General features: G+C 59.3%; 62 protein-coding genes and 3 tRNA genes (2 of these 65 running past the window's edge). 24 read left to right on the plus strand and 41 right to left on the minus strand.

What is annotated here, in order from left to right:
- Positions 1 to 15, minus strand: the 5' end (the start) of a protein-coding gene (locus tag GYH29_RS04600) for a lytic polysaccharide monooxygenase (protein ID WP_161523229.1). It extends 1,437 nt beyond the left edge of the window; 15 of the gene's 1,452 nt are visible here — the first part of the coding sequence; the start codon lies at positions 13 to 15; its stop codon lies beyond the left edge, outside the window.
- 874 nt (positions 16 to 889) lie between these two features.
- Here GYH29_RS04600 and hemG point away from each other — a divergent pair.
- The 11 genes from hemG (at position 890) to mpl (ending at position 12,620) form a co-directional block, all read left to right on the plus strand.
- The gene (gene hemG / locus GYH29_RS04605; protein ID WP_161523230.1) at positions 890 to 2,221 is read left to right on the plus strand and encodes a protoporphyrinogen oxidase; all 1,332 of its coding nucleotides are present in this window, start codon (positions 890 to 892) and stop codon (positions 2,219 to 2,221) included.
- A 37-nt stretch (positions 2,222 to 2,258) separates the two neighbouring features.
- On the plus strand, positions 2,259 to 2,993 hold the full coding sequence (locus tag GYH29_RS04610) for a substrate-binding periplasmic protein (RefSeq protein WP_083860732.1): 735 nt from the start codon (positions 2,259 to 2,261) through the stop codon (positions 2,991 to 2,993).
- Positions 2,994 to 3,130: 137 nt separating this feature from the next.
- Positions 3,131 to 4,021 (plus strand): glycine--tRNA ligase subunit alpha, encoded by an 891-nt coding sequence (gene glyQ / locus GYH29_RS04615; RefSeq protein ID WP_161523231.1) that lies wholly within the window; start codon positions 3,131 to 3,133, stop codon positions 4,019 to 4,021.
- Positions 4,022 to 4,065: 44 nt separating this feature from the next.
- A complete protein-coding gene (locus GYH29_RS04620) occupies positions 4,066 to 4,491 on the plus strand; it encodes a surface-adhesin E family protein (protein WP_039756162.1) in 426 nt (141 codons plus the stop codon).
- Between the two features lie 14 nt (positions 4,492 to 4,505).
- The gene (glyS, locus tag GYH29_RS04625; protein WP_161523232.1) at positions 4,506 to 6,566 is read left to right on the plus strand and encodes a glycine--tRNA ligase subunit beta; all 2,061 of its coding nucleotides are present in this window, start codon (positions 4,506 to 4,508) and stop codon (positions 6,564 to 6,566) included.
- Positions 6,567 to 6,615: 49 nt separating this feature from the next.
- Complete coding sequence (gene gmhB, locus GYH29_RS04630) at positions 6,616 to 7,161, plus strand: D-glycero-beta-D-manno-heptose 1,7-bisphosphate 7-phosphatase (RefSeq protein ID WP_019103520.1); 546 nt, start codon at positions 6,616 to 6,618, stop codon at positions 7,159 to 7,161.
- A 26-nt stretch (positions 7,162 to 7,187) separates the two neighbouring features.
- Positions 7,188 to 7,964 carry a lysophospholipid acyltransferase family protein gene (locus GYH29_RS04635; RefSeq protein ID WP_019103521.1) on the plus strand — a complete coding sequence of 259 codons (777 nt, stop codon included), beginning with the start codon at positions 7,188 to 7,190 and terminating at the stop codon, positions 7,962 to 7,964.
- Positions 7,924 to 8,634 carry a M48 family metallopeptidase gene (locus GYH29_RS04640; RefSeq protein WP_232060510.1) on the plus strand — a complete coding sequence of 237 codons (711 nt, stop codon included), beginning with the start codon at positions 7,924 to 7,926 and terminating at the stop codon, positions 8,632 to 8,634. The genes GYH29_RS04635 and GYH29_RS04640 overlap by 41 nt, the downstream gene beginning before the upstream one ends.
- A gap of 164 nt (positions 8,635 to 8,798) precedes the next feature.
- Complete coding sequence (gene gloA, locus GYH29_RS04645) at positions 8,799 to 9,179, plus strand: lactoylglutathione lyase (protein ID WP_043591907.1); 381 nt, start codon at positions 8,799 to 8,801, stop codon at positions 9,177 to 9,179.
- 521 nt (positions 9,180 to 9,700) lie between these two features.
- On the plus strand, positions 9,701 to 11,110 hold the full coding sequence (locus GYH29_RS04650) for a sodium:proton antiporter (protein ID WP_043591905.1): 1,410 nt from the start codon (positions 9,701 to 9,703) through the stop codon (positions 11,108 to 11,110).
- A gap of 130 nt (positions 11,111 to 11,240) precedes the next feature.
- Positions 11,241 to 12,620 (plus strand): UDP-N-acetylmuramate:L-alanyl-gamma-D-glutamyl-meso-diaminopimelate ligase, encoded by a 1,380-nt coding sequence (mpl, locus tag GYH29_RS04655; RefSeq protein WP_081551101.1) that lies wholly within the window; start codon positions 11,241 to 11,243, stop codon positions 12,618 to 12,620.
- 79 nt (positions 12,621 to 12,699) lie between these two features.
- Here the strand turns inward: mpl and GYH29_RS04660 are convergent, their stop codons facing one another.
- Both GYH29_RS04660 and aceA read right to left on the minus strand, forming a co-directional pair.
- Positions 12,700 to 13,254, minus strand: coding sequence for a flavodoxin family protein (locus GYH29_RS04660; protein ID WP_019101048.1), 555 nt, complete (start codon positions 13,252 to 13,254; stop codon positions 12,700 to 12,702).
- Positions 13,255 to 13,508: 254 nt separating this feature from the next.
- Positions 13,509 to 14,807 (minus strand): isocitrate lyase, encoded by a 1,299-nt coding sequence (gene aceA / locus GYH29_RS04665; RefSeq protein WP_019101049.1) that lies wholly within the window; start codon positions 14,805 to 14,807, stop codon positions 13,509 to 13,511.
- 463 nt (positions 14,808 to 15,270) lie between these two features.
- Between aceA and grpE the strand changes: the two genes are divergently transcribed.
- The 6 genes from grpE to GYH29_RS04695 all read left to right on the plus strand — a co-directional run bounded on the left by grpE (position 15,271) and on the right by GYH29_RS04695 (position 22,327).
- Positions 15,271 to 15,819, plus strand: a complete 549-nt coding sequence (gene grpE / locus GYH29_RS04670) for a nucleotide exchange factor GrpE (RefSeq protein ID WP_043591903.1) — start codon at positions 15,271 to 15,273, stop codon at positions 15,817 to 15,819.
- 116 nt (positions 15,820 to 15,935) lie between these two features.
- Positions 15,936 to 17,867: a molecular chaperone DnaK gene (dnaK, locus tag GYH29_RS04675; protein WP_019101051.1), complete on the plus strand. Its 1,932-nt coding sequence runs from the start codon at positions 15,936 to 15,938 to the stop codon at positions 17,865 to 17,867.
- Positions 17,868 to 18,010: 143 nt separating this feature from the next.
- Positions 18,011 to 19,135 carry a molecular chaperone DnaJ gene (gene dnaJ / locus GYH29_RS04680; protein ID WP_081554279.1) on the plus strand — a complete coding sequence of 375 codons (1,125 nt, stop codon included), beginning with the start codon at positions 18,011 to 18,013 and terminating at the stop codon, positions 19,133 to 19,135.
- A 273-nt stretch (positions 19,136 to 19,408) separates the two neighbouring features.
- Positions 19,409 to 20,920 carry an alanine/glycine:cation symporter family protein gene (locus tag GYH29_RS04685; RefSeq protein ID WP_081575372.1) on the plus strand — a complete coding sequence of 504 codons (1,512 nt, stop codon included), beginning with the start codon at positions 19,409 to 19,411 and terminating at the stop codon, positions 20,918 to 20,920.
- 152 nt (positions 20,921 to 21,072) lie between these two features.
- The gene (gene hemB / locus GYH29_RS04690) at positions 21,073 to 22,077 is read left to right on the plus strand and encodes a porphobilinogen synthase (RefSeq protein ID WP_043591896.1); all 1,005 of its coding nucleotides are present in this window, start codon (positions 21,073 to 21,075) and stop codon (positions 22,075 to 22,077) included.
- A gap of 61 nt (positions 22,078 to 22,138) precedes the next feature.
- The gene (locus GYH29_RS04695) at positions 22,139 to 22,327 is read left to right on the plus strand and encodes a hypothetical protein (RefSeq protein ID WP_019101557.1); all 189 of its coding nucleotides are present in this window, start codon (positions 22,139 to 22,141) and stop codon (positions 22,325 to 22,327) included.
- Here the strand turns inward: GYH29_RS04695 and GYH29_RS04700 are convergent.
- Entirely contained in the window at positions 22,324 to 23,103 is a 780-nt protein-coding gene (locus GYH29_RS04700; protein WP_081575374.1) for a DODA-type extradiol aromatic ring-opening family dioxygenase, read from the minus strand. The genes GYH29_RS04695 and GYH29_RS04700 overlap by 4 nt on opposite strands.
- A gap of 152 nt (positions 23,104 to 23,255) precedes the next feature.
- Here GYH29_RS04700 and GYH29_RS04705 point away from each other — a divergent pair, with 152 nt between their 5' ends.
- Positions 23,256 to 23,603, plus strand: coding sequence for a hypothetical protein (locus GYH29_RS04705; RefSeq protein ID WP_141113204.1), 348 nt, complete (start codon positions 23,256 to 23,258; stop codon positions 23,601 to 23,603).
- 116 nt (positions 23,604 to 23,719) lie between these two features.
- On the opposite strand, the gene GYH29_RS04710 is transcribed toward GYH29_RS04705, so the two are convergent.
- Entirely contained in the window at positions 23,720 to 24,712 is a 993-nt protein-coding gene (locus GYH29_RS04710; protein WP_081575375.1) for a recombination-associated protein RdgC, read from the minus strand.
- 94 nt (positions 24,713 to 24,806) lie between these two features.
- On the opposite strand from GYH29_RS04710, the gene GYH29_RS04715 reads away from it, so the two are divergent.
- The 4 genes from GYH29_RS04715 (at position 24,807) to GYH29_RS04730 (ending at position 26,360) form a co-directional block, all read left to right on the plus strand.
- A tRNA-Pro gene (locus tag GYH29_RS04715) sits at positions 24,807 to 24,883 on the plus strand.
- 81 nt (positions 24,884 to 24,964) lie between these two features.
- A tRNA-Pro gene (locus GYH29_RS04720) sits at positions 24,965 to 25,041 on the plus strand.
- Between the two features lie 153 nt (positions 25,042 to 25,194).
- Positions 25,195 to 25,270, plus strand: a tRNA-Thr gene (locus GYH29_RS04725).
- Between the two features lie 337 nt (positions 25,271 to 25,607).
- On the plus strand, positions 25,608 to 26,360 hold the full coding sequence (locus GYH29_RS04730; RefSeq protein WP_019104307.1) for a class I SAM-dependent methyltransferase: 753 nt from the start codon (positions 25,608 to 25,610) through the stop codon (positions 26,358 to 26,360).
- Positions 26,361 to 26,498: 138 nt separating this feature from the next.
- Here the strand turns inward: GYH29_RS04730 and GYH29_RS04735 are convergent, their stop codons facing one another.
- The 3 genes from GYH29_RS04735 to tadA are packed head-to-tail and all read right to left on the minus strand — an operon-like array spanning position 26,499 to position 28,340.
- A complete protein-coding gene (locus tag GYH29_RS04735; RefSeq protein WP_019104308.1) occupies positions 26,499 to 26,912 on the minus strand; it encodes a DUF2721 domain-containing protein in 414 nt (137 codons plus the stop codon).
- On the minus strand, positions 26,912 to 27,568 hold the full coding sequence (locus GYH29_RS04740) for a L,D-transpeptidase (protein WP_081575376.1): 657 nt from the start codon (positions 27,566 to 27,568) through the stop codon (positions 26,912 to 26,914). The genes GYH29_RS04735 and GYH29_RS04740 overlap by 1 nt, the downstream gene beginning before the upstream one ends.
- Before the next feature lie 4 nt (positions 27,569 to 27,572).
- Positions 27,573 to 28,340: a tRNA adenosine(34) deaminase TadA gene (tadA, locus tag GYH29_RS04745; protein ID WP_081575377.1), complete on the minus strand. Its 768-nt coding sequence runs from the start codon at positions 28,338 to 28,340 to the stop codon at positions 27,573 to 27,575.
- Between the two features lie 71 nt (positions 28,341 to 28,411).
- On the opposite strand from tadA, the gene GYH29_RS04750 reads away from it, so the two are divergent.
- A complete protein-coding gene (locus GYH29_RS04750) occupies positions 28,412 to 29,389 on the plus strand; it encodes a hypothetical protein (protein ID WP_161523233.1) in 978 nt (325 codons plus the stop codon).
- Here the strand turns inward: GYH29_RS04750 and GYH29_RS04755 are convergent, their stop codons facing one another.
- The 20 genes from GYH29_RS04755 to GYH29_RS04845 form a co-directional block, all read right to left on the minus strand.
- On the minus strand, positions 29,390 to 29,671 hold the full coding sequence (locus tag GYH29_RS04755; protein ID WP_081575379.1) for a hypothetical protein: 282 nt from the start codon (positions 29,669 to 29,671) through the stop codon (positions 29,390 to 29,392).
- Positions 29,668 to 30,057 carry a phage holin family protein gene (locus GYH29_RS04760; protein ID WP_043591881.1) on the minus strand — a complete coding sequence of 130 codons (390 nt, stop codon included), beginning with the start codon at positions 30,055 to 30,057 and terminating at the stop codon, positions 29,668 to 29,670. Before GYH29_RS04760 ends, GYH29_RS04755 begins: the two co-directional genes overlap by 4 nt.
- 3 nt (positions 30,058 to 30,060) lie before the next feature.
- Entirely contained in the window at positions 30,061 to 30,378 is a 318-nt protein-coding gene (locus GYH29_RS04765; RefSeq protein ID WP_019103538.1) for a DUF883 family protein, read from the minus strand.
- Positions 30,379 to 30,514: 136 nt separating this feature from the next.
- Positions 30,515 to 31,822, minus strand: coding sequence for an MFS transporter (locus tag GYH29_RS04770; RefSeq protein WP_081575380.1), 1,308 nt, complete (start codon positions 31,820 to 31,822; stop codon positions 30,515 to 30,517).
- Positions 31,823 to 32,178: 356 nt separating this feature from the next.
- Entirely contained in the window at positions 32,179 to 32,511 is a 333-nt protein-coding gene (locus GYH29_RS04775) for a hypothetical protein (RefSeq protein WP_161523234.1), read from the minus strand.
- Positions 32,512 to 32,545: 34 nt separating this feature from the next.
- Positions 32,546 to 32,677, minus strand: a complete 132-nt coding sequence (locus GYH29_RS24980; RefSeq protein ID WP_269473796.1) for a hypothetical protein — start codon at positions 32,675 to 32,677, stop codon at positions 32,546 to 32,548.
- A complete protein-coding gene (locus tag GYH29_RS04780; RefSeq protein WP_161523235.1) occupies positions 32,667 to 33,062 on the minus strand; it encodes a hypothetical protein in 396 nt (131 codons plus the stop codon). Before GYH29_RS04780 ends, GYH29_RS24980 begins: the two co-directional genes overlap by 11 nt.
- On the minus strand, positions 33,059 to 33,340 hold the full coding sequence (locus tag GYH29_RS04785) for a hypothetical protein (protein WP_161523236.1): 282 nt from the start codon (positions 33,338 to 33,340) through the stop codon (positions 33,059 to 33,061). Before GYH29_RS04785 ends, GYH29_RS04780 begins: the two co-directional genes overlap by 4 nt.
- Positions 33,340 to 34,047 (minus strand): hypothetical protein, encoded by a 708-nt coding sequence (locus GYH29_RS04790; protein WP_161523237.1) that lies wholly within the window; start codon positions 34,045 to 34,047, stop codon positions 33,340 to 33,342. The genes GYH29_RS04785 and GYH29_RS04790 overlap by 1 nt, the downstream gene beginning before the upstream one ends.
- Positions 34,048 to 34,104: 57 nt before the next feature.
- Positions 34,105 to 34,719, minus strand: a complete 615-nt coding sequence (locus GYH29_RS04795; RefSeq protein ID WP_161523238.1) for a glycoside hydrolase family 19 protein — start codon at positions 34,717 to 34,719, stop codon at positions 34,105 to 34,107.
- Positions 34,720 to 34,783: 64 nt separating this feature from the next.
- Positions 34,784 to 35,209, minus strand: a complete 426-nt coding sequence (locus tag GYH29_RS04800; protein WP_161523239.1) for a hypothetical protein — start codon at positions 35,207 to 35,209, stop codon at positions 34,784 to 34,786.
- Positions 35,210 to 35,229: 20 nt separating this feature from the next.
- A complete protein-coding gene (locus GYH29_RS04805; RefSeq protein ID WP_161523240.1) occupies positions 35,230 to 35,655 on the minus strand; it encodes a phage tail assembly chaperone in 426 nt (141 codons plus the stop codon).
- A 10-nt stretch (positions 35,656 to 35,665) separates the two neighbouring features.
- Positions 35,666 to 37,498, minus strand: coding sequence for a gp53-like domain-containing protein (locus GYH29_RS04810; protein WP_161523241.1), 1,833 nt, complete (start codon positions 37,496 to 37,498; stop codon positions 35,666 to 35,668).
- A 59-nt stretch (positions 37,499 to 37,557) separates the two neighbouring features.
- Complete coding sequence (locus GYH29_RS04815) at positions 37,558 to 38,220, minus strand: hypothetical protein (protein ID WP_161523242.1); 663 nt, start codon at positions 38,218 to 38,220, stop codon at positions 37,558 to 37,560.
- Position 38,221: 1 nt separating this feature from the next.
- Complete coding sequence (locus tag GYH29_RS04820; protein WP_161523243.1) at positions 38,222 to 39,346, minus strand: baseplate J/gp47 family protein; 1,125 nt, start codon at positions 39,344 to 39,346, stop codon at positions 38,222 to 38,224.
- A gap of 1 nt (position 39,347) precedes the next feature.
- On the minus strand, positions 39,348 to 39,713 hold the full coding sequence (locus GYH29_RS04825; RefSeq protein ID WP_161523244.1) for a phage tail protein: 366 nt from the start codon (positions 39,711 to 39,713) through the stop codon (positions 39,348 to 39,350).
- Positions 39,710 to 40,342 carry a phage baseplate assembly protein V gene (locus GYH29_RS04830; RefSeq protein ID WP_161523245.1) on the minus strand — a complete coding sequence of 211 codons (633 nt, stop codon included), beginning with the start codon at positions 40,340 to 40,342 and terminating at the stop codon, positions 39,710 to 39,712. The genes GYH29_RS04825 and GYH29_RS04830 overlap by 4 nt, the downstream gene beginning before the upstream one ends.
- Positions 40,339 to 41,721 carry a rhs element Vgr protein gene (locus tag GYH29_RS04835; protein WP_161523246.1) on the minus strand — a complete coding sequence of 461 codons (1,383 nt, stop codon included), beginning with the start codon at positions 41,719 to 41,721 and terminating at the stop codon, positions 40,339 to 40,341. Before GYH29_RS04835 ends, GYH29_RS04830 begins: the two co-directional genes overlap by 4 nt.
- On the minus strand, positions 41,721 to 42,704 hold the full coding sequence (locus GYH29_RS04840; RefSeq protein WP_161523247.1) for a hypothetical protein: 984 nt from the start codon (positions 42,702 to 42,704) through the stop codon (positions 41,721 to 41,723). Before GYH29_RS04840 ends, GYH29_RS04835 begins: the two co-directional genes overlap by 1 nt.
- Positions 42,705 to 42,707: 3 nt before the next feature.
- Positions 42,708 to 44,729 (minus strand): phage tail tape measure protein, encoded by a 2,022-nt coding sequence (locus tag GYH29_RS04845; protein ID WP_161523248.1) that lies wholly within the window; start codon positions 44,727 to 44,729, stop codon positions 42,708 to 42,710.
- Between the two features lie 229 nt (positions 44,730 to 44,958).
- Here GYH29_RS04845 and GYH29_RS04850 point away from each other — a divergent pair, with 229 nt between their 5' ends.
- The gene (locus tag GYH29_RS04850) at positions 44,959 to 45,543 is read left to right on the plus strand and encodes a hypothetical protein (RefSeq protein ID WP_161523249.1); all 585 of its coding nucleotides are present in this window, start codon (positions 44,959 to 44,961) and stop codon (positions 45,541 to 45,543) included.
- A 37-nt stretch (positions 45,544 to 45,580) separates the two neighbouring features.
- Here the strand turns inward: GYH29_RS04850 and GYH29_RS04855 are convergent, their stop codons facing one another.
- From GYH29_RS04855 to GYH29_RS04910, 13 genes are all read right to left on the minus strand, one after another.
- Positions 45,581 to 45,826 carry a hypothetical protein gene (locus tag GYH29_RS04855; protein ID WP_161523250.1) on the minus strand — a complete coding sequence of 82 codons (246 nt, stop codon included), beginning with the start codon at positions 45,824 to 45,826 and terminating at the stop codon, positions 45,581 to 45,583.
- 111 nt (positions 45,827 to 45,937) lie between these two features.
- Positions 45,938 to 46,420 (minus strand): phage virion morphogenesis protein, encoded by a 483-nt coding sequence (locus GYH29_RS04860; RefSeq protein ID WP_161523251.1) that lies wholly within the window; start codon positions 46,418 to 46,420, stop codon positions 45,938 to 45,940.
- A 177-nt stretch (positions 46,421 to 46,597) separates the two neighbouring features.
- The gene (locus GYH29_RS04865; RefSeq protein WP_161523252.1) at positions 46,598 to 47,002 is read right to left on the minus strand and encodes a hypothetical protein; all 405 of its coding nucleotides are present in this window, start codon (positions 47,000 to 47,002) and stop codon (positions 46,598 to 46,600) included.
- Positions 47,003 to 47,091: 89 nt separating this feature from the next.
- Complete coding sequence (locus GYH29_RS04870; RefSeq protein WP_161523253.1) at positions 47,092 to 47,529, minus strand: hypothetical protein; 438 nt, start codon at positions 47,527 to 47,529, stop codon at positions 47,092 to 47,094.
- 9 nt (positions 47,530 to 47,538) lie between these two features.
- Positions 47,539 to 49,098, minus strand: coding sequence for a phage tail protein (locus tag GYH29_RS04875; RefSeq protein WP_161523254.1), 1,560 nt, complete (start codon positions 49,096 to 49,098; stop codon positions 47,539 to 47,541).
- Positions 49,099 to 49,155: 57 nt separating this feature from the next.
- Positions 49,156 to 49,317, minus strand: a complete 162-nt coding sequence (locus GYH29_RS24595) for a hypothetical protein (protein ID WP_162897041.1) — start codon at positions 49,315 to 49,317, stop codon at positions 49,156 to 49,158.
- A gap of 8 nt (positions 49,318 to 49,325) precedes the next feature.
- Positions 49,326 to 50,147, minus strand: coding sequence for a hypothetical protein (locus tag GYH29_RS04880; protein ID WP_161523255.1), 822 nt, complete (start codon positions 50,145 to 50,147; stop codon positions 49,326 to 49,328).
- A 2-nt stretch (positions 50,148 to 50,149) separates the two neighbouring features.
- Complete coding sequence (locus tag GYH29_RS04885) at positions 50,150 to 50,794, minus strand: hypothetical protein (RefSeq protein WP_161523256.1); 645 nt, start codon at positions 50,792 to 50,794, stop codon at positions 50,150 to 50,152.
- Positions 50,795 to 50,796: 2 nt separating this feature from the next.
- Positions 50,797 to 51,192, minus strand: coding sequence for a hypothetical protein (locus tag GYH29_RS04890; protein WP_161523257.1), 396 nt, complete (start codon positions 51,190 to 51,192; stop codon positions 50,797 to 50,799).
- A 10-nt stretch (positions 51,193 to 51,202) separates the two neighbouring features.
- Complete coding sequence (locus GYH29_RS04895; protein WP_161523258.1) at positions 51,203 to 51,376, minus strand: hypothetical protein; 174 nt, start codon at positions 51,374 to 51,376, stop codon at positions 51,203 to 51,205.
- 41 nt (positions 51,377 to 51,417) lie between these two features.
- Positions 51,418 to 52,488 carry a P22 phage major capsid protein family protein gene (locus GYH29_RS04900; RefSeq protein WP_198001638.1) on the minus strand — a complete coding sequence of 357 codons (1,071 nt, stop codon included), beginning with the start codon at positions 52,486 to 52,488 and terminating at the stop codon, positions 51,418 to 51,420.
- Between the two features lie 144 nt (positions 52,489 to 52,632).
- Entirely contained in the window at positions 52,633 to 53,418 is a 786-nt protein-coding gene (locus tag GYH29_RS04905; RefSeq protein WP_161523260.1) for a DUF6651 domain-containing protein, read from the minus strand.
- Positions 53,419 to 53,521: 103 nt separating this feature from the next.
- A protein-coding gene (locus tag GYH29_RS04910; RefSeq protein ID WP_198001639.1) for a DUF4055 domain-containing protein crosses the window boundary here: on the minus strand, positions 53,522 to 53,945 show its 3' portion. 962 nt of this gene lie beyond the right edge of the window; 424 of the gene's 1,386 nt are visible here — the last part of the coding sequence; its start codon lies beyond the right edge, outside the window — the gene reads right to left on this strand; the stop codon is at positions 53,522 to 53,524.

Below are 53,945 nucleotides of genomic sequence, written 5' to 3' on the forward strand. Positions count from 1 at the left end.
TTTTTTTAATTGCATTTTAGTATTCCTTTGCATGAATAATAGCCTTGTGCATCAGAGAGAGCTTTGGAGCTCGCCCTCCTTGGTTTCGAGTGAAGCGATGCTCCTATCGAAAGTGGCGATTTGGATGCACTTGTCAATATTTTGCCTTATGGGCTGTGGCATTATTTGTGTTATTTGATTTTAAATAAACAATTCTAAATAATTTGTAAATATTCTCGCGGGGATTGGTTTTTTAGGGTGCAGGGGTTTGAGCGTTTGTTTTTTTGCCGTGAAAAGTAAAGGCCGCTCTGGATAATCAGCGTTGTGGGTGGAAATACAATTTCTTGTTGATGCGGGCGCTAGGGATGCTCATCAGCGTTTGCACATGTAGCCAGCATAATGAATGACGAAATCTTCTTGTCATTCATTGTGCTGGGCAAATGGGTTTGCACAATGAATCAAGCGTGTGCGAATGCTGCACGTAGATGATGGCTTGTTGTCGTCTTGATGGTGTTCATTTGGGCGCGAGCCGGACTCCCTCTGTGCACCGGCTTGCCGCGGATCAACTGGCGCGCGGGCCGCGCCAGGCATACTGGGACTTATCAAGGGCTGCCGCTGGGCGGCCTTTTAGCTTTAGAACGTGTTGACGATCTAGCGAGCTAAAGCGAGACAAGGCGAAAACCGCTGAGCAAGCGGAATGTACAGATGGTACATGAGCATTTTAAAGGGGCTTTCAACGCCGTATCGCCGCAGATCGTGAACAGGAAGAGCCGCTAACATTGCCAGTTTCACGACTGAGGCAAGGTGCGCCGACGTAGGCAAGACCCGTGGTACAACAAGGGGGCGCAGTGCGGAATCCGAGGTTTGGTTAGCGGCCTCTTGAACAGGCCCAATTTAGAGGGAGAGGGAAATGATTGCGGTGATAGGCGCGGGAATGTCCGGCCTGGCCTGCGCCTGGCAGTTGCGCCAGCATGGCGTGGATGCGGTGGTGTTCGAAGCGTCCGGCAGGGTGGGCGGCAAGGTGCTGAGCCTGGATTTGGCGCCGGGCCTGATGGAGGCGGGGCCCAACACCGTGTTGGCGGACGAAGCCTTGTGGCAATGGCTGCTGGAGCTTGGGCTGACGCCCTTGTCGCCGGCGCCGGGGCCGCAGCGGCGTTTCGTGTTGCGGCACGGTCACTACCGTGCCTTGCCCGACGGCCTGGCCGCTTTGCTGACCGGCTCCTACTTCAGCTGGGGCGCCAAATGGCGTTTATTGAGCGAGCCCTGGCGTTGTTCCGCGCCAGCGCAGGCGGAAACGGTGGCGGCCTTTTTCCGGCGTCGGCTGGGAGAGGAAGCGCTGGCCACTCTTGTGGACCCGTTCATCGGAGGCGTATTCGCCGGAGATCCGGAAGAGTTGCTGATGGCGGAATGCTTGCCCGCATTGGCGGCCGCGGAGCGGGAGGCCGGTTCGCTGGCCTTGGGCATGTGGCGGCGCTGGCGGCGCGGGGTGGTGAGACGCAAACGGATGTTCACGCTGGCGGGCGGGCTGTCCAGCCTGGCCGAGCGGCTGGCGCGGGATCTGGACGTGAGGCTGGGCTGTCCGGCGCTGGGGCTGGAGCGCGCGGATGAGGGATGGCGGGTGTTGACGCCGAGGGGGCCGCAACTGGCCAGTGCCGTGGTGCTGGCCTTGCCTGCGCCGCAGGCGGCCTTGTTGCTGAAGGACTGCGAGCCGGATTGGGCGAGCGCCTGCGCGGCGCTGCCCTATGCGCCGCTGACCGTAGTCGCCACGGTAACGGAGGAGCAAGCGCTGCGCCGGCCGCTGAATGGGTTTGGCGGTTTGCACCCTGCCAGCGAGCAGGCTTTGGCCTTGGGGCATTTGATGTCCAGCCGGATTTATCCGCACACGGCGGCGCCCGGTTTGAAACTGGTGACCAGTTTTATCGGCGGCCGTCGCCAGGCGGAGTTGGCCGGATTGCCGGATCAGACCTTGTTGCGGCGTTTGAACCTGGAACTGGCGCGCCTGTTCGGCCTGGAGGGCGAGCCCTTGAGCCAGCGCATCGTGCGTTGGCCGCAGGCGCTGCCGCAGGGCACCTTGGCGATGGCGGCCTTGCGGCCGCTGGCGGCGGCCGCGAGCGAGCGCGGTCTGCATGTGTGCGCCAACTGGCTGGATGGGGTGTCGCTGCCGGATTGCCTGGCCAAGGGCCGGGCGCTGGCCGACCGGCTGGCGGAGCAGGCTTTGCATTGTCGCGGATACGGCATATAACAAATCGTCGCGGACAGCTGGGTGAAAGGAGCGGGCGATGCGGGCGAGTCTATGGATGGCGGCTGTCGGAGCCGGTTTGCTGGCGGCGGGCGCGGCGGCGCAGGCCCCGGTCAAACTATGCGGAGTGGAGTGGCAACCGTTCACTTATGTGAAAAACGGCAAGGTGGACTCCGGCATCAGCCACGACGTATTGCAAGAGGCCTTCCGCCGGATGAACGTGCCGGTCACGATGGAGGCCGCGCCATGGGAGCGTTGCCTGCGAGGCATCAAAACCGGCGATTACGACGCGGTGATCGACAATGAAGTCGCGGCGCAGACGCCGCGTTTCAAAAACGTTTACTCCAGCTACCCGGTGGCCTTGTGTGTGAAAAGCGGTTCGCCGGTCAAATCCTTCGACTGGAAGCTGGTGCAAGGCCAGGCGGTGGGCATGGTGCGCGGCTACACCTATACGCCGAAGATCCTGAACTACCCCAACTGGAAACTGGAGCCGAGCAACGACGAGGATCAGCTTTACGCGATGCTGATCGGCGGTCACCGCCAGTTTGTATTGTGCGATGTCTGGGGCGCGTCCCTGCGGCAGAATGTGGAGATACTGCAGCCGGTGATAGACCGCACAGATTTATCGCCCAATTTCAGCGCTCGACAGGCGGCGCTGGCCGCCCGGCTGGACGCGACGATAGGCGATTTGATCCGCGACGGCAGCGTGGAGCGTATCTACGCCAAATACACCAAGCGCAAGTTCCGGGACATGGTGCCAGTGACGGGCAAATGAGGGCGAGGCGACGCGAGGCGGGCCGGCGGGAGGATATTTCGCCGGCCTTTTTGATTTGCCGCCAACGGCTTGGCTTTGCGCGGGGGGCGCTAGGCGGTAGAATCGGCCTTTGACTTTTCACTTTGCTTACCACGTCTATGCTTACCTTCCAGGAAATCATCCTCACGCTCCAGCACTATTGGAACCGCCAGGGCTGTGCCTTGCTGCAGCCTTACGACACCGAAGTGGGCGCGGGGACTTCCCATACCGCCACCTTTCTGCGGGCGCTGGGGCCGGAGCCGTGGAACGCGGCCTATGTGCAGCCGTCCCGCCGTCCCAAGGACGGCCGTTACGGCGAAAACCCCAACCGCCTGTTCCAGCATCATCAATTCCAGGTGGTGCTGAAGCCGTCTCCGTCCAATATTCAGGAACTGTATCTGGGCTCCTTGAAGGAGCTGGGCCTGGACCCGACGGTGCAAGATATCCGCTTTGTTGAGGACGACTGGGAAAACCCGACCCTGGGCGCCTGGGGGCTGGGCTGGGAAGTATGGCTTAACGGCATGGAAGTGACTCAATTCACCTACTTCCAGCAAGTGGGGGGACTGGACTGCAAGCCGGTGTTGGGCGAGATCACCTACGGCCTGGAACGCCTGGCCATGTATTTGCAGGGCGTGGAGAACGTCTACGATCTGATCTGGACCCATTTGCCGGACGACCAGCCGGTGACTTATGGCAATGTGTTCTTCCAGAATGAAGTGGAGCAATCCAAGTACGCGTTCGAACACAGCAATGTCGAGCTGCTGTTCCGCCAGTTCAACGATTACGAGGCCGAGGCCAAGTCGTTGCTGGAGGCCAGCCTGCCGTTGCCGGCCTATGAAATGATCCTCAAGGCCGGCCACACCTTCAACCTGCTGGACGCGCGCGGGGCGATCTCGGTGACCGAGCGCGCCACCTACATCGGCCGCATCCGCACCCTGTCCCGCGGCGTCGCGCAGGCCTATTACGACGCCCGCGAAGCGCTGGGCTTCCCGATGTGCCGGCAGGCCTGAGCTTGACTTGCCGCCCCGGCCGTTTCTTGACAGAGGGTATGCGCATGAAAGCTTTTTTCGCATGCATGTGCGCCGCGTTGGCGCTGCCGGCGCTGGCCGAACCCGCCGCCGATTGGGTGGCGTATCAGGACGGCAAGGCGCTGCAACTGGCGATTGACGGCAACTCGCTGTGGCTGGGACAGGACGGACTGGTGCACTTCGTCAACCAGGAACGGTTCGATAAGGTCCAGTACGAGAAAAGCTACAAGCTGAAATTCAATATCCGCCGCAGCGTCGGTTACGCCGACTGCGGTAAGTACCAGTATGTGTTTGTCAGTTCCGATTATTTCGATCGCAACAACAGGCACCTGTTCTCAACCCTATTTCCAGTGCCGCGTCACGCCTGGAAATGGCAGCCCGTGTATCAGGGATCGGTCGCCGACGCCATGATGAAGGTGATCTGCGAAGCCGCCGGGGCCGCCAAGCGTTAAGTTTTCGAGTGAATATGAACCAGACATTGCTGATTGAGCTGCTCACCGAGGAGCTGCCGCCCAAAGCGCTGGAAAAGCTGGCCGCCAGCTTTGCCCAGACCATTGGCGACGAATTGAAGAAAATGCAGTTCGCGCCGGCCGACGCCGAGGCGACGGTTTACGCCTCCCCGCGCCGCCTGGCGGTGCAACTGGCCGATGTGGCCGCCTTGCAGCCGGACCAGAAGATCGCTCGCAAAGGCCCGGCCGTGACCGCCGGATTCAAGGACGGTCAACCCACGCCGGCGCTGGCCGGTTTTGCCCGTTCCTGCGGCGTGGAGGTGTCCGCGCTGTCCACGATGAGCGACGGCAAGCAGGATGTGTACGCCTATGAAAGCGTCAAGCAGGGCCAGCCGCTGGCCGCGGTGCTGGCCGACGTGGTGGCGCTGGCGCTGAAAAAGCTGCCGGCGCCCAAACTGATGCGCTGGGGCAGCCTGGACGTGCAATTCGTGCGCCCGGTGCACGGCCTGATCATGCTGCACGGCGACGCGGTGGTGCCGGGCGAGGTGCTGGGCCTGCAAAGCGGGCAGAGCACCCGCGGCCATCGTTTCTTGTCCGAAGGCGAGGTGACGGTGGCCAACGCCGACGCCTACGCGCGCACCCTGCATGAATCCGGCAAGGTGGTGGCCAGCTTCGACGCTCGCCGCGAACTGATCCGCCACAAACTGACCGAGGCCGCCGCCCGCCTGAACGCCACCATCGCCGCGCCGGAAGCCTTGTTCGACGAGGTGACCGGCCTGGTGGAGTGGCCGGTGGTGCTGGAAGCCGGCTTCGAAGCCGAATTCCTGCGCGTGCCGCAGGAGTGCCTGATCTTGACCATGCAGCAGAACCAGAAGTATTTTCCGCTGCTGGACGCGTCCGGCAAGCTGATGAACCGCTTCTTGCTGGTGTCCAACCTGGAAACCGCCGATCCGTCCTTTATCGTCGGCGGCAACGAGCGCGTATTGCGTGCGCGTCTGTCCGACGCCAAGTTCTTCTTCGAGCAGGATCAGAAGGCGCGCTTGGACAGCCGGCTGCCGCGTCTGGCCAATGTGGTGTACCACAATAAGATCGGTTCGCAACTGGAGCGCGTGGAGCGTCTGCAGAGCATTGCCGGCGCCATCGCCCATGAATTGGGCGCAGACGCCGCGCTGGCCGCCCGCGCAGCTTATCTGGCCAAGGCCGATTTGGTGTCCGACATGGTGGGCGAATTCCCAGAACTGCAAGGCGTGATGGGCATGTACTACGCCCAGCACGACGGCGAGCATGCCGAAGTGGCGGCCGCCATCGAAGGCCATTACCACCCGCGCTTTGCGGGGGACACGCTGCCGGAAGGCAAGATCGCCACCGCGGTGGCGCTGGCGGACAAACTGGAAACCATCGTCGGCATCTGGGGCATCGGCCTGATCCCCACCGGCGACAAGGACCCGTTCGCATTGCGCCGCGCCGCTCTGGGCGTGGTGCGCATGGCGCTGGAAGCGGACCTGGATGTGAAGGCGCTGCTGAACATCGTCGCCGCCGCCTTCCCGGCAGGCAAGCTGTCCGCCAATGTGGCCGACGAGGTGTTCGGCTTCATGATGGACCGTCTGAAGAACTTCCTCGCAGCCGATTACAAGGGCGACGAGATCGACGCGGTGCTGGCGCAGGCGCCTAGCCGGCTGGCGGAAGTGCGCGCGGTGTTGTCCGCGGTGGCCGCCTTCAAGGCCTTGCCGGAAGCGTCCGCGCTGGCCGCCGCCAACAAGCGGGTGAAGAACATCCTGAAGAAGGCCGAAGGCGAAGTGGGCGCGGTGAATCCCGCGCTGCTGAGCGAAGCGGCCGAGCGGGCGCTGTTCGCCGCCGTCGAGCAGCTGGCGCCGCAGGTGGACGGCCAATTCGCCGCCCGCGATTTCGCCGCCGCGCTGACCCAATTGGCTTCGCTGCGCGCGCCGGTGGATGCTTTCTTTGACGGCGTGATGGTGATGGCGGACGACGCCGCGGTGCGCAACAACCGCATCGCCTTGCTGGCGCGTCTGGCCGGCTTGTTCAACCGCGTGGCGGACATCTCGCTGCTGGCGGAGTGATTCGATGGGGCGGCCGCCGGCCGCCCCGGCGCTCTAGACGGGGACAACCGTGAAACTAGTGATACTCGACCGCGACGGCGTGATCAACGAGGACCGCGACGATTTCGTCAAATCGCCGGCGGAGTGGGTGCCGATCGAACACAGCCTGGAGGCGATCGCCAATCTGACCCAGTCCGGCTGGCGCGTGGTGGTGGCCACCAATCAATCCGGCATCGGCCGCGGCCTGTTCGACATGCAAGCGCTTAACGCCATGCATGAGAAGATGCACAGGCTGGTGGGCCAGGCCGGCGGCCGCATCGACGCGGTGCTGTTCTGTCCGCACGGCCCCAGCGCCGGCTGCGACTGCCGCAAACCGTTGCCGGGCATGGTGCTGGAGATTGCGGAGCGCTTCAATGTGAAACTGGACGGCTTGCCGCTGATCGGCGACAGCCGCCGCGATCTTGAGTCGGTGGCGGCGGTGGGCGGCCTGCCCATCTTGGTCAAGACCGGCAAGGGGGCCAAGACGCTGGCCGACGGCGAGCTGCCGGCCGGCACCCTGGTGTTCGACGATTTGTACGACGCCGCGGAATATCTGATCGATTCCCGCGAACGTTGACTTCAGAAAAGGATAGTGTTCCAAGCATGCTGAGTTTATGGCTTCGTAACCTGCTGTATTGGCTGGTGCTGATCATCATCACGCCGCTCTTCTTCTTTCTGCTGCTGCTGTCCGCGCCGCTGCCGCGCCGCGCGCGCCATGTGTTCGGCGTCAGCTGGGCCTTGAGCCTGTTGTGGATGCTGGAGCACGTGATCGGCTTGAAATACAAGGTGCTGGGCGCGGAAAATCTGCCTGAGCAGCCGTCGGTGATCTGTTCCAAGCACCAGTCCGGTTGGGAAACCTTGGCCTTGCAGAAGATTTTCCCGTGGCAAGTGTACGTGGCCAAGCGAGAGCTGACCTGGATTCCGGTATTCGGCTGGGGCCTGGTGCTGATGAACCCCATCATCATCAACCGCTCCGACCGCGCCAACGCCAACCAGCGTCTGCTGGAGCAGGGCTTGGAGCGCAAACGCCACCGTTTCTGGATCACGGTATTCCCGGAGGGTACCCGCACCAAGCCGGGCGTGGCGGGCAAATACAAGCTGGGCGCGGCGCGCATGGCCAAGCAGTTCGACATGCCGCTGGTGCCGGTGGCGCACAACGCCGGCGAGTTCTGGCCGCGCAACGCCTTCCTGAAATACCCCGGCGAAATCACCGTGGTGGTGGGCCAGCCCATTGTGCCGAGCGAAGAGCTGGGGCCGGAGGCGATGATGAAGGAGGCCGAGCAGTGGATCGAGGCGCGTCAGCGCGAGATCGGCGGCGTCGGCCCGTTTGCGGACGAGGATGAAAAGCGCAAGCGTCTGGCTGCGTCTGCCGCTGCCTGACGGCGAGGTGGATGTGGTGCTGACCCGTCGTCCGCGCAAGAGCGTGGGCATTAGGGTGGGCGCGGGCAGGGTGGAGCTGGTCGCCCATCCGGCGGTTAGCGCCGCCCGTCTGCGCGAAGTGTTGTTGGAGCGTCGAGACTGGATCGCCGGTCATGTGGCGCGACAGAGGCTAGAGCGGCGGCAAGCCGAAGATCTCAGCCAGCTGCGCTGGCGGGGGGAAGCGCTGCCCATCGTGCTGACAGCGGGCGCGAGGCGCACGGCTAGACAGACGGCGGACGGGTTGATTGTTACCGGTATCGCGCACGGCGACGCGGCGGCCTTGAAGCAGGCGGTCCGCCGTTTCTTCAAGCGAGAGGCTGCTTTGCGGTTTCCGGCGCGGATGGCGGAACTGGCGCGCGGCTGTCGTCGCCAGCCCTGCGGCCTACAGCTGTCGTCGGCGCGCACGCGTTGGGGCAGTTGCACCGCCGCCGGGATCATCCGGCTGAACTGGCGCTTGCTGCAAGCCCCCCCGACGGTGCTGGACTATGTGATCGCCCATGAGCTGGCCCATCTGGAACACATGAACCATTCGCCCGCCTTCTGGGCGGAGACTGCGCGTCTGTACCCGGGCTGGCAGGCGGCGCGGCGTTGGCTGAAGCTGCGCGGCGCCGAGCTGTTCCATTTTGATTAATGAATAAAGAACCGATTCATGATCTTGCGAGCTAGAGCGAGACAAGGCGAAAACGGCTGAAAAAGCGGAGTGTACATACGGTACATGCGCATTTTGAAGCCGTACTCACCGGTAACGCTCCACGACGCACAGCAGATCGTGAACAGGTTCTAAGGAGAAGAATGATGCGTTTACTACATACCATGCTGCGAGTGGGCAACTTGGAGCGCTCGCTGGCGTTTTACCAGGAAGTGCTCGATATGAAACTGTTGCGCCGCCAGGATTATCCGGAAGGCCGCTTCACCCTGGCCTTTGTGGGTTACGGTGCGGAAGAGGAACAGACGGTGCTGGAACTGACCCACAACTGGGACACCGAGTCCTACGAACTGGGCACCGGTTACGGCCATATCGCCGTGGAAGTGCCGGACGCCTACGCCGCCTGTGACATGGTGCGCGCCAAGGGCGGCAAGGTCACCCGCGAAGCCGGCCCGATGAAGCACGGCACTACGGTGATTGCCTTCGTCGAGGATCCGGACGGCTACAAGATCGAGTTCATTCAGCGCTGAGAACCTGTTCACGATCTGCTGCGCGTCGTGGAGCGTTACCGGTGAGTACGGCTTCAAAATGCGCATGTACCGTATGTACACTCCGCTTTTTCAGCCGTTTTCGCCTTGTCTCGCTTTAGCTCGCGAGATCGTGAATAGGCTCTAAGCATTCTTGTTCGAGGGCCCTTGAACAGCTTTCAAGATCAGGCCGGCGGCAATGAGCCGCCGGCCTTGTTTCATCAAATGCTTAATTAGCGTGGCAATTGCGCAAAAACTCTTGGTTCCGATTCCGGTTTTCCTTGTCCGGACTGCCCGAGTTATGGGACGATGTAACGCTTTGTAACCGTTCTGGCCGAAACGGAGGCGCCGCTCCCACGGAGACGAGATCCGCGCCGGCCTGACGGCTAAGCGTCAGCGCAACGGCATCCGGCTGCCGTTTCGCGTCGATAACACTGCCGGAATCCACTCTTTGCATAGCCTGCCCTCACGCGGCGCAGGCGATGGCGCTTTTATCAATGGGCGTCATGCCCTCGGGAAGATAGATGACCAAAAAACTCTTTAGCGCCGCCGCGCTGGCCCTGCTGCCGGCGCTGGCGCAAGCCGCTGAACTGGACGGCGCCACCTTGAGCCTGGCCTGGGGACTGCCGTTTGCCGGCATTTTGCTGTCCATCGCGCTGTTCCCCATATTCGCGCCGGGTATCTGGCACCACCACTTCGGCAAGATCACCGCGGTCTGGACCGTGCTATTCCTGGCGCCCTTCGCGGTGGCATATGGCCTGGGCACTTCGATGGCGCTGATCGTTCACGCCCTGTTCGCCGAATATATTCCCTTCATCGTGCTGCTGTTTTCGCTGTACACAGTGTCCGGCGGCATTCTGGTGTGGGGCTCGCTGCACGGCTCGCCCAAGCTCAATACCGCCATCTTGGCGATCGGCACCGCGCTGGCCTCCATCATGGGCACCACCGGCGCGGCGATGCTGTTGATCCGCCCTTTGCTGCGCGCCAATGAAAAGCGCAAGCACAATGTGCACGTGGTGGTGTTCTTCATTTTCCTGGTGGCGAATATCGGCGGCGGCCTGACTCCGCTGGGCGACCCGCCGCTGTTTCTCGGCTTCCTCAAGGGGGTGAGCTTCGGCTGGACGGTGCAGCACATGGCGCTGCCGGTATTGGTGTTGTCGCTGGCGCTGCTTGCCATTTTCTACGTGTTGGACAGCTATCTTTTCAAGAAAGAAGCCCAGGCGGGCACGCTGCCGGAGGTGGATCGCTCCAAGGACAAGCCGATCAAGCTGCATGGCAAGCGTAATCTGTTCCTGCTGGCCGGCATTGTCGGCGCGGTGTTGATGTCCGGCGTTTGGAAGCCGGGCGTGGAGTTCGACATCATGGGCACGCATGTCGAGCTGCAGAACATCATTCGCGATCTGGCGCTGATCGGCCTGGCCTTCGCCTCGCTGTGGATCACTCCCAAGCAAGTGCGCGCCGGCAACGAGTTCAACTGGGATCCCATTCTGGAAGTGGGCAAGTTATTTGCCGGCATCTTCGTCACCATCGGCCCGGTGATCGCCATTCTGCGCGCCGGCGCCGACGGCCACTTGGCCGGCCTGGTGCGCATGGTGTCCGATGCCAACGGCCAGCCGGTGAACATGATGTATTTCTGGATGACCGGCATTCTGTCCAGCTTCCTGGACAATGCGCCCACCTATCTGGTGTTCTTCAACCTGGCGCATGGCGACGCTCAGGTGCTGATGGGCCCGATGGCGGACACCCTGCTGGCGATCTCCATGGGCGCTGTGTTCATGGGCGCCAATACGTATATCGGCAACGCGCCCAATTTCATGGTCAAGGCCATCGCCGAGCATCGTCATGTGAAGATGCCGAGCTTCTTCGGCTATCTGGGCTGGTCCTGCGCCATTCTGTTGCCCTTGTTTGTGCTGATGACGCTGATTTTCTTCTGACGCCGTCCTGTTGCAGACAAAGCCCGCTGTCGCGGGCTTTGTTTTGTTCGAGCCGGAGGGCATGGATGTCGGCCCCGCCGCTTTCCGGTATGCTTGCCGTTTTGCCGTTTTCAATACGCTGAACCAAACTATGCACATCCATATCCTGGGCATTTGCGGCACCTTCATGGGGGGGATCGCCGCTATCGCCAAACAGGCCGGCCACAAGGTCACCGGCTGCGACGCCAATGTATACCCGCCGATGAGCACCCAGCTGGAAGCCATGGGCATCGAGCTGACCCAGGGCTTCGGCGCGGAGCAGGCCGACATCGGCGCGGACATCTTCGTGGTGGGCAATGTGGTGACGCGCGGCAAGCCGCTGATGGAGGAAATCCTCAATCGCAGGCTGCCTTATATCTCCGGCCCGCAGTGGCTGGCGGAAAACGTGCTCAAGGATTTATGGGTGCTGGCGGTGGCTGGCACTCACGGCAAAACCACCACCAGTTCGATGCTGGCTTGGATCTTGGAAGATGCCGGCCTGGCGCCGGGCTTCCTGATCGGCGGCATTCCGCAGAACTTTGGCGTGTCGGCGCGCCTGCCTGGCGCGCCGCGTCAGGACGCGGCGAGCGTCAGCCCCTTCTTTGTGATTGAGGCTGACGAATACGATACCGCCTTCTTCGACAAGCGCTCCAAATTCGTCCATTACCGGCCGCGCACCGCGGTGCTGAACAACCTGGAGTTTGACCACGCCGACATCTTCGCCGATCTGGCGGCGATAGAAACTCAGTTCCACCACCTGGTGCGCACCGTGCCGGGCCAGGGCCTGATCGTCAGCAATGGCCGGGAGGCGAGCTTGGATCGGGTGCTGGAGCGCGGCTGCTGGACGCCGGTGGAACGCTTTGGCGCGGACGCCGGCTGGCAGTTGGGCGCGCTGGAGGACAATGGCCATTTCGATGTGCTGCTCAACGGCCAGATTCAGGGGCGGGTGCGTTGGGATTTGATGGGCGAGCACAACCGTCTCAACGCCTTGGCGGCAATCGCCGCCGCTCGTCATGTCGGCGTGGCGGTGAGCCAGGCCATTGATGCATTGTCGCGCTTTCAAAACGTAAAGCGGCGGATGGAGGTGCGCGGCGTGGCGGCCGGAGTCACGGTGTACGACGATTTCGCCCATCATCCCACCGCCATCGCCACCACCCTGGCCGGCCTGCGCCACAAGGCAGGCGGGGCGCGCATCCTGGCGGTGCTGGAGCCGCGCTCCAACACCATGAAGCTGGGCACGATGAAGGCTGCGCTGCCGGCCTCTCTGGCCGATGCCGACCTGGTGTTCTGTTCCGCCGCCAATCTGGGGTGGAATCCCGGCGAGGCCTTGGCAGAGCTGGGCGACCGCGCGCAAACCTTCGATAATTTCGACGCGCTGCTGCAAGCGGTGGTGGCCGCGGCGCGCCCGGGCGACCATGTGCTGGTGATGAGTAACGGGGGCTTCGGCGGCATTCATCAGAAGCTGCTGGACCAACTGGCCATGCGCGGCTGAGCGACAAGCATCGACGCAAGAAAGGGGGCCGTTGGCCCCCTTTGTCTTTTACGACGCGGAGTTTATCGTAAACAGGTTCTTAGCCGCGCAGTTTGGCGGCAATGCCGGCCACGCGCTGGCCGTAGGCCTTGGCGGTGTCCAGATCGCCCTGCGGGATTTCGTCGACGCTGGCGTCGGACGGCGATTGCACCAGCAGGCCTACCGAGCCGCCCAGATTGTTGATGTCCTCGCGGCTGGCGTTCTTGGCGTTGCTGGGCAGCAAGCCCAGGCTGACCCACAGACCGCCGTGCTGAGAGGCCAGGGTTTGCAGATAAATCAGCGAAACCTGCTTGTCGCCGTTCAGGCTGGCGCTGTTGGTGAAGCCGCCGAACACCTTGTCCTGCCAGCCTCGTGTGAACCAGACTTTGGAGCTGGCGTCGGCGAATTTCTTGAACTGCCAGCTCGGGCTTCCCATATACGTGGGCGAGCCGAAAATGATGGCGTCGGCGCTGTTGAGCAGATCCCAGGCGCCGGCGGGCAGATTACCCTCGGCGTCAATGGCCAGCAATTGCGCACCTGCGCCTTCGGCGACATGCTGGGCCACTTGCTGGGTGTGACCGTAACCGGAGTGATATACAACGACGACTTTCGCCATGGCGAGCCTTTCATATTGCCGTGAATTAACAAAGGCCCGCAGCGAGGTGGGCCTTGTGCAAGTATTGGCGATGATGGCGAATTGAAAAAGCGTCGTCGGATAAATTAATTATTTAGTCGCATTAAACAATCTAGACGGCTTGACGCATTTTCGGTATCGCGAGCCGTGGGTTTGAATAGTAGCTTTTCGGCGCAGCGGCAGGTCAATAAAAACGCCCACGGCAAGGTGGGCGTTTTCTTGGTTTGAGCCGAGGCTTAGTGGAACTGCTCTTCCTCGGTGGAGCCGGTCAGCGCTGTGACGCTGGATTGGCCGCCCTGGATCACGGTGGTGACGTCGTCGAAGTAGCCGGTGCCCACTTCCTGTTGGTGGGATACGAAGGTGTAGCCGCGTTCGCGAGCGGCAAACTCCGGCTCCTGCACTTTTTCAACATAGGCGGACATGCCGCGTGCAACATAATCTTGCGCCAGGTCGTACATGTTGTACCACATGTTGTGAATGCCGGCCAAGGTAATGAACTGGTACTTATAGCCCATCGCACCCAGTTCGCGTTGGAATTTAGCGATGGTGGCGTCGTCCAGGTTCTTCTTCCAGTTGAAGGACGGCGAGCAGTTGTAGGCCAGCAGTTTGCCCGGATGCTTGGCGTGAACCGCTTCGGCGAACTTGCGTGCGAATTCCAAATCCGGTGTACCGGTTTCGCACCAGACCAGATCGGCGTAGTCGGCATAGGCGATGGCGCGGCTGATCGCCTGCTCCAAGCCTTTCTTGGTCTTGTAGAAGCCTTCGGCGGTGCGCTCGCCGGTCAGGAAGGGACGGTCGCGCTCGTCGCAGTCGCTGGTCAACAGATCGGCGGCTTCGGCGTCTGTGCGGGCGATCACCAGAGTGGGCACGCCGTAAACATCGGCGGCCAAGCGCGCGGCGATCAGTTTCTGCACGGCTTCCTGGGTCGGAACCAACACCTTGCCGCCCATGTGGCCGCATTTCTTCACCGAGGCCAATTGGTCTTCAAAGTGCACGCCGCCGGCGCCGGCGCGTATCATCGCCTTCATCAATTCATAGGCGTTCAGCACGCCGCCGAAACCGGCTTCGGCATCCGCCACGATGGGGGCGAAGTAGTCGATGAAGCCGGCGTCGCCTTGCGCCACGCCCTTGGAATGCTGGATTTCGTCAGCGCGGGTGAAGGCGTTGTTGATGCGCTCCACCACCTTGGGCACCGAGTCCACCGGATACAGCGACTGGTCCGGGTACATCGCGGAATATTCATTGTTGTCGGCGGCCACTTGCCAGCCGGACAGATAAATGGCTTTGACGCCGGCCTTGACCTGCTGCATGGCCTGACCGCCGGTCAGCGCGCCCAGACAGTTGATGTAAGGCTCGCTGTGGAGCAGGCCCCACAGTTTGTCCGCGCCGTTGCGCGCCAACGAGTACTCAATCTGCAGCGAGCCGCGCAGTCGTTCCACATCAGCGGCGCTGTAGCCGCGCTTGATGCCTTTCCAGCGGGGGTTTTCGTTCCAGTCTTTCTGGATGGCTGCAATGCGTTGTTCGCGAGTCGTCATGCTAAAGCCCTTCTCGATACGTTTCTGTGCGCGCCGGCAGGCGCCGGCGTCCTCATTAAGCGATCTGTTTCATCCGGTTTTTCCGGATTTTCTTGCGGCCGGCCCTCATGGAGCCGGCTCGGCATGCCCGCCGCTCAGACCCTGTGGATAGAGGGCCGCCCGGCAGTGCACTTGCGGGTGTGGCTCAATTATTAGCACAAAAAAAAACGCTTGTGTGCAGTGCAGCACAAAGAAAATTGTTGATTTTCAAAAGCTAACAGCAACTTTCCTAAAACGAATATTGCGGCTCGCTCAAGCGTTTGCTTTTAGAAAATAAAAGTCCGCAAACGCACATCCGCGTTTGGCAGCCTGGGCGCGGCGGTCTGAAGCGGTTCAGTCGTTTTCAGGACTTGAATTCCGCGATGAAGCCCCTACCTTGAGTCGGGACTATTCGTACCGCTGAATCCAAATCCGAGGAATTGCCATGCAGGACAAGCAAAACATCGCGGCAGACGCCGTGGACAATGACAATATCGACGCAACGGTGGCGGAGCAGGCCGTAGAGCAAGAACTGAGCGCAGAGCAGCGGATCGCCGCTCTGGATGCGGAAGTGGCCGAACTGAAGGACGCATTGCTGCGCGCCCGCGCCGATCTGGAAAATCAGCGCCGCCGCGCGCAGGAAGACGTCGCCGCCGCGCACAAGTACGCGATCACCAAGTTTGCCGGCGAGTTGGTGTCGGTGAAGGACTATCTGGAAATGGCCTTGCTGGATCAGAGCGGCCAGATCGACACCCTGAAGATGGGCGTGGACATGACGCTGAAACAGTTGATCTCCGCTTTCGACAAGGCGCAGATCAAGGACATCGCCCCTCAGGCGGGCGACAAGCTGGACCCGCATCAGCATCAGGCGATGAGCGCGGAAGAGGCCGACGCCGAGCCCAACACCATCGTGCGAGTGATGCAAAAAGGCTACCAGATCTCGGACCGCGTGCTGCGTCCGGCGATGGTGGTGGTGGCTAAGGCGAAAGCATAAAAAAGGGCGGCGTGCTCCTCTTGAAATAATGGGCATAGCCAATACCTATTGAGACAACAGGCGGTCGCTATCGAACAAATGGCCGCTGAAACGAATTAAGATAAAGGAACTTCGACATGGGTAAAATCATTGGCATCGACTTGGGCACCACCAACTCCTGCGTATCGGTAGTGGAAGGCGGCAACCCGAAAGTCATCGAGAACGCCGAAGGCGCTCGCACCACCCCGTCCATCATCGCTTACATGGACGACGGCGAAATCCTGGTCGGCGCGCCGGCCAAACGCCAGGCCGTGACCAATCCGCGCAATACCATCTACGCCGCCAAGCGCCTGATTGGCCGCCGCTTCGAAGATAAGGAAGTGCAGAAAGACATCGACCTGATGCCTTTTGAAATTCTGAAAGCCAAGAACGGCGACGCCTGGGTGAAAGTGCGCGACCAAGAACTGGCCCCGCCGCAAATCTCCGCCGAAGTACTGCGCAAGATGAAGAAGGCCGCTGAAGATTATCTGGGCGAGGAAGTGACCGAGGCGGTGATCACCGTGCCGGCTTACTTCAACGACAGCCAGCGCCAGGCCACCAAGGACGCCGGCCGCATCGCCGGTCTGGAAGTGAAGCGCATCATCAACGAACCGACCGCCGCGGCACTGGCTTTCGGCCTGTCCAAGCAGGAAGGCGACCGCAAGATCGCGGTGTATGACCTGGGCGGCGGTACTTTCGACGTGTCCATCATTGAAATCGCCGATGTGGACGGCGAGCACCAGTTTGAAGTGCTGTCGACCAACGGCGACACCTTCCTGGGCGGCGAAGACTTCGACCAGCGCGTGATCGACTACATCGTGACCGAGTTCAAGCGCGAACAGGGCGTGGACCTGAAGAACGACGTGATGGCGCTGCAGCGTTTAAAGGAAGCCGCGGAGAAAGCCAAGATCGAGCTGTCCAGCGCGACCCAGACCGAGGTGAACCTGCCTTACATCACCATGGACGCTACCGGCCCGAAACACTTGGCGATGAAGATTACCCGCGCCAAGTTCGAAAGCCTGGTTGAGGACTTGGTGGAGCGCTCCATCGAGCCGTGCCGCGTGGCGCTCAAGGATGCCGGCCTGTCGGTCAACGACATCTCCGACGTGATCCTGGTCGGCGGTCAGACCCGCATGCCCAAGGTGCAGGAAAAGGTTAAAGAGTTCTTTGGCAAGGAGCCGCGCAAGGACGTGAACCCGGACGAAGCCGTGGCTGTCGGCGCGGCGATCCAGGGTTCGGTACTGTCCGGCGACCGCAAGGACGTGCTGCTCTTGGACGTGACCCCGCTGTCGTTGGGCATTGAAACCCTGGGCGGCGTGATGACCAAGCTGATCCAGAAGAACACCACCATCCCGACCAAGGCGTCGCAGGTGTTCTCCACCGCCGACGACAACCAGACCGCGGTCACCATCCATGTGCTGCAAGGCGAGCGCGAGAAGGCTTCCGCCAACAAGAGCCTGGGTCAGTTTAACCTGGGCGATATTCCACCGGCGCCGCGCGGCATTCCGCAGATCGAAGTGGAGTTCAATATCGACGCCAACGGTATCCTGCATGTGTCGGCCAAGGACAAGGCTTCCGGCAAGCAGGCCAACATCACCATCCAGGCTTCTTCCGGCTTGTCCGAAGCCGAGATCCAGCAAATGGTGAAGGACGCCGAGGCCAACGCCGAGGAAGACAAGAAGCTGCACGAGCTGGTCACCGCGCGCAATCAGGCGGAAGGCCTGATCCACAGCGTGAAGAAATCTCTGGCCGAGCACGGCGACAAGATCGACGCTGCCGAGAAGGCCAAGATCGAAGACGCGGTGAAGGCGGCCGAGGAAGTGGCCAAGAGCGAAGACAAGGCCGCGATCGAAGCCAAGACCGAAGAACTGGCCAAGGCCAGCCAGAAGCTGGGCGAAATCATGTATGCCCAGGCTCAGCAGGCTGAAGCCGGCGCCCAGCAGGGCGGCGCGGACGCGCAGGCGGGCAAGCAGGAAGACGGCAACGTCGTCGACGCCGAGTTTGAAGAAGTGAAGAAAGACAAGGCTTAATCGCCAGCCGATGTCTTGACGCCTGATGACCGGGCCGGGCCCGCCGGAGTGTTCCGCGGCTCGGACCGGTCATTGGCGTATGGTGGCCGGCCGCGCAGGGGGCTTGCTTCCCGTGCAGGCTGAATTTTGAGAGAGACAGGAACATGTCCAAGAAAGATTACTACGATGTGTTGGGCGTCAATCGCGACGCCTCCGACGACGACATCAAAAAGGCTTACCGCAAGCTGGCGATGAAGTATCACCCGGATCGCAACCCGGACAGCAAGGAAGCGGAAGAGAAGTTCAAAGAGGTCAAGGAAGCCTACGAGGTTTTGTCTGACAGCCAGAAGCGAGGCGCGTACGACCAATTCGGCCACGCCGGGGTGGACCCGCAGGCTGGCGCTGGCGGCGGCGCGGGCTTCGGAGGCTTCGGCGATTTCGCAGATATCTTCAGCGACATCTTCGGCGGCGGACGCTCCGGCGGCGGCGGCGGGCGCTCCAACGTCTATCGCGGCGCGGACCTGCGCTACAACATGGAAATCTCGCTGGAAGAAGCCGCGCGCGGTTGCGAGAAGCAGATCCGCATCCCTTCGCATGAAGAGTGCGAAGTCTGCCACGGCAGCGGCGCCAAGCCCGGCACCCAGCCGAAGACCTGCACCACTTGCGGTGGCCACGGCCAGGTGCGGATGAGCCAGGGCTTTTTCTCCATCCAGCAAACCTGCCCAACCTGCCACGGCACCGGCAAGCAGATTTCCGATCCCTGCACCAGCTGCCACGGCGCGGGCCAGAAAAAGACCAACAAGACGCTGAACGTGAAGATTCCGCCCGGCGTGGACGAGGGCGATCGCATCCGCTTATCCGGCGAAGGGGAACCGGGCCAGAACGGCGGCCCGTCCGGCGATCTCTACGTGGTCACCCACATCAAGCCGCACCCGGTGTTCCAGCGTGACGGCATGGATCTGCATTGCGAGATGCCGATCTCCTTCTCCACCGCGGCGCTGGGCGGCGAAGTGGAAATCCCCACGCTGGACGGCATGGCCAAGGTCAAAATCGCGGCGGAAACCCAGAGCGGCCGAGTCTACCGCTTGCGCGGCAAAGGCGTGAAGGCGGTACGCGGCGCCGATTACGGCGACCTGCACTGCCATGTGGTGGTGGAAACCCCGGTCAAGCTGACCGATCGCCAGAAAGAGCTGCTGCGTGAATTCGACGCCATCAGCCAGGGCGATGTGGCGACTCATAACCCGCGTTCCAAGTCTTTCATGGACAAGCTGAAGGATTTCTTCGGCTAAAGGGATATCCGAGCGGCCCCCGCGGGCGTAGGCGCAAAACGGCAAGCGAGCGAGCTTGCCGTTTTTTTTGTTTCATCATTTTGTCTATTGGTCAAATGTTTTTGGGTAACTTGTTGTAATGAGCGTTTTTTTAAAATGAATTATCTGGAGGGTTCCGGTCTACGGCCTTATCTTGGAGGGGCTCCGGAACCCCGCTCCGGGGCGAGAACATAAAAATATCCGGGTGTCCGCCGTCAGGCGAAGCACACCCGGCTTCGCTCAAAGGAGAGTTTCATGGATGCATTCGTCAACGCCGTCAACGGCGTTATCTGGAGCCCGGCACTGATTTACCTGTGTCTGGGCGTGGGGCTTTACCTGTCTGTGCGTACGCGCTTCCTGCAGTTGCGCCACTTCAAGGAAATGCTGCGGCTGATGTTCAATACGGAGAGCACCTCCAGCGGCGTGTCCTCGTTTCAGGCGCTGGCGATGACCTTGGCCGGCCGCGTGGGCACCGGCAATATCGCCGGCGTGGCCACCGCAATTACTTTCGGCGGCCCGGGCGCCATCTTCTGGATGTGGATGGTGGCCTTTCTCGGCGCCAGCTCGGCCTTTGTCGAATCGACGTTGGGCCAAGTCTACAAGGAGAAAATAGACGGCCAGTACCGAGGCGGGCCGGCTTTCTACATCGAGAAAGGTCTGGGCATGAAGTGGTATGCCTGGCTGTTCGCCATCACCACCATTGTCGCCACCGGCGTGCTCTTGCCGGGGGTGCAGGCAAATTCCATCGCCGCCTCGCTGGATACCGCCTTCGGCATCGCGCCCACCGTCACCGCCGCGGTCCTGGCCATCATCCTGGGTTTCATTATCTTCGGCGGGGTCAAGCGCATCGCGCTGTTCGCCGGCGCGGTGGTGCCGTTCATGGCTCTGGGTTATATCATCGTCGCCTGCGTGATCATCGCGCTGAACATAGAGCAACTGCCCGGCGTGATAGCGTTGGTGCTGAAAAGCGCCTTTGGTTTTGAGGCCGGCTTCGGCGCCATTCTAGGCCTCGCCATCCAATGGGGGGTGAAGCGCGGCGTGTATTCCAACGAAGCCGGTCAGGGCACCGGCCCGCATGCCTCCAGCGCCGCTGCGGTGTCGCATCCGGCCAAACAGGGCCTGGTGCAGGCTTTCTCGGTCTATATCGACACCCTGTTCGTCTGTTCCGCCACTGCTTTCATGTTGCTGATCACCGGCCAATACAATGTGCAGGGCCCGGAAGGCCAGGCCATGTTCACCGGCATTGCCGGCGTGGCGGCGGGGCCTGGCTATGTGCAGATCGCGATGGAAAGCATCATGCCGGGCTTTGGTTCCATCTTCGTCGCGCTGGCGCTGTTCTTCTTCGCCTTTACCACCATCGTCGCCTACTACTACATCGCTGAAACCAATATCGCCTACATCAACCGCAAGATACAGCTGCCTTGGCTGAGCTTCGTGTTAAAGATCGCGCTGATGGCGGCCACGGTGTACGGCACGGTCAAAACCGCGGATCTGGCCTGGGGGCTGGGCGATATCGGCGTGGGCCTGATGGCCTGGCTCAACATCATCGCCATCATCCTCATGCAAAAACCAGCGCTGGCCTGTCTGCGCGATTACGAAGCGCAGAAGGCGCAGGGGCTGGACCCGGTGTTCCATCCGGAGAAACTGGGCATCGTCAACGCCGCTTATTGGGAAGGGCGACGCGCGGAGGACAATCTGGCCGCGGAATTGGCGGCGCAGGCTGCTCATGAGGAGGATGAGGGCAAGCTTGCTCCGCGTAAGAGCTGAGCCAAGTTGGACGCGGACAGCGCCGGTGTCCGGCGCTGTCCGCAGGCCGAGCGTGCAAAATTCAGAACACTCTGTTTTGCCGGCCGGCATCCACTGCGGGGCGGCGGCAACAGGCGTACAATGGCCGGGCTGATCCTTCTAATGGAATTGTCATGATTTTTGCCAATCGTTATTTTCCCGCCACTCGCATGCGTCGCATGCGCAAAGATGAATTCTCCCGTCGCCTGATGCGTGAAAACGTGCTGACCGCCAACGATCTGATCTATCCGGTATTTGTGATGGAGGGGCAGAACCGGGTGGTGGAAGTGCCGTCGATGCCGGGCGCGCCGCGCCAGACGCTGGACAAGCTGCTGCACACCGCCGAACAGGCGCTGGAATTGGGTATCCCGATGCTGTCGCTGTTTCCGGTGATCGAGTCCGGCAAGGACAATAGCGCGCAAGAGGCTTACAACCCGGAAGGCCTGGTGCCTACCGTGGTGCGCGAGCTGAAGAAACGTTTTCCCGAACTGGGTGTGATGACCGATGGCGCGTTGGATCCCTACACCATCCACGGTCAGGACGGCGTGATGGACGACAGCGGCTATGTGCTCAATGACGAAACCACCGAGATCCTGATCAAGCAAGGTCTCTGTCACGCCGAAGCCGGCGTGGACATGTTCGGCCCGTCCGACATGATGGATGGCCGCATCGGCGCGATCCGCGAGGCTTTCGAGGAGGAAGGCTTCATCCACACCAAGATCCTGGCGTATTCGGCCAAGTACGCGTCCGGCTTCTACGGTCCATTCCGCGATGCGCTGGGCTCGTCCGGTAATCTGGGCAAGGCCGACAAGAACAACTACCAAATGGATCCGGCCAATCTGGACGAAGCAATCCAGGAAGTGGCGCAGGACCTGGAGGAAGGCGCGGACGCGGTGATGATCAAGCCGGGTATGCCCTATCTGGACGTCATCCGCCGGGTCAAGGACACCTTCCGGGTGCCGACCTTTGCCTATCAAGTGTCTGGCGAATACGCGATGTTGAAGGCCGCGTTCCAGAACGGCTGGCTGAACGAGGAAAAATGCATGCTGGAAAGCCTGATCGCGTTCAAGCGGGCCGGCGCGGACGGGATCCTGACCTATTTCGCGCTGGATGCTGCGCGCTTGCTGCGTCAACGCTAAGCGCAGGCGGGCAAGACATCGCGCCCCGGCTCCAGCCGGGGCGTTTTGCATGGGAGCGGATATGGATTTGATGCATTCCACCCTGTTCTGGGTGATCATCGCCGCCGCGCCTGCTGTGACGGCGCTGGGCATTCTGATCAGGCTGGCCAGGCGGGAGCCGCCGCCGGAGCTGCCGCCCGGCGTCAAGCCGCTGGGCTGGGACGAGGAAGACAAGGACGACGATGCCGCGCCGCCGGCGGCGGGCGGCTAGTCGAAGCGCCAGCTGGCCATGGACAGATTGCCCATGCGCCAGTCGTCGTGCAGTTTGGAAGCCTTGGCGCCGCGGCCCCCGGCGCCCAGCGCAATCCATAGAGGGGCGATGTGCTCGTCGCTGGGGTGGTTATGGCGCGGATAGGGCGCTTGTTGCAGCCAGTCGGCCAGTGCATCCTGAGCGCCGCTCAGCAACTGCTGGTCCATCCAGTCGCGGAAGGCCAGCGCCCATGGCGCCGGTACCGAACCCTCCGGCGCCAGCGTGCGCAGATTGTGGGTGTAGCTGCCGGAGGCGACGATCAAGACGCCTTCGTCGCGCAGCGGACGCAGCGCTTCGCCTATGCGCATCAATTCAGCGGCCGGCGCCTGATGCGGCAGCGACAGATTGACGATGGGAATGTCCGCCTGCGGATACATCAACATCAGCGGGGTCCAGGCGCCGTGATCCAGGCCGCGTTGCTCGGTGCTTTGCGCCGGTAGTCCGGCGGCGGCGAACAATTCATGCAGGCGCGCGCAGAGCGGCGCATCGGTGCGCGCCGGGTAGCTCAGGCGGTACAAGTCCTCGGGGAAACCGTAGAAGTCGTGAATGGTTTCCGGACTTGGGTTGTGGTTGACCACTAGCCCGCGGGTTTCCCAGTGGGCGGAAACGATGACGATGGCGCGAGGGCGCGGCAGCGTCGTTCCCAGTTGGGCGATGAAGTGGCGGCTTGGGCTGTCTTCCAGCACCAGGGTGGGAGCGCCGTGCGAGATGAACAGCGCGGGTAGGCGAGTAGTCATGGCTGAAGCTTTCATTCTATGGATGGCTTCAGCTTAATACACAGAAATTACCTGATAAACCGCTATTTATTGGCTTTATTGTTTACTATTTGGAAATAATAGAGTGCGCTGACGGCATTGCCGGCCGGGAAATGGCGGTAGGCGGCGGACTAATGCAAGCCGCCAAGCAGAATGGCGCAACCGGCGATGAAGATGATAAATCCCAGCAGTCGCCGCAGCGGGAGCTGGCCGGGTGGCTCGGCCTGCGTCTGCTGCTTCAGCTTTCTCAGTTGTTGTCGGTACATGGTCATCATGCGCTCCTTTTATTGAATGATAATCATTACTATTTAAATGTCAAAAAAACCTTCCCGCTTTTTGATCTTGGGCCTGTCGGCGTGTGGCTGTGCTTTCATTGCAGCCAGGCGAAGCTGGAGCACAGCTCAAGCCAGAGGTCTTGCCAGTTTGCAGCTTTCATCGCGGTCGTCCTTGTGGGAAGTGCCTCCAGTATCGGCGATGGCTAATTATTTGTTAAATTGATTGTTTGTTTCTAGATGTTAGCGCATGGCTATGCTGAGCGGCTTGAACTCGCGTAGAGCTATGGCCCCGGCGGCCTTGGGCGGCCGGGGCCGGGACGGACTTAATCCCAGGGGACTTCGGTGCCGACGTCGGAGCCGGCTTCGGCGGCGGCTGGCGCGTTGACCGCCTGCGGGGCGGCTGCGGCCGGGCTGGCCGCATCTTCCAGGCCGCCCAGGGCGGCAACCAGTGCGTCAACCAGCTCGCCCAGTTCTTCGCTCATCAAGGTGAAGGTGGCTTCGAACAGGCTTTCTCTATCGTCGCCGGCCTGGCTGGCTTCGTCCTGCAGCAAGTCCAGGAACTGCAGCCGCTTCAACTGCAGCATGTCGGTCAGCTGGAAGCGGATCTTTTCTTGCCAGATCAGGCCCACCCGGGTCACTTGCTTGCCGGTGGCGATGTGCTGGCGAATCTCGTCCGCGGTCAGGTCGATGCGCGCGCAACGCACCACCGCGCCGTTTTCGCTGCTGTCTTTCAGTTCGCAATCGGAATCCAGCTCAAAGCCGGCAGGCGCTTCGCCAGCCGCCAGCCAGTCCGTCATCGCGGTATGCGGCGCAATCTTGGTGCGAGGCAACGCGGCGGGGAAGGGCGGCAGCGCTTCGCGCAGCTTGGAGACCAGCGCCTCCGCCTTGCTGGCTGCGGCCGAGTCCACCATCAGCCAGCCGCGTCGGGTGTCCAGATAAGCGCTCATCCGGCTGCTGCGCACAAAGGCGCGCGGCAGCAGGTCGTCGGTGATCTGCTCTTTCAGCGCCAGCTTTTCCTTGCGGCCGACCTTGCGCAGTTCCTTGTCTTCGATCTCGGCGACCTTCAGGTCGACGAAGTCGCGGATCACCGACGAGGGCAGCACCTTGTCTTCGCGGCGCAGCGACACCATCTGGCAGCCGCGCACGGCGAAGACGGGAGCGTCCAGGTGACCAGCGGCGGAAACCCAGCCTTCGCTGAACCAGTCCAGTCCCATGCAGTGCTGGAATGGACGCTTTTCCAGCGCGGCGGAAAGCTGCTCGGTATTAGGGGAGTCGTCTTGATTCAAACGGTAAAAAGATAGTTGCCTAAACCACATATTTGTTCCATAATGCGCGTCCTCTGATGCCACAGATTGTACCGCAGCCAGCATGGTAGCGGGGTGGTTTTCAGATAAGCTTGCAGATGGTCGTCGGAGTGTAGCTTAGCCTGGTAGAGCGCTACGTTCGGGACGTAGAGGCCGGAGGTTCGAATCCTCTCACTCCGACCATATGAATAGAAAAAGCTTGTCAGAAAACATCAGATGTAGTAAATTTCTGCTCCTCGGCGCTTGGCGTCGAACGCAGTAAATCGGAGTGTAGCTTAGCCTGGTAGAGCGCTACGTTCGGGACGTAGAGGCCGGAGGTTCGAATCCTCTCACTCCGACCAGATTCAAAACCCTGAATTCAATTATTTGAATTCAGGGTTTTTGCATTAAAGCGCGGATAAATTAATTCGGATATTTGGAAACGCGCGCCGCCCCTTTTCAAATCGATGGAAACTGTTTATTATTACGCGCTCTGCTTCAGTGCGGAGTGACGTGCCGGTATAGCTCAGTTGGTAGAGCAGCGCATTCGTAATGCGAAGGTCGGGGGTTCGACTCCTCTTACCGGCACCACAATCCTCTTCTGAAACTGCAATGAGCCCGCTACCGCGGGCTTTTTGCATTTCCGGCGACCATCGCTGTTGGTTTCTTCATTCCCGCCTGTTTCATTTCCGTTGGTGCGCTTTGAAATTCCTGATACGGATGCCGTTGCGACGGCTGGTGATTGTATGTAAGTTATGATATAAGCATTTTATCGGTGGGCGTGCTGAATTTGCAGCTCTACTCGTGCCGCGGACGACTTGAGAATACGCCTGGGCTGAAATATATTGTGAACGTCTGTTATGACGAATGGACATGACGGTCTAGGCTGTCATCTAATGGAAAGCTACAGCAATTGTAGAGAGCGAACATGCTATCCAATTCCGTTGCTACTTTCAGCCTGTATTCGGATTTATATGCTCGGTTTCGTCCGGCTTATCCGGAGGCCTTGTATCAGTGGTTGTTGCCGCAGTGTCTCGAGCGCGAACGGGCCTGGGATTGCGCAACCGGCAACGGCCAGACCGCTGTGAGGTTGGGGGAGAGCTTCGCGCGGGTAGACGCCACCGACATCAGCTCCGCGCAACTGGGTCAGGCCGAGGCGCATAATCAGGTGTATTACCGGGAGTGTCCCGCCGAGGTCACGCCTTTCGACGACGCCGCTTTCGATCTGATCACGGTATCGCAGGCGCTGCATTGGTTTCACTTTCCGTCGTTTTGGCCGGAGGTGGGAAGAGTGCTCAAGCCGGGCGGAGTATTCGCCGCGTGGGGCTATCATCTATGCCGGGTTTCCCCCGAGGTGGACCGCGCCGCGTCGATTTTGATTTCCATCATCGAGCCGTTTTGGTCTAGTCGCTGCCAGATTTTGTGGGATGGCTACAGTACAGCGGGTTGCCCGCTGCCTACGCTTGAAGCGCCGGAGTTGGCGATTAGCTGCGATTGGACGCTGGAACAATATCTGGGCTTTCTAAACACGCTTTCCGCCAGCAAGCTGTGCAAGCAGACTTTAGGCGAGCATGTGCTGGACGATGCTTCCGGTCGCATCGCCCGTGCCTGGGGCGATGGCGGGCAAGCGCGTCAAGTGAGCATGCCGTTAAGCTTGCTGGTGGCGCGACGCCCAGTGTAAAGCCGTTCACGGTTATGCGAGCAAGCGGGAGACAAGGCGAAAACGGCTGAGAAAGCGGAGTGTACACACGGCACATAAGCATTTCTAAGGCGTTTTCAATGTCGTATCGCCGAGGCGCAGCAGATCGTAAACAGGTTCTTAGCGTCGCTTGTCGTATTCCGCCTGTAGATCGGACAGCAGGATGTTGAGCGCGTCCGACGAGCGCAGAAGCTCTATCAAGGACACGGCCAGCGAGCAGATCATGCACAGCAAGCTGATGCCGAAAGTCAGCTCCCCCCAGGCCTGCCAGCCGGTATAAACCTGAAACATCGCCACTGTGCACAAGAACAGGCTGGCGATGCCCAGGCACTGCATCCATTTGATCAAGGTGATGCGAGTGCGCAAATTGCCGATCTGGCGCAGGATTTTTGGATCCTGGCTGTCGCGGTACTCCTCGTACAGGTTGCGAATGATGCCGGCCAGGCCGAGAAAGCGGTTGGTATAGGCCAGCAGCAGCAAGGAGATGGCGGGAAACAGCAGGGCGGGCGTGGTCAGGGTCAGCGCGGAATGCATCAGGCGTTCTCATCAATCAGGACATCAATGCCGTTGTCGGTGGCGTCGAACAGTTCGATTACGTCCGGGTTTTTCATGCGGACGCAGCCGAGGGAACTGGGGGTGCCCCAGGGCACATGATCCCCGGCGCCGTGAATGTAAATGGCTCGATTATAGCTGTCTACCTCGCCGCCTTGGTTCTTTCCTGGTTCTTCACCGCACAGCCACAGGATACGGGTGAGGATCCAGTCCTTGTTCGGGTACTGGGCGTGTAGTTCCGACGTGTACTTCCAGGGCGTCACTTTACGGCGGAAAATAATGGTGTTGGCCTCTACGCCGGCGCCGATGCGCTCGCAGACTCGGTGCCAGCCGCGCGGTGTCTGGTAGCTGCCGCTGACTTCTCCCACGCCGTTGCGCGCGGTGGATACTTGATATTCGCGCTGCAGCAGCCCCCAGCCGTCGTAACGACGCAGGGTCTGGCTGCGCACGCCAACCAGAACCCAGGGCGCGCCGTAATGGCGAGGATTGGGATGGGTGTCCAGCAAGGGCGCGGCGGTTTGCTGGCTAGCGGCGAACGCAGCCGCCGCCAGCGGATCCATTGTCAGCGAGGCGTCGTCTTCCGTGTCCGCGGCGAAAGCGGACGCGCTCAAGAATAGGGCCAGCATCAGTCGCAGCATGGCATCAGCCTTTCCGACGGGTTTGGAAAAACGCCGTCAACGGTTGCGCGCAGGCATCCGCCTGTTGTTTGCCGAACACCGCGGCGTGATGATTGAGACGGCTGTCCGCGAAAACGTCCAGCACGCTGCCGGCTGCGCCGGTCTTGGCGTCGGGCGCGCCGTAAATCACGCGAGCGATGCGGGCGTGCATGATGGCGCCGCTGCACATCAGGCAAGGTTCCAGCGTCACGTATAGATCGCAGCCGTCCAGGCGGTAATTGCCCAACAGGCCGGCCGCGTCGCGCATGGCCATGATTTCGGCGTGGGCGCTGGGGTCGTGCCGGCCTATAGGTTGATTGTAGCCGCGTCCAATCACTTCGCCTTGCCGGACAACGACTGCGCCCACCGGGATTTCGCCTTCCAGGCCTGCTTGGGCGGCCAGTTCCAGGGCTTGGGTCAGATGGCGGGCGATTTCAGAGTCGGGCGGCGGAGCTGCCACGGGCGGGTGTGCGGCGAGCTGTCGCAGCAAGGCGTCTTTAGCCTCGTTCTCAAGCTGGCTCCAATGAATGCCGCGGCAGGCGGCTTCCAGCGCGAACAGCAGTTTGCGGGTGGCGGTGCGCCCGCGGCTTTTCAATTGCAAGAAAGCCAAGACGGGGCCCCGTTGCCGCAGGGTGTCGGCGTCGATAATGCCGATTTCGGCGAGCCAGGCGATGGCCGCGGGCGGCAGTGGGGGCGAGGTCAGCGGCGAGCTGATCGCGATGGTCTTGGCGGACGGGAGGGGTTTGTCTTGCATGATGTCGATTTTAGCGTAAAGAAATCCCTTTCACGGCCGATAGAATGTCATAACCATAGGTTTTTTCTTATATGCCCGTGATAAAGCCCTATTCCGCCTCCTATACGCCGTCCCAACCCAAGTCATCGGCCGGCCGCGCCGCGGCAGCTTATTTCGCCGAATCCGCGGCGGCCCAGGCGGCCTCCCCAACAGCTTCCTTGCCGGCCAGTCCGGCGCAACAGGCGCGTCAGCAGCTGCAATCTTCTTTGCAGCAAAGCTTGGGCAAATTCATGCAGCAACTGAAAGTGACTTTGCGGCCATTGCCCAAGCGTTCGCCCGAAGTGGATGGCATGCAAAAGGAGATGTTGAAGAAGAAGGTGGACATGCTGCTGAAGATGGCGCAGATGGCGGGCCGAGACAAGGCCAGTCTGAAAGCGCTGGCGGGGGAACTGGCCCGCGCGGTCAAGGAGTTGAAACAGTTAGTGGCCAGCATGACGCAAAATGCAGCCGATTCCATGATGTCGGTGAGCGTAGGCGGCGACGTGGAGGCGGCAAGCGCGGCCGCCTCGGATGCGGCCGTGCCCGAGCCGGCGGACGCCGGCGGAGACGCGTCCGGCGCCGCGGCCCAGGTTCAGGCTCAAGCCGCCGCGGTGGAGGATGAGACGCGGCAGGCTAAGGACCAGGCGGGGGAAGCGTCCTCGGCCGCCGGCGCGCGCGGCGACGCGGCTGCCGCCAACGGCGACAAGAACGCGGGGGTTGTGGCTCGCGACGATGGCGCCGCGCCGCGGACGGGGGGCGGTAATCCGCTTTCCGGCGGCAATCCGGTGGCGGGAGACCCGGTGATCCAGGACATCATGATGAAGCTGAAGCAGCTGCAAAACTGGCTCAAGCAGCAGACGCGCCAGCTGCAAGCGGATCAGGAATTCCGGAAGATGATCAGGGAGATGGACAAGGATATGGCCGGCATCGAGAAGATGCTGGCGACTGGAGAAATAGCGGAGAACGGAGAAATGGACGTTCAGGTCCACGTTGAGGCGGAGGCCGGCGCGGGCGTGAACGTCCAGGCTTGATCAGCGGCTGCGCCAGAGCCGGCGCCCCAGCTGCCACAGCGCCCATAGCCGCGCGCCGGTGCCAAGCCAGGATTGCAGTCGTCCGCCGGGCGGCAGCAGACTGCCGAGCGTGGCCAGAATTTTTCCGAGGCCGCGCTGCCGGCTCCAGGCCTTCAAACCTTCCCCGGCTGCGCCTAGAGGATGGCGCCGCAGAGTATTCAACTCCAGGCGCAGTTTGACTCTGAGCGCTTCACCCTTCATCACCAGCAACTGTTTCTTGATGGCGCGGTCCTTTGGGTTCACGGCGCGTCTCCTCCGCCCAGAGCCGCCCAGTCCTTGCGAACTTCTTCCAAGGTGGTGGCAAAGGCCGGTCCTTGGTCGCGAAGGCGTCGGCGCAAGCTGAAGCCTAGCCAGGCGCCGGCGCCGCAGAACGACAGTGCGCAGACGGCGAGGACCCAGGCGCGCAGAGTCGGCGGAGTCAGCGTCCAGACCAGCAGCAGTCCGGCCGTCAGGCCTACGGCGATGAGAATCAGCGCCAGCATGCCGGTGAACAGGCTGCCGATGATGTCGTCTTTCAGTTCCTGGGCTTCAAGCGACAGCAACTCCGCTCGGGTCAGCAGCAGGGAAGCCACCCCGCCGGCGAAGGAGCGCAGGCTGCCGGGACGGGGCAGGGATTGGCGTTGCGGCATGCCTTAGCGGCGGGAAACCAGCATGCCCAGCAGGAAGGCGACGCCAGCGGCGATACCGATCGATTTCCAAGGGTTTTCATGCACGTATTGATCTGTCGCCTTGGCGGCGACCTTGGCCTTGCCGACCACCACTTGTTCGGCATCCAGCAACTTGGCCTTGGCCACTTTCAGTTTTTCGCTGACGCGCTGGCGGATTTCCTTGCTTTTCTGGCTGCCGTCGTCCAGCGAGGCGTCGATCAGCTCTTCGGTGCTGACCAGAACCTGGCGCACGTCATCCAGTAATTGTTCTTTTTCCTTGGCGATTGCAGCGGCATTGGACATAAAGATCTCCTGGTGAAAATGAATGGGAACTCCGCGATGGCACGGCTCTCGCGGTGCAGCAATCAAGCTGGCTACCATCAACCTATCAGGCTGGGCCAGTGACGTCAAACACTGGATTTGACCGATTTCGACTGCGTCAAATCCGGCTATAGGCTGCGTTTTCCCAATGTGGAACGCTAGGCGCGCGGAAGCGGCTGGCCGCGAACAGGCCGACGCCGCCCATAGCTAGGCCGAACCAGGCGGAGACCCAGGGGCTCCAGGGTGCTGCGGCGATCAGCAGCAGCGGCGCGGCGCTGGCCCATAGCGAATAGGCGATGTTGTAGGTGACGGCGATGCCGGACACGCGGATATCCGCGGGGAACAGACTGATCATCGCCGAAGGCACCACGCCGACGATGCCGCAGCATAAGCCGGCGATGGCGTAGGCGACGCCGGGCCAGCGCCAGCCGCCGATCAGGCTGGCGTAGAGCAGGCCAATGCCCACGGGTAGCAACAGACTGTAGAGGATCAGGCTGTGCAAAGGGCCGACACGGTCTGTAACGCGGCCGGCGATCACGCAGCCGATGTTCAGAAACACGATGCCGAGGCTGCCTAGCGCGAAGGCATCCTTGGCCGACCAGGCGAAGTGTTGCTGCAGCAAGGTGGGTGTTACCACGACCGGGATTATTACAGCCGAGGTCAGTACGCAGGTCAGCAGCGCGGCCGGCAGCAGCGTGCTCCGGTGAGAGCGTAGCACTTCCAACAGCGGGTAGGCGCGTTCCTGTCGCTGAGAGCGCAGGGACAGGAATACCGGTGTTTCATTCAGCCAGCGGCGCAGCCAGACGCCGAACAGGCCCAGCGGGCCGCCGAGCAAGAACGGAATGCGCCAAGCGTAATCCTGCATTTGCTGCGGGCTGAAGATTTCGGCCAGCAGGGTGGCGGTGAGCGCGCCCAGCAGGTAGCCCATGGTCAGGCCGGCCTGCAGCAGGCCCAACGCGTAGCCGCGGTGGCGGGCCGGAGCGTGCTCGGCGACAAAAGTCCAGGCGCTGGGCACTTCGCCGCCCACCGCCGCGCCTTGCAGCAGCCGCAGGCATAAGAGCAGCAGCGGCGCGAGATAACCGATCTGGGCGTAGGTGGGCAGCAGGCCGATCAGCAGACAGGGGCCGGCCATCATCAGCATGCTTAGGCTGAACATCCGTTTGCGGCCCAAGCGGTCCGCAAAGTGGGCCATCAGCATGCCGCCCAGCGGGCGAGCCAGATAGCCGGTGGCGAAAATGCCGAAGGTTTGCAGCAAGCGCAGCCATTCCGGCATTTGCGGCGGGAAGAACAGGTGGCTGAGCGTGGCGGCGAAGAAGGCAAAGACGATGAAGTCGTAGATTTCGAGCGCGCCGCCCAATGCGGCCAGTCCCAGGGTGCGGTAGTCGGTGCGTGAAAGTGCGGCGGCAGGCGTGGAGATGGCGTTCATGAGGGTTCGGGGGCGACGGCGGAGGAGCGGCTGGGATCGGATTCAATGCGCGCCGACGGTGGCTAGTCGGGGGGCTCGGATCTGCTTAAGGCAATGCGAATATGGCGATATGGCAAACATGCCGCCAGTTTAGCGCGTGTTGGGAAATGTGGCGATAGTCAATTGCATTTTAACGGCATAAATTACACCGGGCATGGACAAGAAAAAACCCCGGCGCTGGGCCGGGGTTGATAGAAAGGCGCTTATTCCCACTCAATTGTTAATTGATGGGCTGTATTCTTTGCTGGTCAATGGTTATGGGTGGGTATGAAAATGGCTATACCGTCAAATATACCGTCGCCAAGGAAATGTACCTATCAATATGGCTTCGCCGGCTTGCCACCTATCACCTCATGATACCTCTCTTTTATCGCAGCCTGCAGCAATGGCACCTCCGCCATTTTCAGCTGACCGGGCAATCCAAGTCCGCGATACCTCTCCAGCAATCTATCCGTCTCACCGATCAGCATCAGCATCCACGTTGCCAGCTCCAGCTGCCGGTCATCCGCCGGAAACAGGTCGCCGGCCAGCGGCTCAACGCCGCGAAACGATGCGACGATCCGCGCGCCCTGGCCGAGTGTGAGGCTTTTGCTCCGGCCCAGGTGGTCGAACGCGGCCGCGGCGCGTTCAAGGATTTCTTCGGGTGGCATGCTGGAATCCGGTTGTGGCCAGATTCCAGCATAGCTACTGCACCGCGGCTTGCTGCTTCACCCACTCTTGCAGGCCACCCAGCTTGTCGGCCGTGCGCCGGCACACCTCGTAGTTGCCGATGACCGTTTGGAGTGCGTCGTTCTCGTTCGCGCCTTCATTCAGCATTTGCAGCTGCTCCGGAGGCGTCATGAGCTGAGCCGGAGGTGTCGGGAAGCTGGCCGATGGCGGCTGCATTGTGGAGCTGCACCCAGCCAGCAGGCAGAGTGCAGTAAGCAGGGTGGGTTTCCACATACTTGGTGACCTCTTTGTTTATGGTCCGGTAGACGATTTGGGTTTGCTGTGCAGTGGCGGTAGCCGAGGCGTCGACTCTGGCGCTGACAGCATCCTGTTTCGTCTTGGTGGCCAGCGCGGCCTGAGCTTGTTTAATCTGCGCCTGGGCTGTGTCACGCGCAGCAAGTACGGCGCGGTAATGCCAGCCAGCAGCAACCAGCCCAGCGGCCAGTAGCAGAGCGGCCAGCAGCTTCCAATTCCTCAAAATCCAAATCATCATTGCCCTCCTTGTGGCTGCGCTGGCGTGTCGGTCTTCGCCTTCAGCGCGACGCCGGCGCACAGCACAGTGAAGCCCGTCAGCATGCCGCCGAGTCCAGTTGCGAATGCCACATAGTCCAGCTCCCCGGTCTTAAGCACCGTGTGCACTGTGCCCCATATAAACGTGGGAATACCGCTGCCGGCCAGTGCCGCGCCAGCCACACGGAAAGGGCAATAGCTGGTGCCGTCGTTCTCGGTCAGGCAATCCTTGATGCACTTCGTCAGAGCAGTCAGCAGCATCACGCAGCCTCCTTTTGATTTGTGGTCGCATGCACTTGTTGCATCTCATCAGCCGCGAACACGAAGCCCGGCGCGCGCGGGAATGCCTGGAAGATGAACACGGGGAAGGTGAGGGCGTGGATACCGTGGTTACGGTGCCGGTGGAACTTGCTGTGCAGCACCAGCATGTTCTGCATGCTGTCCACGAACAGCTCTGGCTTGGCCGGGTCGAAGGCGTGCCAGTCGAAGCCACGGATCTCTGCCAGCTTGCACAGCGCCCACAGTAGGGAATCCGTGGCGGCGAAGGTCTTGCCAGTCGGCTGGTCGGTCTCCAGATCCAGCACCGGCAGCTGCGTAATCTCGCCAGTGGCCACGCCCTTGACTACGCGCCAGTCGACGCCACCGGTGAACGCCCACTCGATGGCCAGGTGGTGATATTCGGCGCCTTCGGTATGGCCACTGATCGCGCATGGCAACCGGGCGGCGTGGCCGGCCTTCTTCGTCGCCCTGAACGTCGCCGACTCGGTGCGCGGCGGATGATCTGGGTAGAACACATCCTCGATCAGTGTGTCGGTGTGCTCGTGCTCATTGGCCGGCGCGGCGATGCGACTGGCAAGGTCGATCATGCGCTGGTGCTGGGGCGATACGGCCGGCATCGTCTGCATGGCATCGCCGACGCATCGGCTGCATGCTTTTTCGATGTCTAGCCCGTGTCGGCATTTTTCCATGTACTGCTCCAGAAATAACGACGCCCGCGCGCGGCGGGCATTTAGTATCGATTGGGTTTAGGAGGGGATGGCGCGCAGCGCTGCGGCGTACAACGCTTTGCGCTCGGCAAGGCCATTAGTGCCGCCGTTCACGCGCCGCGTCACTGCGGTCATGTCGCCGGCGTCGGCCAGCTGGTTGCAGCCGTTGGCGTGCCACCAGTGCGCCGCTGACATGGCGGCATGGGCTGGCAGTTCCAGCAACTCTGGATGGCCAATCAGGTCAAGACCAAGAGCGGCGCCGGCGGCCGTGTAGCCGTCTTTGCCTGTTATCTGGATCAGCCCGCGTCCGCGATAGCGCCAGCCGTCGCCGCTTGCCGGCGCGCCATTGCCCATCCGAGATGCGTAGACGATGTTGGCGATGACCTGCGGCTTGCGCGCACACGCCGCTGCGGTTGTGGCCGTGAAGCGGTTCGGCCAAGTTGCCAGCAGGCCAGCCGCCGAGTAGTTGAGGTTTTCAACTACAGCGGAAAGCGCGCCGCTTTCAACACCGATAGTCGCCAGGAAGCAGGCCATTCGGTTGCGGGTGTTGATCTGGAACTTGTCGCAGGCCGCTTGTAGGTGCGGCAGCCACTGGGCTGCGCGCCCTACGGTGGCGCCGGTGCCGGCGGCGGCGATCGCGGTTGTCAGCTGCATGTCAGCCTCTTAAAAGTAAAAACCCGGCTCTGGGCCGGGCTTGTTGGTTGGCGTTGTGGAAAGGTCAGGCTGGAGGCGTCACGCCGTAATGGGCGGCGATGCCGCCGATTACTGCGGCGAGCGCTAACTCAAGGAGCTTGAACAGCACCTTTTTTGCGTCTTGGCCCTGCTCGGTCTGGCGCTCAACGATGATTGCGGCCAGGGTGTCATGCTTCTTCCACAGCGTGGCGATGCTGTCCTTATGGGCTGCAACATCCTTCTCTAGCAGACTGATTCGCTCATTGCTTTCGACCAGCTTCTCGTAGCTCTCAGCCATCCGCCTGATGTCATCAGCCATCTGCACAGAAGTTCGCTGAAAGCCCTGAAAACGCTCATCAAGCCTGGCTACTGTTACCTCAAGCGGTTCGGCGGCCGGGTGCGGCATGGTTTGCCCTTCTTGTTTGGCATGAAGAAGCCCGCGCGCGGCGGGCATAAAAATGAAGAGCCGCATGCGGCCCCGGACTTAATGTGTTACTCGACCTCTTGCGCGCATGCCGGCACAGCCGGCCAGGTAATCGATGCAGGGAAGCCCTTTTGCGCCGGAACATCTCGCAGTGCTTGGCGGTAGGTTTGCAACTCTTTGAACTGGTCTGCGCTAAGCGTAGTTGCGGTACCGATTTCCAACTGATCTCGGTGGCGCTGGACCAGCCATTGTGTATTCACAAGCAGCAGGTCTCGCTGCGTCCTCGACTTGTCGGAGAGCTGGGCAGTGGTCAGTGGCGGCGGATCAACAGACAGCGGCTTACCGTCCTCGCCGGCTCGTATCACCTTGCCGGCGGATTGCGCAGAAAGCAGGGCTGCATGCTCTTCGGTCGTGATTTCGACGGCGTCGGAAGGGATTGCCTCACCGTGAATGACAGGGTCGTAGAAACCGCCAGTAGATTTTGAGTAGTACATAGCTTTCCTCTTAATTTCCTATGGCGAAGTAGCGATAAAGATTTCCTGCCGATGCGCAGTACACCGTTACAGTAGATGTAGAAGCGAATGATGCACCGAAGGCAACTCTGCCGTTCCCGCTATCTGTCACGTAGACTTGGAGTCCCGCGTTCGGGAATGTGAGTGGCAATGTCAGCGTATCGGTTGAGGCAGTGGAGTTCCTAGACCCCCACTGAACAATCAAGCCATTTGGCAACTTCTGGTAGCCATTGCCGGCGAGCGACGAACCGAAGTCTGCATTCTGTGAAAGCCCGGCAGTAGAACTGATAACTTGCCACTGAGTCCCGGAGACTACAACGATTGTGCATGATTGCCCTGCATTAACGGCCAGAGATGATATGGAACCTGCCATAGACAGAGTTACCCCGGACCCAGCTGAAATGGTACCGGTCGAGGACGTTGAATACAGAGTGCATGCCGCTCCATTTATCAAACCTAGGCTTGACGGTGTTGGAAGCGTCAATGTGTAGTTACCAGAAAACGCGAGTGCGGTTCCAATATCTGATACAGATAGATTCCTAGATGCAGCTATTGTGCCGAAATTTGAGAAACTTCCGAGCGCCCGTTGCACAAACGCCGTCGTAGAAAACTTCAGGCCGTTATCGAACTGCGGCGCAGTGGTGCCGATGGCCAGTGCCAACTGTCCGAGCGCAACGGCATGCTGGCTCTGCGTCGCGTTTGCTACGATGATTGGATTGAATTGATACAGGCCAGATCCAGAAATGCACTCAAACTCGGAGCTACCACTAGAACGAATCAGCACGTCGCCGCCTGGCTGAATTGTGATCGAAGAATAAGTCGACGAGCCGATTCTCAAAACGTCGGGCCACGGCCAAGATGATGTTGCTAGATTGATGCTAACGGTTACAGCAGAAGTCCCTTCATTAAAAAAATGAAAAGATGTCTCTACTGGCAGAGTGTTTCCAACTGGTAGTTGTATTGTTCCTGATGAAGAGCCAAGCCATTGAACATCTGTGTTGTACGAAACAGCGCCCGATGTTAGGGCTGTGCCTGCGCTGTAACTGAGAAAAGTTCTTTTCAAGCCAGTAATGGACGAATTTAATTGCCCAAAATTTACGGCATGTCCACTTTGAGTGGCGTTCGGCACAGTCTGCGGCTGGGAAAATATATTCGGCAAGTTCAAACCAGCTGCATTTATCAGGCTGGTAGGAATGAACGGCGCATTCGCATATAGAGATATATTCGACGTTGTGATCTGCGCCTGTCCGTAAGCAACAGTGACCACGTACAGGCCTATATATCCCGAATCAGGTGCCGGTGTTTGCTGGCTGCCTGTTGCAGCAGCGATTCCTGCCTTGGCCTGAACCACTGCCACACCCTTGCGTGCGGTGTATTGTGTCTGACCAGTGTTGTCCGGGCCGCTCCACGGCTGCGATGGGTTTGAGCTGTTGTAGTAGGGCAATGCTACAGCATTGGCATCTTGGTCTTGGTATGTGGCCTGTACCAGGTAGTTGACAGAGTATCCACTTGTTCCAGGCGCGGTTAACGTAAGCAGTTGTGGGTCCAGCGCTATACCTTGCTTCAGAACCGCGTGTGTCGTGTCAGCCGCCAGAGAGCTGTAGGCGGTGGCATCAATGTTCGCCATACCGTAAATCTCGCCAGCAGCTACATTGACCTGCAACGATGCCGGCGCGGTAGGAGTGACGGCAAACCCGTTGGCTATTGTGCTGGTACCGAGGACCGCGGCAGAAAGCTTGGATAGCGCGATCATCATGTTTTTGTTGGTATTGAGGATGTCCGTCTCGAGCGGGATGGCCCCTGGGTAAACGATCTGGCGGTCCATGTAGGCTCCAAAAGAAAAGGGCCACAAAGTGGCCCTTGATTACGTGAATCGGTGAGTTTTTAGCCCAAAATGCGCATCCAGACTTGCGTACTGATAGGACGAACCGCCTCAACTGCCGCGAAAAGATCGGCATCGGTAACGGCTGCAAGTTGAGATAGAGAAGCGTAGTCGGCGCGAGAGCCTTGGTTATATCCTCCGACTGAAGATCCGTAGCCGGCGATGTATGGGAAGCCCTGGTTAAGAGGCCTATAGGCTGTCACGAAGGCTTGATAAGGCATGACTAGCGATCCGTAGCCACCGGCCATGCCGTAGCCGATTGACTGGCCGACGCCATAGGCGCCGGTGTCCGCCGGCCGCCTCGGTTCAAAGATGAGCGGCGTGCGACCAGTGATATCGGTCAGCACCTTGGTGATCGCGTAGCGCGTACCGCGCTCGCGCACCAGGTTAATCAGGATCCGGTTGCGGTAGCTCGCGTCGGAAGCGCCAGTTCCTCTCGGCAGGCTAGATCCAAAAAAGTCCATCGCGATCAGATCAAGCCATCCACCAGTTCCTGTTTTGATGCGGGTTTGCAGTTTTGCGAAAAGGTATAGTGAGAATGACCATGCTAGCGCTTGCGCTGCGCCCCACAGTAATGCATCAAGTACAGGGTTGTTATCGTTGAACCACGGCGGTAGTAGCGACTTAAGTCGCACGAACATATCCTGCTGGTCACCAGTTGTCATATCAACTCACATTAATAGTCCCGGCCCTGATAACCTGCCGGCTAGTGGCGGATAAATCAGAGGTGCCGGCGTTTAGGGTGACGGACGAAACATTCTGCACATATGGACTCGCTCCATATGCCACGGCAGCCAGCTGTGTGAATGGCAGGAGTTGCCCAAGCGTCAGCCCTGCTATATATGTCTGCAGAGCGGTTGTGGCCAAGGCTACAACGGTAGGCTTTGAAACCGATGAATCGACGGTTAGCGTCATTGAGACGTTCGCGGTAACGATCTGAGGTCCAAACACGCCATATGTCACAGTGAATGGGCGGACTGCTTCAATTGCATTGGCAGCAGATGATAGGAATGTGCTTGAAGGGTTTCCGCTTCCGTCATCAATCACTGCTGTAAAATAGCCTACGACCGTTGCTCCGTTGATATCTTTGTTCTCGGTTAACGTGTAGCTAACACCTTGTTGCAGGCTCATAATCGCAGAACCTATTGCGGCCTTGGTGGATTTAGACAGAGATGCAATCCACAGGACAAAACGGCTTCTGAAGGCATCGTCCGACTCTTCATCAATCCCATTCACAAATGCGCCAGAGTTGTTTACGGTGTCTATCCCACTGATTGACCCAACAATCACGGTGATCGTGCCAACTTGAGCATTTCCAGCACTGCCAGCGGTATTTGCTGTGACAGGAACAGTAGCTGATGAAGTTCCAGATGGAACTAGATATCCGTTGAGATTGGCGTTATATAGCGCGTTGGTTGTATCTATGGTCACTGAGTACTGCTGCGATCCGTCAGATGACGCAACGACAGATCCGATAGAAATAAGGGCAGAGTTGGTTGCGGTAAACCTTGAAAATGTCACCACCCCAGTTGCCTGAACTGCGGACAGACGGTAAAAACTGAAGTCAGCCATCCAGCTATCAAGGTCGGCTCCAGAAGAGGTCGCAGCGCGTGTTGTGGCCAGCAGGTTCACAATCAACTGTTGGATCCACTGAACAACACTGGCGTTTGATTCGACTATCGCTCTTGTCAGGGCGCCAATCGAGAAATCGACCAATCCGGCTGCTCTAGCTTGAATGGCTGTGACCTGATCTCGAACCAGGGTAGAGAAGTCTTTTATATTCAGATCCATTTCAGCTCACATCGAAGTAGAGTGTGGTTGGCTCACCGCTGGGCGCGTCTGTGTACGCAATCCCAACGGCAAGCGTGCCGTCTGGGCTCGAAGACACAGTGATGGTTGGTGCAGGGTTTCTGGCTACGCATTCCTCTAGTGCCATCTGGCCTCGAATGAGGCCGACAATTTGCGGGATGTTGATGACTGCGCCAACAAACCGGCCAAGGCCAGCGCCATAGTCTGGGTGGAACAGATAGTCGCCCGGGTTGGTGAGTAGGCGCCTCAGAACCCTCTGTTTGCCTCGGTCTAGTCCATTAACCGGAGAAAGGTCTCCGGTTGGCGACAGCGCCAGGTCGTTGCCGATGAAGTGGTTTATGTCGTTCATTGCGCCACCCCAGTAATTCCGCCGCCGGTTTGCACTCCACCGTGCTTATGGCCTTTCAGGCTGATGCTGTCCGCCGTGACATCTCCGCCACTTACCACCATGTTGCCGTTCACAGAGGCACCAGATCCGCCAGAAATGGCCATGCCTCCTTGGCCGGTTATCTGCTGTGTGACTTGAAGTGTGTTATCCATCTGCACCGGGCCGACGAAGTGATGCTGTGCAGCCGTGTAGCTGATGGTAGCTGGCGCCACGACTTCAATTGATCCGTTGTTGTGGAACTTCAGGAGCGATCCGGAACTATGCTTGATCCAAATCTCGCCTGCTGGCGGACCGATAGGAGTGTTAACGTCGTTGAAGTGTCTTGACACCACTGACGCTAGCTGGAAGTCACCACCCTCAAACGAAACCGTCACCTCATCACCAAGTTGCGGTCCGACCGCAATGCCCCATCCGTTGCCAACTCCGGCGGCGTCCAGTTGAATCCATCCAGTAATGAATCCCTCCGGCTGTATTTCCACTTTCACCGCGTAGTTGCTTGGGTCGTAGCCCGATATGGTCCCTTTGCGATTCGGCGAGTTGCTGTCATCCATCTTGGCCTGCATGGCCTGGATCATTCGTTGGACGCTCATGGCAGTATCATCGAGTTAGGGTTATGGTTTTTGGCCGTCAGCGACATGGAATAGCCGCTATCAAAGCTGAATGAACGCCGCACGGAATCTACGAAGTACAGCTGATCAAATGGCGATGCCGTGCCTTCCACCCTGACTATGGTGCTGGGCATCAGGATGTTGTCACCAGGCAGTGAACAACTCATTCGCATCTCGTGATCGGTGATCTGCTTGTGGGTTTGCTGCGCCAGCTTCATCGCAGCGTCTCGCGTTAGCCCGCTGCGAACGATGCTATATACCTGCCGCTTGGCTGTTGCCTGCCCCGGCGTGATGCCCTTGGCCGTGTTCTGTGGATAGGAAACGGTGAATGCCTTTCCCTTTGTCCAACTGCGGATCTGTACGGTGACGCCTTTGGCAAGCGTAAGGTCGCGCTCAAATTTCAAATCGTCAGAGCAGTTGGCTTGCGCTGGGTGGCTTTGGTTTGGCTGCACCCAGCGGATCACATAGGTGCCGTCGAAGTTCATGCCGGCAGCGATCTGCTTTTCCAGTGCAGCTTTTGGCCCGTCTGTTTCTGCATGCGCGTCCGACTGCACTTTGCCGGCTTGTTGGTTCAGCGCCGCGGCTTGGTTGAGCAGGGAATCTGCTTGCGTCTTATTGCCAGCAGCGCGTGCTTTATCGCTTTGCGTCACCAGATCCATGGCCTGATTGTTCAGCGCCATGCTCTTGGACGCGGCCTGGTCGCGTTTCTTGTTGACTGCCTCAAGCTGTGACTTCAGTTGATTGATGTCCTTTGGCGTCGGCTTGGTTGTGGGCTCAAAGTGCAGATCGTTGCCCTTGACGTAGACCTGATAGCCTTCCACGCCGGCCAGGTAGGACAGCAAATCCCATTCGCTGCGCTCGTCCTTCATTTGGACGTGGTCGATCTTGTAGATCGTGCCTGCCAGTGTTTTGGTGGGCACGACCACCGGCCGAAGCCCGTGGCGTTTGGCTAATGTGGTCGCGATTTGGCTGGCGGTCTGGTTGGCAAACTTCTCAGCCGTCTTCACATCGATCAACTTGGCGGTGTAGTCCCTGCCTTCCACGCTTACGGTATAGCGGGCGGGGTTAAAGCTCCAGCGATCCACCCCGCCGATGATGAGAGTTTCCCAGTCGGTGGTCTGTTTGCTTAGAATGCCAACGCTGATCTGCACCTCGATGCTTGTTTGGTTCGCCCACCAGTTCAGCAGCCCCATACTCTTCGGCAAAGCCGATATCGCCAGTTCGGCAGAAAACGTGTCCGCGCTATAGAACGAGTTCGAATCCACCTCGAACGAGACAAACGGCACTTCAACCCCATTCAAAAGAAAACGCCCGACAATTTGCCTGGCGTTCGGGGTAATCACAGGGTTGTTCAGGTCCATTAGAGGCCTCGTGGTATCTTGATCTCTTGTATCCCAGTGACTTTGGGGTCAGTGACGCTATTGGCCGACGCGATTCCGGTCCATTTGGATTGATCACCATAGGCATCAGCCGCCAGGCGCTGCAAGCTCGTGTTGCTGGTCACAACGCTGGCTGTGCCGTTGGCGAGCGGGCCGGCCAGCACGTTCTTTTGCAGGCGACCTAGCACGGCTTGCATCTGGTAGAGCCCAGGCAACTGCGTGTAGGCCTCCACCTGGCGAAGTACGTTGGTTGCAGCCTTGGACACTGGGTTACCGGGGATAAGGCCGCCGAGGGTGGTGATGTCGGCGATGGCTGCATTCACCTGAGCTATCGTCGCGTTCACAATCTTCTGAGCAGCAATGATGGGCCGGATGATGGTTTGCACCGCCGATACCGTAGCGTTGGCGATGTCTTGCACCTGAGACACAGCGGTTTGCACCGCGGTTACCGCATCCGTCACGGCCTGGACGTTGATGATCGACGACAGACCTAGCGCCTCGCCAATATCGCTGTTTATCAGAGCATCAAGCGACCCCGTCAGTGCATCAAGCGCGCTCACGGCATCCTGCCTAGCGATGATTGTCAGCTCGATGGAGTAGGGGCGTCGGTAGGTGTGCTGGAAGTCTGACGAAAAGCCGGTAATCACCACGCTGAAAGAGTAATCCTCCAGCGTGAAAGTCACAGGCATGCCGGCGTCGCGCATGTCCTCAATGGCCTTGGTGCGGTCCGGCGCCGAAGTGCCGACCATCCAGCCTGTCCATGTCAGGTTGTCAAAGTCAGTGCCGAGGACATCAACCACGCGCTTGCCGCCGACCAGCTTGTGCACCGCGACCTGTTGCTTGGCGCCGATCTTGATCGACTCAGGAACCTCAAACCCTTGGAACTCGAAGCTACCCAGTGTCAGCCGGGTTGCGAACGGGTCGCCGCCTGGGGCGAAGCTGGGTAGGCTGTCGAGAATGCTCAATTTTTATCCTCTCGGGTAGAAGCCGCTTGGCATGGTGGGCAGCACGACGCTGCTTACCGCGTCGAAGCCGCGCATGCCTGTCATCGGCTTGGTGGCTTCGCGGGTTTGATGGATGGTCACAGACTCGCCAAGCACTTTCGAGTCGAGTTGTAGCTTTGTGTGAACTTGGACTGTCGTGCTCTGCTTCGGAGGCACCGGAACGGAGTGCCCGCGGCCTTCATTCGAGTAGCTGGCTTCTTTTCGATTCCACCTGTCTGCAAAGTCTAATCTGTTGAGCTTGGCGACGCCCGGCAGGAAAGCGTTGACCATGTCGATCAGGTTATTGAACGCCCATTGCCATTGATCCAGGAAGAAGCCGATAAAGCTCTTAAACCCTGATGTCAGTGCGGCCCATGCTGTTTTTGCAACGTTGCAAATACCGTCCCAAATCCCGGTGATATAAGGCCCAATAAATCCCCAAATCTCTTTAGCTTTCGCCTTGACAAAGTCCCAATTGCGATAGACCCAGACTGCCGCGGTGACGATCATCAAAATCCATCCGATGACTGGTATTGCGCGCAATCCAATCATGATAAGGTTTCCTATGAAGCCGATACCTTTCATGATGGCTCCTGTGACGCCTCCTCCACCAGATAGCACCGTGAATAGCAAGGCGAATCCTCGCCCGGCACCAGCAATCAGGTTTATCAGACCACCGCCGATTAGAAAGCCTGAGAAGTATGCCAGTCCTTCAGCAAACCTGCTTACTGACTCTTTGTTTTTGTCTATGTAATCTGATAGTTTAATGATTTTTGGGATGATTAACTCTAGAGCGTCTATTGCAATCGGCAACACTGCAATTCCAAGATTTATCATCAAGGAATTCCATTTTGCCTGCAAATCAGCGAACTTACTGTTGGGGTCTTTCTTGAATACATCAATGGTTTTTGAGACGTCCATCGCATTTTTTGTAAGATTTGCGTCCCGCATCAACTGCATAACTTGCGTTGACATAATAGATGCTTGGTTCGATGCAGTCCTGTTTGATATAAGATCGTTGGTCGCCTTTAGAATTCCTGCCTCGCTTGTTATGCCTTTCTTTGCCAATGCAGGAATAAAAGTTGTTCTGATCCATGTCGCTGGATCAGACTGAAGCAGGTCGGCATTTTTTACATCGCGCATCACAAGTGACTTTAATGCCTTACCGCCAACGGTGGCGTGTTTTTCCATAGCCAGGTGACCAAGACCAAATTCTTGCAACATGGCCATGGTTTTTTTCGGCGTGCGCCCGGCTACTAGGTTCTGGTACATAGACATCAAAGCTGTACCAGCTTTGGCCCCTCCCTGTTCTTGCAACAGCAGAGCCATGTTCAGAATGCCTTGATCTGAAAGCCCACGGAAGGCTGTTCCGCCCATTTGCGAGAACTGCTCCAGATCCCTAAATTTGATGAATCCACCAGATCCAGTCACCATCCTCTGCGCGAGGTTTAGGTTTCTCATGAACGTTTCTTCATCATGAGTGCCGCCGCGACGGTCAATGAACTTCATCAGTGCCCTAGTTGATCCCTCATCTATGTGACCAACCTTGCCGGCAAAAATGGCACTGTTTGCTGCGTTGAGTGATGCAATAGTAGGGACTAGCCGCTGTGCAATGTCGAAGCTACCAAAAAGTCCGACAGACTCAGACAGAGACTCCATCAGGTCTTTAGATGATACGCCGAGCACATTGGCGCTTCTGGCGAAGTGATCCGCCTGCTTGTTGATGCTCTCGCCAAGGTTCATCGTCTTGAACTTGGTAAAGGCCAGTTCATAGGACTTTGCGGCATCAATCGGCGCCTTGAACATATGCGCGATAGCCAGCCCGCCTGCAAGCATTGCCCCGCCAAGAGCCAGTTGCTTTCCTATGGATGCCATCCGGTCTTCTAGTTGCTTGGCGTCTTGACCGGCGCCTTGCAGGTGCTTTGAAAGCGCCATGACGCCGGCTGCCGCGTTACCTACCAGGCTGAGTTTGATCGCAACCGAGTATGCTGAGAATGCGTCGGACATATGCTATTATCCAGTGGTCATGTTTGTTGGCAGGGGATGCCATGCGACGATCACGAATTATTGATGCAGATTTTTATGTTGTTAGCAGCATTAATCGCAAGGATGGTGTCGCTCGTAGAATTTCGCGGGCATGGAATTGGCTTTGTGCATTCGCTTTTGCTGCTTTCGCCGTATTTATTTGCGGCTACTTGATTTATTTCATCGTTCATTTTTTGGTGTGGAGTTATTTATGAGCGACGTGCTATTTGCATCTGGTCTTTTCTGCATGGCTTTGTTTGTTTTTGCTGCATTTAAGCCAGAGCTTCTAAAAGACAAAAATGGTGTTGTACTCAGCAGAAAAATTACACTACCTTCTCTATTTATAGCCTTTGTTGTTTTGTCTTCGATTGCTGCCAACCTAGAGGTTTCAAAATCGCCGCCAGCACAGGAAAACACTCAAAAAGTTGATGTTGTCGCCAAGGTTGAGGCCAGCACCACCCAGGCAGCGACCATAGAAACTAAGGAAGTGTTAAAGATCAAACCAGAGCAAATCGTCACATTCCCCAACTCATCCATGGCTTGCTTGGATAAAGATGATCTATTTGATGTAATGTCTAACTTCATGAAAGGAGAGGTAACAAAAGGAAATAGCAAATTTATTAGCAATGACAACCCAAACGCCAGATGCATAATGCTTGACACGAAAATGAAATTCAAAGTGCTGTCTGTTGAGTACAAAACTGAAGAAGTAGGACTTCTGGAGATTGTTGGTGCAAAGTCTAAATCGTCTACTGGTGCTTGGACTCTGTCAATGACGGCCGAACCGGTAAACTGAGAACCACGCCGGAGCGTGGTTGTCTATTTCTATATTGTCAAATTGCAGCGAGTATTATTTCACTGACCTTTTTCGCGACCGATTCCTTTTTTGAGTCGCCGCCAATGAATTCGTTTTCTTTTATGATCCGAGAGATAGAACTAAGCGAGTAGCTGTAACTATCTGGCGTCAAACGCTTGGCAGTATCAATCAGTTGATGCGCAATCGCCTCTGCTTTTTCAGGATCTGAAAGTGCTAGGCACAGATCATCAAACAAAGAACTTATTGCAGGGTGGAAAAGCATGGCATACCCTAGTAAATAAACGATATACGAAATTAAAATTCACGCATTCGTCATTGCGTGCTAGTTGGCATCAATTGCAAGCTTTTATCATGTAAGCCATGCTTTCAGTCATTAATTCCCATCATACCCAAGTCCAGGCACGATGTTTTGGCCGCCTACCAGTCCAGATACTGCGGCGCGGCCAATCGTCCGCAGGATGAACTCCTTGTTGCGGAAGAGGGCAGGACCGAATACCGGGCGTGGCGGGATTTTGTTGGTCCCGAACTCGTGGTAGACCATCTTCTTGTCTTTGGCGCCGATGACTGCCTCGTGTCCGCGGACAACGTGTTCGATGGAATCGCGCATGTCGCCAGAGGCGAGAAGTGGGGAGTCCGCTGGATAACCTTTCTGAGCCTTCTGCTGTTCCGTCGAGTCGGCCAGCGGATCCCAGGCAGGGAAGGGACCAACGGCGGCTTGGTAAGTACCAATCTCCGCCTTGGCCGTCTCCTCGATGCGCTTGGCGCACTTCTCCAAGCCTTCATGCATGTGCTGATGGTGGGCGGCTGAGACGGCCGCCAGATGAAGTGCCAGCTCGCCCAGGCTACTAAACTCCATCTTTCTTCTCCTTGAACCGCATCGCTTCCCAGTCGAACTCATTTCCTTCGAACTCGGAAAACTTGATGCTCATGGCCATGCGCTCATGTTCCATCAATACGCCCACTTCAAACACGCGGTCGAATGGAACCCCGTTCTTCACCAGCCAGCAGCGGTTAGCGAAGTCGGGGTTCTGCGCTAGTTTTTTGCGGCGTTCCGTGTTGCGTCTTTTTCTTGTTCTTCGGCCGCCTCTTTCGCGGCATTGTACTTTTCAACCAGCCACTCGCCGATGGCGGCGATGCCTTCGTTGCCCAGCAGAGTCAGACGAGTTTCGATCTGATCCAGGTTTTTCGGCAGACCAAACGGCTCGTCGTCGACGAAGGCCACCATTGCGGCCGGCAGCGCGAAGCCGTTCATGTAGGCTGAGTTCGAGCTGACTTCGCCGCCTACGGCCATCACCAGGCGCGATTGCTGCAGCGGGTCGAGCTGACGCAGTTGGATGACCCGCCCCAGGCTGTCTGTGACGGATTCGAATTTTGGTTTCTGCTTCTGAACAACATCGGTGTTGGCGTCTTCTTCGGAGCGCACGGTAACTTTTGCCATGGTTTATATCCTCTCGTCTTGAGTCGTCAGTAGGCGCGGCGGTGGGGTGACGAAATCCCACACCCTGCCGGGCTGCCGCGCCAAAGGGTTTACACTTTCAGGCGCCGTTGGGCGGTAAAGCTGACCTGCATGCGGACGGTCTTGCCGCCCTCACGCTTGCCGGCGCTCTCCAGCTTCAATTGCACCTTGGTAAAGCGGTAGGTGGTGCGGCTGCCGTTGTTCTCCAACGTGGTGTCGGTGATGGTGGCCGCGGAGGGGAGTTGAGGGGCGCCGTTGTAGTAGTCCGATTCCCATCGGGCCCAGAAGTCTTCCAGGGTGGAGTCAGTGCGCTCCACCTCGAAAGTCCCTGACCAGCCCTTGGGAATCAGCATCTCGTCGGTTTGCCCATTAAGGGCGGTGACTTCAACGCTGTTTGTTTTCGGCTTGGCCTCGAAGTTGATGATCTTCGCCAGATTGATCGGTCCCCCGTACGGGTCCACGATATCGACGCTCGTGTCATTGCCGACTGTGTAGCCATTGATTGGCATGATGAGTCCTTACGCGCGGGGGTTATTGGAAACGACGACGCTGACGCTCTGTCCTGCTTCCAGGTTGATCAGGAAGTAGCGCACCACGGATAGGTACTTGACCTGCACGTCGGCTTGCATGTAACCAAGCGCAACGCGGCTGTCTGGGTTGTTTGCGGCATCCAGCTGAACCGAGAAAGACTTCCCGCCATTTGGGTTGCCGATCATTCCCTGATCCTCAAGGTTCTGTAGGAACGTCTCGATGGTGTTCTTGGTTGTTCTGCGAAGGTCGATGGTCTGCAACTGACCGACAACAAAACCGAATGAAGCGGCCAACGTCAGCGAGATGAAGTTGGTCATCCGCGTGTAGTTGTCGCCGTTGACGGTCGGGTTGCTGGAACAGTTCAGGCCGGAGCGATGGCCGTAGTAATTGCCGCCGGGGCAGGGATTGGTGATGACATCCAGCCGTGCGGAGTTGATTGCGCCGATCTCGGCCAGGCTGTACGGCTGCTGAGCCAGCGTGCGCTGTGTCGCCACGGCGGCGAGCAATTGCTTGTTCAGCGGCGATTGGTGCGGCGCCAGCGATGCAATCTTGGCTGCCGAGAAGGTCGCCGGCGCCATCATGCGTTGCTTCTGGTTGGGCTGGTCTTGCCAGTACACCCAGTCCCCAACCATCACTTTCAGTGCGTAGCTGTCAGAACCCGCTGTGTTAAGCGCGGTGGATACGGTGGTATACGAAGCGCCGGCGGCGCCTTGAGTGACCATGTAGCAACCTTCGGACAGCCCGAACGTGGTCATCGTCGGCCACTGCGTCGAGTCGGTCAGGTCGATCAGGTTGGCTACTTGTGCTCCGGTACCGCGCAGGGCGTACATGCCCTTGCGGTTGGGTCCGGTGGATCCGTCCTGACCAATAAGCGTCGCATCGGTGATGGTGGTTGTGCCGTCGGTCCCGCCGGTAAACGTTGCCGTTTGCGAAGCCGGCGGCGCGGCGCTGGAGCTGCCGATGGTGGCGATGACCAGTTGCGACGGTCCGCGCAGGCCGCTTTGGCCGTTGTTGACCGCGCTGACAATGGCTTGCCACAGGGCGGCGCCGGAGCCGGTGAGGTTGTCGAATACCTCCGGCTGCACGCCAGGCAACGTCACGGTCAGCTTGAAGCTGTTGACTGCAGTTCCTGCGCCCAGGACGGCGCTCAAAGAGTTGCCGAGGGATCCGGTGTAGTAGGCCGTCAGCGTGACGCCCGTAGCCGGAGTGCCGGCAGAGTCGACCAAAGTCGCCGTTGCCGCGGCGTCGGTGCCGTCTGTCACGCGCACTGCGCGGATGTTCGACGCACCAAGTTGGATCGAGATTGCGACTGCACTGGCCAGGTCATACTTGCGTACTTGCTGGGTGCCAAGCTTCAGCCGAGCATCATCGGGAGAGCCGATCAGCATCGGGCTGTTTACCGCGCCCCACGACGCCACGCCCACCAGTCCGAGAATGTCGGTTGCCACGCCGTTGATGTAGCGTGTCTTGGGCGGCACGATCTGGATGTACAGATCCGGGGCTTGAAGCGCCGCCGTGTTCAAATTGCCTGCCGGGTAGATGGGCATGGCTTCCTCCAATAAAAAAACCCGCCGAGTGGCGGGTTCTTGGTTTCTTGCTGGGTGTTAGCCGGCGGATGGTTGGCGCTTCAGGACGTAGGCTGCGGTTTCTCCGTTCAGGATCTCCGCAATCTTGGCCGCGTCTTTGATCACGTCGCCGATATCGAAATCGGCAAAGGCGTGCTTGACCACCAGCTCAAATGCCGGCGAATCTTTCTTGTCTGCCATGGCAGCCCTCAAAGGTTTTTGGTGAGAATGGTCTGGCCGCTTAGTTCGCTGACGACGCCAAGAACGGGCGCCACAACTTCAGTAGCTTGCTGAACACGCGTTGTTGCGAAATCGACGGTGTAGACGATGTCGCGCCGGTAGAGTCCGGCTTTTTGCGTTTGGTCGGTCTGGTTGCTGTGTGAATACCGCATGAAGCCGATCGATCCGTCCGAAAACGCCAGGTTGTACACGTCGGCGAGTGCGGTATCAATGAACTTGGCCACGGCGTCGCGGGCGGCTGGAGTAGGGGCCCACACCGATAATTGGAACTGCTTTTCTTGACGCCTGATCTCTCGCGCAATCTGGCCAAAGCCGCCAACGCGGGCGATGATGGCGTGCGCTCCGGTGATGGTCACCACGGGTCCACTGCTTGTGCTGTTCGGTATCATGGCCGAGAGCGCTGCTGCGATTCCGTTGATGGTGTCTGAAGGCTGGACGGTGTAGATGTAGTCCTGGCCGTCAACTTGAATCAGTACGTTTTGTGCGCTGGCTGTGCCTGCTATTGTCACCGCGTTTCCTGATACGGTCGCGGTGATCGTGTGCGCCGGCGCCTGTATCTGTCGCCAGCCTTCGCTGATGTGTCGAGTCGTGTTGCGCTCAGTGGCTAGTGGGTAGATGCTCAGATGCACCTTTCCAGCAAGCAAGTCAGCGTCCAAGACGTTTGGAACTGGCCATCCAGGATAGACTTTCACCGGATAGCCGCTTGGGCTGGGCTGCGCGGTGCCGGACGGATACAGCACCGCCGCGGACATGGCCGCCAATTGCGTAATAACGTCGGATTGGTCTGCCATGGTCACACCTGAGATTGCATTGCTGTGAGGCGCCAACCTAGGTCGGTGAGCTCAGCGCTTGAGATAACGTACCGGCGATTGAGATCGTCTGTAATGATGTCGCTCATGCGTAGAGTAACGCCATGCCACACCGGGACAAGCACGGTCCACCATGGGACTCGCAGGTCGCCGGGCAGCTTCACCTCGTTCATTTCGCCCTTTGTCCACTGCAGCACGCTTGCCGGCCAGCCTGTCATCAACGGCTGCTCTGTAGCGGATGTGTCTCCGCCGTATCCAACCTGACCGACGCCGGAATCCATCGTCGGCCGCAGCACCGTTATCGTGCGATTGCAGTCCACCATGAAGATGGGGAGCAATTGCTGTAGCGCAGCGACGAACAGCGTTCCCTCAATGCCGACGATGTAGTCACCAACTTGCAGCGCGGAGCCATCGGCAACGGCATACCACGTAGATTTGCCGTACATGTTGGGCCGCGAGTATTTCGGGTCGTTTGCGTTCAAGCTGACAGGCAAATCAGCCAATCGGTTGCCGGCGGCAAGCGGATTGCTGGCGCTGGACGGGCGGAAGTGCTGGTATGGCGTGCCGACTTTCTTCGCGGCCTTGGCATAGCCAGCCCACACTTTTGAATTGAGCTTTACGCCGTCCATGGTCAGCCCCTGGTGATGCGTGATCCACCGCTTCCCAGCGATGGACCGGGCGGGATGCCGATGAAGGCGCACATTCTGCGGCGCCACTGGTCAAAAAGAGCCGATTTGTCTTGAACTTCGCTCTTATTGTGGACCCATACGGCAGCGGCCTGGGTGTCGAGGTTATCGACAGACGCCACAATCGCCTGCTCAAGCGTCGCCAAGTTGGTCAAGTACACGTTGATCAGCGTGGATTGCTCGGTCGTGCTGAGGTTGTTCAGCCGCTCGTACAGCGTCTGCCAAACGCCAGGCGATACCCAGCCATAGGCGAAGTCTCTAGCGTTGTCGACTGGGGTGTTGGCCGTGAGCGGATAGCCTGCGTAGCGTCTTACATCCAGTTTTTGCTGATCCGTCAACATGGCCGCTCCGTTATTCTTGTTTCGTCCAGCCGCCGAGCTGGAAGTTGGCTACTTCGTCCGGGTGCACGGTTGCGCTGTGCGGCTCGGGGTAAACATCGGGATTGCGCACCATCTGCACGAACGCCACTTCTTGTGCGCCAACTTCTACACCCACGTCGTCCTGTTTTTGTTTCTGTGCTGCCATGTCTATCTCCAAAAATGGGCGGCCGGAGCCGCCCGGTCTTGTTAGCCAAGCAGCAGAGCGGTGTGCTCAGGCTTGATGTTGGCGCAGCCCCATGCAGCAGCCACCTCGTAACGAACGCGGCGGTATTGCAGATACATGGAGATTTCGAAGGCGATACCGGAAACCGGGTCTTCGATCAGCATGCGGTCTGCGGCCATGTCGCCTTCTTCCGGCAGGGCCGGAGCGCGGGTGGCCAGCACCAGAGCGGTGCGCGCGAACGCAAAGTTGGCGGTGAACGCGCTGTTCACGGTGACGGTTGCGCCGGTATTCACCGCGGCCATCAGGCCAGGCGCAGCGATTACCAGCGAGCCGCCCGACAGAGCAGTGGTCACCACGTACTTGAAGTTGCCGATGGTCAGCACGTCGCCGGCCAGGATGGTGCCGGTGCCGGTCTGTACGTTGATGGTGGTAGCGCCTTTGGCGTGGGAACCGTTGGTCACGTAGCTGGCGCCAGTGCCCGGGGTGTGGTAGGCCACGCCAGCGGATTCACGGAAGTTGAAGCCGTGGATGTTCAGCAGCAGACCTTGTTCACGCAGCGAGGTGGTGCCGGCTTCATTCGCCTTGGTCAACTGAGCCAGCGAGCGCATTTTTGCGCCGGCAGTGGTGTCGATCACACTTTGCAGGTCGGACAGCGGGGCGCCGTTGTCGGACAGGATCTTGCGAACCTGAGCCGGGTCGCTCAGATCGCTGGCGAACGGGGTTGTGCCCGCGGTGCCCCATGCGCGAGAGGCATAGACAGACAGGTTACCCAGATCCACTTCCATTTCGTTGGTCAGGGTACGCATCGCCTGGGCGATCTGGTTCACGCGGATGTTGCGATAGCCAGGGCCGGAGTTCACGCCTTTTTGCTCCTCACCGGTCCAACGGAACGGAACGGCGCGGGCTTTGGTGATGGTCAGTGGGTTGTTCAGTACGGTCTGATCACCGGTATCCGGCGGCAGTTGGCCGGGGGCGATGTCAGCAGCAGACTGCGATGTGGTGATGGGAACGCGGATGGCCTGGTTCAGCGCGGCGCGCTCGGCATTGGCGTCCAGTGTGACGGAGGGGATGAAGCCCACCATTTCACGAGACACAACGTCAAGAGCCTCGTACAGGTCAGGTACGAGGCTAGTCAGGGTGTTAGCCATTTATGGAATATCCAGATGAGTTGAGATGAGATGTGTTCTGGACATCCGTCCAGTTGCGCCGGCCCCATCCGAGGCGTGGCAGGTGGTGAATCAATCGGTCAGCGTTCCGCCGTTTTTGAAGAACTCGGATCGCGCCGATGCGTCCATGCTGTCGAATGCAGCACGGTTGATGGTCTTGCCGCGGGCGCCTTGGCCGCCGCCTTGCGATCCGCCGCCAGAGGAGCCTGTTCCCTTGAGGATGTAGTCGCGGTTCGGGTAGTGATCGACCAGCTGTTCCAGCGCCTCGTCGAACGAAGCAATCTCGCCCGGTCGCGAGCGGGAGAAGATCTTGTTGCCGGTGTGGTCGTAGGCCACGACCTTGTCACCCTCGACTTTGAATGCGTTGCCGAAGACAGCGCGCACCATGTCGGGAGGAGTGATCAGGTTTTCCTTGATGAAGCCTGAGCGCTCGAACTGGCCGCCGATTCGCTCGTTGAACAGGGTGGTTTGCAGGGTGTCGCGCTCTTGCGTGATGCGATTCAGCGTCTCCCCGTGTGCCTTTTCCTGTGCCTGAATGCGCTGCTCGTAGGCTTGAGCGGTTTGCTGCTTGATCTGCTCGACTTGGCCGGCATCCACCAAGCGCTTGTCGTCGATGTTTTTCAGCGTTTCCAGCGCTTTGAGCGCTGCGGCCGGGTCCGCGATGCCTTCGAAATTCTTCAGCGCGGCTTCGGCAGCTTCTTTGGCTTCGCGATGGCTCTTTGCCTCGGCGTTCAGTCGAGAGATGGTTTCCTTGGTGCCGACGGCATCAAACGCGATGTCCTTGCCCTGGTCGTCTACGAAAACCGGCTTGCCGTCTTGAACGTAAGCGAATCCTTGCTCGTTGAGCTTGAGTTTCATTGTGTGAATACCCTGTAATACGCGCTATCCAGCGCAGGCACCGCTTGCCATCCGGCTTGCGGCAAAAAGAAAGCCGCCATGTAGGCGGCTTGGGGACTCCGGGTCAGGCTGTCTGATCCGGCGATGGTGGAGACTTCTTGATCCGTGCTTTTTCGGCCTTCCACGTCAACATGTCGTTGACTAGGCCGCGGCGCTGAACCTCTTCGAACAAGGTTTCATCCGAAATCTTGCCTTCCTGGTTCATGTCCAGCAGGAATTGCAGCGTGGCTTCGGCTTGATTCGCTACGCCGAAGTCGCTGAAAATGTCGATCGAGCCTGAAGTCGGCTGTTTCATCCAGTCTGCCGTGAAGGAAAGCGCCTGGTCGGCGGCGCCCTCTACAGCTTGCACGATGCGTTGAAGTGCGCATGTCTGGGGCTCGTTGTCAGCCCGTGTCTGGGCTATCGTCATGCGGCCTGGCTTGACTACCAGCAGTTCTGCGCCGATCTGGCGCATCTGATCTTCAAGATCCTGGAGCGAGAGCCGTCCG

It is taken from the genome of Chromobacterium haemolyticum, from assembly GCF_009936155.1.
GTDB classification, from domain to species: domain Bacteria; phylum Pseudomonadota; class Gammaproteobacteria; order Burkholderiales; family Chromobacteriaceae; genus Chromobacterium; species Chromobacterium haemolyticum.

Excerpts from the sequence above, each read along its gene's own strand:
- hemG (WP_161523230.1), top strand. The coding sequence starts at position 890 with ATGATTGCGGTGATAGGCGCGGGAATGTCCGGCCTGGCCTGCGCCTGG.
- GYH29_RS04610 (WP_083860732.1), top strand. The coding sequence starts at position 2,259 with ATGCGGGCGAGTCTATGGATGGCGGCTGTCGGAGCCGGTTTGCTGGCG.
- glyQ (WP_161523231.1), top strand. The coding sequence starts at position 3,131 with ATGCTTACCTTCCAGGAAATCATCCTCACGCTCCAGCACTATTGGAAC.
- GYH29_RS04620 (WP_039756162.1), top strand. The coding sequence starts at position 4,066 with ATGAAAGCTTTTTTCGCATGCATGTGCGCCGCGTTGGCGCTGCCGGCG.
- glyS (WP_161523232.1), top strand. The coding sequence starts at position 4,506 with ATGAACCAGACATTGCTGATTGAGCTGCTCACCGAGGAGCTGCCGCCC.
- GYH29_RS04635 (WP_019103521.1), top strand. The coding sequence starts at position 7,188 with ATGCTGAGTTTATGGCTTCGTAACCTGCTGTATTGGCTGGTGCTGATC.
- GYH29_RS04640 (WP_232060510.1), top strand. The coding sequence starts at position 7,924 with ATGAAAAGCGCAAGCGTCTGGCTGCGTCTGCCGCTGCCTGACGGCGAG.
- gloA (WP_043591907.1), top strand. The coding sequence starts at position 8,799 with ATGCGTTTACTACATACCATGCTGCGAGTGGGCAACTTGGAGCGCTCG.
- GYH29_RS04650 (WP_043591905.1), top strand. The coding sequence starts at position 9,701 with ATGACCAAAAAACTCTTTAGCGCCGCCGCGCTGGCCCTGCTGCCGGCG.
- mpl (WP_081551101.1), top strand. The coding sequence starts at position 11,241 with ATGCACATCCATATCCTGGGCATTTGCGGCACCTTCATGGGGGGGATC.
- GYH29_RS04660 (WP_019101048.1), bottom strand. The coding sequence starts at position 13,254 with ATGGCGAAAGTCGTCGTTGTATATCACTCCGGTTACGGTCACACCCAG.
- aceA (WP_019101049.1), bottom strand. The coding sequence starts at position 14,807 with ATGACGACTCGCGAACAACGCATTGCAGCCATCCAGAAAGACTGGAAC.
- grpE (WP_043591903.1), top strand. The coding sequence starts at position 15,271 with ATGCAGGACAAGCAAAACATCGCGGCAGACGCCGTGGACAATGACAAT.
- dnaK (WP_019101051.1), top strand. The coding sequence starts at position 15,936 with ATGGGTAAAATCATTGGCATCGACTTGGGCACCACCAACTCCTGCGTA.
- dnaJ (WP_081554279.1), top strand. The coding sequence starts at position 18,011 with ATGTCCAAGAAAGATTACTACGATGTGTTGGGCGTCAATCGCGACGCC.
- GYH29_RS04685 (WP_081575372.1), top strand. The coding sequence starts at position 19,409 with ATGGATGCATTCGTCAACGCCGTCAACGGCGTTATCTGGAGCCCGGCA.
- hemB (WP_043591896.1), top strand. The coding sequence starts at position 21,073 with ATGATTTTTGCCAATCGTTATTTTCCCGCCACTCGCATGCGTCGCATG.
- GYH29_RS04695 (WP_019101557.1), top strand. The coding sequence starts at position 22,139 with ATGGATTTGATGCATTCCACCCTGTTCTGGGTGATCATCGCCGCCGCG.
- GYH29_RS04700 (WP_081575374.1), bottom strand. The coding sequence starts at position 23,103 with ATGACTACTCGCCTACCCGCGCTGTTCATCTCGCACGGCGCTCCCACC.
- GYH29_RS04705 (WP_141113204.1), top strand. The coding sequence starts at position 23,256 with ATGCAAGCCGCCAAGCAGAATGGCGCAACCGGCGATGAAGATGATAAA.
- GYH29_RS04710 (WP_081575375.1), bottom strand. The coding sequence starts at position 24,712 with ATGTGGTTTAGGCAACTATCTTTTTACCGTTTGAATCAAGACGACTCC.
- GYH29_RS04730 (WP_019104307.1), top strand. The coding sequence starts at position 25,608 with ATGCTATCCAATTCCGTTGCTACTTTCAGCCTGTATTCGGATTTATAT.
- GYH29_RS04735 (WP_019104308.1), bottom strand. The coding sequence starts at position 26,912 with ATGCATTCCGCGCTGACCCTGACCACGCCCGCCCTGCTGTTTCCCGCC.
- GYH29_RS04740 (WP_081575376.1), bottom strand. The coding sequence starts at position 27,568 with ATGCTGCGACTGATGCTGGCCCTATTCTTGAGCGCGTCCGCTTTCGCC.
- tadA (WP_081575377.1), bottom strand. The coding sequence starts at position 28,340 with ATGCAAGACAAACCCCTCCCGTCCGCCAAGACCATCGCGATCAGCTCG.
- GYH29_RS04750 (WP_161523233.1), top strand. The coding sequence starts at position 28,412 with ATGCCCGTGATAAAGCCCTATTCCGCCTCCTATACGCCGTCCCAACCC.
- GYH29_RS04760 (WP_043591881.1), bottom strand. The coding sequence starts at position 30,057 with ATGCCGCAACGCCAATCCCTGCCCCGTCCCGGCAGCCTGCGCTCCTTC.
- GYH29_RS04765 (WP_019103538.1), bottom strand. The coding sequence starts at position 30,378 with ATGTCCAATGCCGCTGCAATCGCCAAGGAAAAAGAACAATTACTGGAT.
- GYH29_RS04770 (WP_081575380.1), bottom strand. The coding sequence starts at position 31,822 with ATGAACGCCATCTCCACGCCTGCCGCCGCACTTTCACGCACCGACTAC.
- GYH29_RS04775 (WP_161523234.1), bottom strand. The coding sequence starts at position 32,511 with ATGCCACCCGAAGAAATCCTTGAACGCGCCGCGGCCGCGTTCGACCAC.
- GYH29_RS24980 (WP_269473796.1), bottom strand. The coding sequence starts at position 32,677 with ATGCTGAATGAAGGCGCGAACGAGAACGACGCACTCCAAACGGTCATC.
- GYH29_RS04780 (WP_161523235.1), bottom strand. The coding sequence starts at position 33,062 with ATGATGATTTGGATTTTGAGGAATTGGAAGCTGCTGGCCGCTCTGCTA.
- GYH29_RS04785 (WP_161523236.1), bottom strand. The coding sequence starts at position 33,340 with ATGCTGCTGACTGCTCTGACGAAGTGCATCAAGGATTGCCTGACCGAG.
- GYH29_RS04790 (WP_161523237.1), bottom strand. The coding sequence starts at position 34,047 with ATGGAAAAATGCCGACACGGGCTAGACATCGAAAAAGCATGCAGCCGA.
- GYH29_RS04795 (WP_161523238.1), bottom strand. The coding sequence starts at position 34,719 with ATGCAGCTGACAACCGCGATCGCCGCCGCCGGCACCGGCGCCACCGTA.
- GYH29_RS04800 (WP_161523239.1), bottom strand. The coding sequence starts at position 35,209 with ATGCGGCTCTTCATTTTTATGCCCGCCGCGCGCGGGCTTCTTCATGCC.
- GYH29_RS04805 (WP_161523240.1), bottom strand. The coding sequence starts at position 35,655 with ATGTACTACTCAAAATCTACTGGCGGTTTCTACGACCCTGTCATTCAC.
- GYH29_RS04810 (WP_161523241.1), bottom strand. The coding sequence starts at position 37,498 with ATGGACCGCCAGATCGTTTACCCAGGGGCCATCCCGCTCGAGACGGAC.
- GYH29_RS04815 (WP_161523242.1), bottom strand. The coding sequence starts at position 38,220 with ATGACAACTGGTGACCAGCAGGATATGTTCGTGCGACTTAAGTCGCTA.
- GYH29_RS04820 (WP_161523243.1), bottom strand. The coding sequence starts at position 39,346 with ATGGATCTGAATATAAAAGACTTCTCTACCCTGGTTCGAGATCAGGTC.
- GYH29_RS04825 (WP_161523244.1), bottom strand. The coding sequence starts at position 39,713 with ATGAACGACATAAACCACTTCATCGGCAACGACCTGGCGCTGTCGCCA.
- GYH29_RS04830 (WP_161523245.1), bottom strand. The coding sequence starts at position 40,342 with ATGAGCGTCCAACGAATGATCCAGGCCATGCAGGCCAAGATGGATGAC.
- GYH29_RS04835 (WP_161523246.1), bottom strand. The coding sequence starts at position 41,721 with ATGGACCTGAACAACCCTGTGATTACCCCGAACGCCAGGCAAATTGTC.
- GYH29_RS04845 (WP_161523248.1), bottom strand. The coding sequence starts at position 44,729 with ATGTCCGACGCATTCTCAGCATACTCGGTTGCGATCAAACTCAGCCTG.
- GYH29_RS04850 (WP_161523249.1), top strand. The coding sequence starts at position 44,959 with ATGAGCGACGTGCTATTTGCATCTGGTCTTTTCTGCATGGCTTTGTTT.
- GYH29_RS04855 (WP_161523250.1), bottom strand. The coding sequence starts at position 45,826 with ATGCTTTTCCACCCTGCAATAAGTTCTTTGTTTGATGATCTGTGCCTA.
- GYH29_RS04860 (WP_161523251.1), bottom strand. The coding sequence starts at position 46,420 with ATGGAGTTTAGTAGCCTGGGCGAGCTGGCACTTCATCTGGCGGCCGTC.
- GYH29_RS04865 (WP_161523252.1), bottom strand. The coding sequence starts at position 47,002 with ATGGCAAAAGTTACCGTGCGCTCCGAAGAAGACGCCAACACCGATGTT.
- GYH29_RS04870 (WP_161523253.1), bottom strand. The coding sequence starts at position 47,529 with ATGCCAATCAATGGCTACACAGTCGGCAATGACACGAGCGTCGATATC.
- GYH29_RS04875 (WP_161523254.1), bottom strand. The coding sequence starts at position 49,098 with ATGCCCATCTACCCGGCAGGCAATTTGAACACGGCGGCGCTTCAAGCC.
- GYH29_RS24595 (WP_162897041.1), bottom strand. The coding sequence starts at position 49,317 with ATGGCAGACAAGAAAGATTCGCCGGCATTTGAGCTGGTGGTCAAGCAC.
- GYH29_RS04880 (WP_161523255.1), bottom strand. The coding sequence starts at position 50,147 with ATGGCAGACCAATCCGACGTTATTACGCAATTGGCGGCCATGTCCGCG.
- GYH29_RS04885 (WP_161523256.1), bottom strand. The coding sequence starts at position 50,794 with ATGGACGGCGTAAAGCTCAATTCAAAAGTGTGGGCTGGCTATGCCAAG.
- GYH29_RS04890 (WP_161523257.1), bottom strand. The coding sequence starts at position 51,192 with ATGTTGACGGATCAGCAAAAACTGGATGTAAGACGCTACGCAGGCTAT.
- GYH29_RS04895 (WP_161523258.1), bottom strand. The coding sequence starts at position 51,376 with ATGGCAGCACAGAAACAAAAACAGGACGACGTGGGTGTAGAAGTTGGC.
- GYH29_RS04905 (WP_161523260.1), bottom strand. The coding sequence starts at position 53,418 with ATGAAACTCAAGCTCAACGAGCAAGGATTCGCTTACGTTCAAGACGGC.